A 54,600-nucleotide genomic window follows, 5' to 3' on the forward strand; every position below is an offset into this window, starting at 1 on the left:
TACTCGACGGCCAAGGCCGTCGCCACGGTGAAGCAGGGCGTGAAGGTCACCGTGACCCACACGTACGCGTCCTGGTCCAAGGTCGCCTACGCGGGCCGGTCCGGCTGGATGCCCTCGTATGCCCTGAAGTCTCCGACCGCCACGCCGGCGGCGACCACCACCAGGACGACGACGGCGAACCTGCATCTGCGGGAGGGGGCCGGGACCCAGTACCGTTCCCTGGTGCTCATCGGCAGCGGCTCCGCGGTGCGCGTGACATCCACCTCCAACGGCTGGTCGAAGGTCACCTACGCGGGCAAGACGGGATGGGCCTCCTCGGAGTACCTGAAGTAGACGCGCCCGAAGCCGGCGTGCCTGGACGCCGTCGCGGCGACCACCTGACGGGCGCGACGACGAACCGGGCCTAGCCATCTGCCGACGCGGCCGCCCCTCCGATGCGGGAGGGGCGGCCGCTCCCATGTGGGACGGATGCCTGCGCCCTGGAGCCGAGCGCGCCCCCTCGCGCCCATCCGCCGCGCCGTCCACGCCCCTCGACCGCCTCCCTGAGCCGAGCCCCTAGCCGCGGCGCCGCCCGCGCCCCGATACTGGGCACACGGCCGGGGCCCGACGAGCGGGCACCGCCGCACGCGCCGCCGTCGACCGGCACGGGTCAGGAGACCACGGATGAATCGCACCGCGAATCGATCGAACGGGCGCGGATGGCCGAGACCGGCCGGTGCCGTGCTGGTTGGCCTTCTCGCGGTGGCAACGCTCGGGAGCTGCTCGGCGGATGACCCGGGTCGACCGACGGTGTCGGAGCCCGCGCGCGAAGGCGTTCCCGACCGCGCCCCAAAGGCCGCGGAGACGGCGACGAGCCTGGCGGAGGACGCGGAACTGAAGATGCGCTCCGCCCGCATCACGTCGACCTTCGAGAACGCCACGCTGCTGATCCAGTACGACTACGTCGAGAACATCGGCGATGGCCGGGGCCTGACCGTGGGGCGGGCCGGGTTCACCTCCGGCACCGGGGACCTGCTGCTGTTTGTCCGGCGCTACACGGAGCTGCGGCCGGACAACGCCCTCGCCTCCTTTCTCCCGGCGCTGGAGGCCGTCAACGGGACCGGTTCGGAGGAGGGCCTCGGGGGTTTCGCCGAGGCGTGGCACCGGGAGAGCCGCCGGGCGGAGCAGCGAGGACTGCAGGACCGCCTCGTCGACGAGCTCTACTTCGAGCCGGCCATGAAGTATTCCCGAGAAGCCGGCCTCCGCACCCCGCTGGGCCAGGCCATCATGTGGGACACCATGATCCAGCACGGGGCGGGCGGCGAGCACGGCACCAAGGCGCTCGTCGCCGAGACCCGGGCGAGCGTCCCGGACGCGGCCGGCGACGAGGGCGCCTGGCTCCGCGCCTTCCTCGATGTCCGCCTGCGCCACCTCGTCCGCGCCTACGAAGGGACGCCGACCGAGGCGGAGGGGGCCTCGCAGTCCCGCGTTGACGCCTTGCGCTCCCTGGTGGCCGCCGGAAAGTGGTCGCTGCAGGAACCGTTGGCATGGGAGGTGTACGGGGAGGAATTCCGTCTCGGTGGCTAGCGGAACGGACGCGCGCGGCGCCGGGCGGGTCCGCCAGCCCGCGGGAGCCGGCGACGGACGTGGCCGCCCCGCGGAGAGCACGGACGCCTGCGGGCCGGCCACCCGCCGTCGGCTAGGGCGTCCGCGCGGACTGCCGCACCCGGACGGTGGAGCCGGCCGCATCCCCCGCTGAGGCGGGCGGCCCCTCGATGGTCACCTCGACCTGCAGGGGATCGGGCAGCCCCTCGACCGCGAGCTGTCCCGACAGGGTCGACGTCTGTCCCGCCCGCTGGACCGACGTGGCGCGGAACTCCAGTTCGGGCAGCGAGCCGTCCGGCCGAAGCCAGCCGCCGGCGCGGTTCGCGGTGGACGTCGCACCGAGTACCGTCGCGCCTCGTCCCGCCGCCGGCAGCCCCGCGACCGCGGATCCGGTCGGCCACAGGCGCGGGGGCCGCCGGGCGGCCACGTCCTCGATCCAGCCGACGGCGAGGATGGCGGCCACCAGCAGGAGCGCCACCGCGACGAGCTGAAGCCACTCGCTTTCCAGAAGCCACGGCACGCCTTCGGCCAACTGGGGGTCTTCCCACAGTTGGTCAATCAGCGGGACGGTCGCCACCAGCAGCAGGTTGTGCCAGAGGTAGATGGTCATCGCGCGGTTGTTGACGAGGGTGACCGGCTTGTCGAGGAAGCGCAGGGGACGCGGGAGGGATGCCCAGGACGGCGAGGCGCGGAGCAGCAGCACGCAGAAACCCAGCGACCAGAGGGCCTGGGCCAGGGGAACGCCTCCCACGTCCCAAGGCTCGTCCGCGGGATTGTTGACCAGCCAGACGAGCCCGAGTGCCATGGCCGCCGCGCCGGCGGGCAGGACCGTCCGCCAGGCGAGCCGGCGGAGGAGTCCGTCGTGGTGTGCGAACCCGAGGATCCAGCACGATCCGAAGACGGCGAAGTCCGTGAGCGCGCCCTCGGCCCACGAGGGGGGCTTGGCCACACCCAGATTGATTGCCGCGACCAGGGCCAAGGGCGCCAACAGCGTCACCCATGGCAGGCGGCGGAACGCCTTGAGCAGCAGGGGGGAGAGCAGCATGAACCAGAAGTAGGCGCGGACGTACCAGAGGATCTCCTCCGCCTGCACGCCCCACGAGGATTCCGCCAGCCCGGAGTCCGACCCGATGCTTTCCGGGAACGGCGGATCCCCGATCGGGACGAACCACAGGAGCGTGCTGAGCCAGCCAGATCCTTCCTCCTGGTACGGACGCCAGCCGGCCCAGAACAGCAGGCCCAGCACCGTCGCCGCGTAGACCCACAGCGGCAGCAGGAGGCGGCGGGCGCGGCTCCTGAGGACACCGGCGGCGGGGCGCGCCAAGGAGCGCGCCATGAGGGAGCCGGCGAGGGCGAACATGACCCCCAACGAGGGGAACACGAGCGTCAGCCACGCCGCGTTGAACGTGTGGAACGCGACCACGCGCGCGAGGGCGACGGCCCGCAGCAGATCCAGGTAGCGGTCCCTGCCGGGCGCCCGCCGGTCCGCGTGTTCCGGCGCCCCGCCGGCCGCCGGCGCGTCCGCGCCCCGCGCGTCCGCCCCCCGGTCCGGCATCTGTTCGTCTGCGTTGACCGCCATGGCAGGTTCCCCATCCTTCGCTCACGAGGTGCGACGGGCGGCCCGCTCCGCGGGCCCGGAGCCCCACGGACCGCTTCCGTGGCGGCGGCCGGGCCGGAAATCCGGCCGCGCTCGTTCGCACCGGGGCGCGTGACCCCAAAAACCATCCGCGCCCCGAGAGCGATCGTAGTCCCCGAACGCGGCCCGAGCGGACATGCCGCCGGAAGACGCACGCGACGGGGCCGCCGAACGTCGTGGTGGCCGGGGCCGCGGCCGGATTCACACAGCGGGTCACAGGCCCGGGACAGCGGCGGGACAGCCCGGCCCCAGAACCGCGCGGGACGGTGGACACGTATCCAGGACATGGATGATCGGCGGCGGCGACGGTCCGCCGCGCACGGCAGACGAAGGAGACGGCACATGACACGCAATCAGAGAATCGCCATGGGGGTGGGGGCGGCGGCCCTCGCACTGGGGGCAACGTTCGGGGTGGCGGGCGTCGCCACGGCCGACACTTCGAGCACGTCGGCCCGGGTCGCGGCGGAGCCGGGGGCCGCTACGGATCCGGGCCGCGGCCCCGGCGGCCACCACGGCCCCGGCGGCGGGGACCGCGGCGAACAGGCCGCCGAGCTCGCGGCCGCACTTGGCGTCGACGAGTCCGCGGTCACCGAGGCGCTGGAGGCCTTCCGCGAGGCCAATATGCCGACCGGTACGCCGGGATCCGGCGAGCGGCCGGATCGCGGCGCCGCCGAGACGGAGCTGGCGGCGGCTTTGGCCGAGTCACTCGGCCTGGACGAGGCCGAGGTCTCCGCGGCGCTGGAGGAACTGCGCGCCTCCGAGCAGAGCGAGCGGTCCGCCGAGCTACGGACGCGACTCGACGCGGCGGTTTCCGACGGAACACTCACCCAGGCCGAGGCCGACGGCGCGGCAAAGGCCGCCGAGCTGGGAATCCTCGGCGGCGGTCGGTAGCCCACGGTCGGCGGCACCCCCGCGGCACCCCGGCGGCACTCCCGGGTCGGGGCCGCGGGGTGCCGTCCGGCGGTCCGGCCGGGCCGCCGCACGCTCCGGCCGGGGACGGGACGCCGTCGGGTCGGAGGACAAGGAGCTGCGCGTGCGGGGGACGGCGCGCATAGGGGACTTGTCGTCCGGGGACGGGGCGCGGTGGTCGTGCTCAGAGCCCCGACGTGCGCGCATCTTCCAGGCGTCTGCGCTTCGTCCCGCCGCACGGGCTTCTTCCCGCCGCACGGCTTCTTCCCGCCACGCGCCGCCGGGCGTAGGATCGAGCCCTCATGACGCAGCAACAGCAGTACGACGTCGTCCGGCGCGAAGCGGCCTACGAACTTCGGAGGTACCCCGCGCACGTCGTCGCCGAGGTCGCCGTCCGCTCCTCGTTCGAGCGTGCGGGGAACGAGGCGTTCCGCACCCTCGCGGGGTACATCGGTGGCCGGAACCGTTCCCGGAGCCGCGTGGCCATGACCGCCCCGGTGGTCCAGACGCCCGCGGCGTCGGAGCGCATCGCGATGACGGCGCCCGTGGTCCAGCGTCCGGAGGGCGGGGGGACATACACGGTCGCGTTCGTCCTGCCGGCCGGCCTCGATGCCGAGACGGCTCCCGCGCCGATCGATCCGCGGGTGGCGCTGCGCGGCGTGCCGGAAACGCTGTCCGCCGCGGTCCGCTACTCCGGGCGCTGGACCCGGGCCGCCCACGACCGGCACCGGGACCTGCTGCTCGAGGCGGTGCGGGCCGACGGGCTGGAGCCCGCGGGGCCCCCGCGCTTCGCGCGGTTCAACCCGCCCATGACGCCCTGGTTCCTCCGCCGCAACGAGGTGCTGGTCGACGTCCGCCCCGCCGGCCCGGCCGCGGCGGCGACCCCGCCGGAGCCCACGCGGTGACCCGCCCCCGGCGCGTGCCCCCCGGCCCGGGACAGGAGTCCGTCTGGGACTACCCGCGGCCCCCGCGGGTCGAGCCCAGCAGCGAGCTGATCGAGGTGGTGCTCGGCGGCGTGACCGTGGCGCGCACGTCGTCGTCGTTCCGGGTCCTGGAAACCAGCCACCCGCCGACGTACTACCTCCCCCGCGCGGCGTTCGCCGAGGGGGCGCTGCGGCCGGCACCGGGGTCCTCGTGGTGCGAGTGGAAGGGCGAGGCGAGCTACTTCGACCTCGTGGGCGGCCGCCGGACGGCACACGCCGCGGCATGGACGTACCCGCGCCCCAGCCCCGGGTTCGAGGCGCTCCGCGGGCACCTCGCCGTGATGCCCGCGCAGGTCGACGCCTGCCGGGTCGACGGCGAGACGGCGGTCCCGCAGGAGGGCGGGTTCTACGGCGGCTGGATCACGTCGCGCGTCGTCGGGCCGTTCAAGGGCGGGCCGGGGACGTTCGGCTGGTAGCGCCTCCGCCGCGCCCGGCGGGTGCCTTGCGCGGCGGCCACGGTGGCGCGAGACTGGGCCCATGTGCGGGCGGTTCGTGATGTCCAAGGCCGACGGCGACCTGGTCGCCGCGTTCGGCGTGGACGAAGTCGTCGGCGATCCGCCGCCGCCGAGCTGGAACGTGGCGCCGACCGACCCGGTGCGGATCGTGCTGGAGCGCAACGAGGGGGACGGTCCGGTGCGCACCCTGGAGACGGTCCGCTGGGGACTGGTCCCCTCCTGGGCCAAGGACCGCGCGGCGGGATCCCGGGCGATCAACGCCCGCGCGGAGACCGTGCTCGAACGGCCGACCTTCCGCGCGGCGGCCGTGAAGCGAAGGGCGCTGGTCCCGGCGGAGGGATACTACGAGTGGGAGGTGCGCGGCGGAAAGAAGGTCCCGCAGTACCTGCGCGCCGCCGATCCCGACGCGCTCCTCGCGCTCGCCGGCCTCTACGAGTTCTGGCGCGATCGGCGGGTTCCCGAGGGACAGCCGGGAGAATGGCTGATGACGGCGACGATCCTCACCCGGCCGGCGGCGGACGCGCTCGGCCACATCCACGACCGGACCCCCGTCGTCGTTCCCGAGGGCCTGCGGGGGGACTGGCTGGATCCCGGCCTGACGGACAAGGACGACATCCGCACGTTGCTGGACTCCATGCCGGAACCGGAGCTGGTGCCCGTGCGCGTTGGTGCGGCGGTGGGCAACGTGCGCAACAACGGGCCCGCGTTGATCGAGCCGGTCGGGGACGCGGGATGAGCGGGGCCTCTGGCCCCGGACACGGAAGCGCCCCCAGCCGAACGGGATGGGGGCGCCTCTTCGTGTCTGCGCTGGGGTCAACGCGTCACTGGCGGTTACGCCGCTTGGGGTCGGCGGAACCACGGCGGTTACGCCGCTTGGGGTCGGCGGAACCGCAACGATTGCACACCGCTTGGGGTCGGTGTGAATCACTAGCCACCCTAAGGCAAGGATTCGTTGCCACCAGTAACGAGGCGTGTCGCGCGTGTTGGGCGTGTCGTTTTCCGTGACAAATGTGACTTTTGTGACTTGCCCGGCGCCAGGCCCCATGTGGAGGCGCTCTGCGCGGTCGGACGTTCCGCGGACCGGAGGGCGGCCATGACGCCGGCGGCGGGAGGAAACGGGCCCCCACGCGCCGGGTCCGGGTCGCCGCTGCACGCAGGCGGCACACCCGAGGTCTTCCGCGTGCCGATGCGCTCCCGGAGGCCCGACGTGCCGCCCGGAACCGGCACCGAGCTCGCTCTCGGGACGCGCGTCTGCGGGATGGGCGGCGCGATCGAGCCGTCGCCGCGGTCGCTGGAGGAGGCCCTCGACGCGGTCGCGGCCGCACACGGCGAACGGACCGCGGCCCGGCTGGAGCGTTTCGCCGTCGTTCCGGAGGGATCCTTCGCGTGGACGCGCGACGTGGACGGCCTGTATTGGCTCGGGCGCGTGCGCGGACCATGGCACTACGATTCCGGCGGCGCCGCACGCGACGCCGACCTGGTGCACGTCCGGGCCTGCGACTGGCTGCCCGAACCGGTCGCCGAGGCCGAGGTGCCGGCCGCCGTGCGGCAGGCGTTCGCCCGCGGCGGCCTGAACTTCCAGCGCGTGCGCCACCCGTCCGCGGCGCCCGAGACGGCGTCGCTGTGGGAGGTCTCCCGCGCCACCGCCGCGGACCGCCGGGACAGCCGGCCCGGCGATGACGGGCCGCGCGCTCCCTAGACGGCCAGCGGCGCGGCGGGGGAGTCGGGACCCGCCGGCCGCGCCCGGCGACGCCGCCGGGACGGAGCGGGCGCCGCGAACGGCCCCGACGAGGTAGACGGTGCCGACGAGGTCAAAGGTGCCGAAGAGGTGGACGGTGCCGGTGCGGCGGCCGGCGGCGCCCCCGCGGTGGCGCCGACCGCGGGCTCCACGAGCGGGATCCCGCCGTGCGGGGAGAGCCCCGTGTCCAGCGGCAGGCCCGCCTCGGGCAGCAGCGTGCCGGACGCCGGTGCGGCGGCCATGCCCGCGAGGCCCCGGCTGTCGCGGAACCAGGCCGACTCGCTGGACACCCAAATGGTCATCGGGAGGCCGGTGAAGTAGCCCGTGTACTCGCGCTCGACGGCCCATTGGGGGGACCGCTCGTAGTACCTCCAGGAGGCGTCGTTGCGGTTGTCGATCACGGTGATCGGCGTGCCTCCGGAGGACAGCGCATAGGTCAGCCGTGCCTCCGCGATGTGCTCGCGGATGCCGAGGCGCCGGTACGCCGGGTGGACGAACATGGCGCCGAGCTCCAGCGGCCGGTCGACGGCGGTCGGTGCGGTGACGGAGGTGTGGACGATCCCGAAGCCGACCCGCGTCCCCTGGTGCAGGGCCGTCACGGAGAACAGCGTGTGGTCCAGTTTCTGGTGCCAACGGTCGTCGGGGCACGCCGACAGCAGCGACAGCGACGCGCGCTCCTCGGGGGACGGCGGGGCATAGGACAGGGCGAAGTCGATGATGGGAAGCACTGGGGCGGTCCTCTTGATGGTCACAGAGCGAACGAAAGAAGGGGTTCCCGGTGTACGCCGGGCCGGTTCTTTGGCCGGGAGGGGACCGGTGCCGGCGGAGTCCGGCAGCTTCCTTGTAGGGCCCAGTTGGGCGTCGCCCGAGGGGCGATCGAGAGAAGTATTACCCATAAGTAGGCCGTGTGTAAACACAGCGCGGCGCGGGCCGTTTCGCCCCGGGATTCAGGGGATCCCGGCCGGTGGCGCGCACGCGGACAGGGGCCGTCCCGGGCCCGGACGACGACGGCCGGGGGTCCGGCGTCGGACGCCGTCGGGGCCGGGGCAGCGGGGCGTCCGCGGTCCGTCCGCGGCCCGACGCCGACCCCGGATTTTGCGGGGTCGCCGCGGCTCCGGTAACCTTGCGAGGTACGCCGACGAGGCGCGCACACTTGGTTCTTTAGCTCAGTTGGTTAGAGCGTTCGCTTCACACGCGAAAGGTCGCTGGTTCGAGTCCAGTAAGAACCACCACGGACAAGGCCCCCGCCACGGCGGGGGCCTTGTCGTTTGTCCCGCCGGGCTAGCCGGCGAGCATGTCCAGCACCAGCGGCTTCACCTTGGAGCCGAGCAGTTCGATGCTCCGGACCATCGGTGCGTGCGGGAGCGTTCCGGCGCTGTACTTGATGTCGAGGCGGGAGAGGCCCAATCCCCGCGACACCTTGACGATTTTCCGCGCCACGGTCTCCGGGCTCCCGGCCAGCAGGCTCCCGTCCGGGCCGGCCGAGGCCTGGAAGCGCATCCGGCTGGCGGGCGGCCACCCGCGCTCCGCACCCAGCCGGTCCATGGTCCGCCGGTAGTGCGGCCACAGGATCTCGAGCGCCTCGTCGTCGGTGTCCGCCACCAGCCCGTGCGTGTGCGCCCCGATGCGCTGTGGGCCGTGCCCGAAGTCCTCGAGCGAGCGCTGGTACAGGAGGGTCAGCGGCTCGAAGGCCAGCGGGTTGCCGCCGATGATGGCGAGGAAGAGCGGGAGCCCGTGGCGGGCGGCGCGGACCACCGATTCGGGGCTGCCGCCCACGCCGACCCACGCCCCCAGCCGTCCCGACTCGGTCGGCGGGTAGAGAACCTGGCCGGACAGGCCGGACCGGGTGCTCCCGCTCCACGTCACGGGCTTCTCCTTGAGCAGCTCCGCGAAGAGGGCGAGCTTCTCCTCGAAGAGCACCTCGTAGTCCTGCAGGTCGTACCCGAACAGGGGGAAGGACTCGATGAACGAGCCACGGCCCAGGATGACCTCCGCGCGGCCGTTGGACAGCGCGTCGAGGGTGGCGAACCGCTCGAAGACGCGCACCGGGTCGTCGGAACTCAGGACGGTGACGGCGGACCCCAGCCGGATCCGTTCCGTCTGGGCCGCAATGGCCCCCAGCACGACCTCCGGGGCCGAGACCGCGTAGTCGTCGCGGTGGTGCTCGCCGACCCCGAAGAAGTCGAGCCCCGCCGCCTCCGCCGCCCGCGCCTCCGCCACGACGTTCCGGAGCACCTGCGCGTGCGGCAGGAGCCGGCCGTCGTCGCCCTCCGTGACGTCGCCGAACGTCTCGACGCCGATTTCGAACTGCTGGTCCATGGATCCTCCGGAAGGTCGCGGTTATATGCAATCGCATACAAGAACCTCCCGCGTCCGCCGCCTATTCCCCGCTCCGGAGGCGGGCGTGCACGGGGCGGCGGGGGAGGGGACGTGCGGTCCGTGTGCCCGCCGCCACCGCCTCGCGGCGTGCCGTTGGACACCACCGCGGATCCGCGCCCGCGCGAGTACGCGGAGGATGCCCGCGGGGGCCGTTCGGGCCCGTTTTCCGGCTGTACAGTTGAAGGACCGACCCCAGTAGAACAGGAGCGTCCGTGTCCCCGAGCAAGACCCCGGACACCCCGCCCGCCGGCGATCCCAAGGCCGACCCACACCCCTACGCGGTGTCGATGCCGCGCGTCGAGGCGTCGGAGGTCAAGCCGGCCCGCCCGCTCCTGCGGCGCAGGCGGCCGGAGGCCGTCCTGCCCACCGGCAGCGTGGATCTGCCGGGGTCCCCGGACGACCGGTCCAAAACCGAGCCCGACTGGGACGACGCCGAGCTGCCCGCGGCCTCGGGCGCGTCCCCGACCGCCGAACTGGCGGCACCCGCCGTTCGGCAACCGTCGGCGCCGTATCCCGGCGCGCAGATCCCCGGCCCCCCCGCCCCCGACACTGCCGCCCCCGGCCCCGCCGCGCGCTCCGGCAGCGCGCGCCCGGCCGCCCCCTGGGGAATCCCGGGGCGGAACGGCTCCGGCAGGCAGGGCGGACCCCGGGGCCGCGCCGCCGCGGCGAGTCCGCGCACGACCACGGCACCCACGGTGCCGCTCGACCCGGCGGTGGCCCGCCCGGGACTCCGGGCGAACCCGGCGGCCCGGCGAATGCTGGCGCGGCTCATGGAGTCGGAGGCCCCGCCGACGCAGGCGTTCTCCATCATCGACCGCCTGGTCGGCAGCCCCTACGCCAACCCGCTCATCCAGGTCCCGGCGCAGGACGCGAGCGCCCGCAAGACGCTGGAGTTCGCGCTCGACCTGGCGGAGGCCATGTTCCGCTACGGCGCGGGCGCGCTGGAGGCGGAGACCAGCATCATCGCCGTCACCGCGTCCCTGGGCCTGCGCAACGTCGACGTCGACATCACCAACCAGTCGATCCACCTCAACTACGCGCCGGCAGACCAGGTTCCCCTGAGCATCCTGCGCGTCGTGCGGTCCTGGACCAGCAACTACGCCGGGCTCGCGCTGCTGCACCAGCTGGTCTCCGACATCGTCTCCGGCGGCGTCACCCGCCAGCAGGCCGTGGACCGGCTCAAGGACATCACGCACCGCCCGAAGCCCTTCCCGCGGTGGATGGTGACCGCGGCCGGCGGCGGCTTCTCGGCGATGTTCGTCATGTTCATCGGCGGCTCCTGGGTCGGTGCCCTCGTCGCGTTCGCGTCCTTCGGTCTGGTCTCCCAGTCGATGAAGATCGCCGGCCGCTGGCGGGTCCCCGAGTTCTTCTCCATCGCGTTCGGATCCTTCGTGACCACGGCCATCGCGATGGTCCTCTGGGCGTTGGACGTGCCGCTCTCCCCGGCCATCGTGGTCGCGGGCGGGATCATGCTGCTGCTCCCGTCGTCCCGCTTCGTCTCCTCCGTGCAGGACGCCATCAACGGCTTCCCGGTCACGGCCGCGGGACGGTTCTTCTCCGCCATGATCATCTACGGCGCGATCGTCTCCGGCATCATGACGGCGCTCGTGCTCGGCGCCCTCGGCGGGGTCGGGGAGCTGGACCTGACGAACATCGACCGCGTCGCCTATCCGGGGTGGCTGCTGTTCCTCTTCGTCGGCGTGGCCGTGCTGTGCGGCGCGGTGTTCGAGCAGACCGCCCGCAACCTGCTGCTGCCGACGGCGGGGGTCGCCCTGCTGGGCTACCTCGCGCTCGTGGGGGCGCAGGCGGTCGGCGTCGGCGAGCGGCTCACGCCGGCGATCGCGGCGGCCGTCGTCGGCGCCGCCGGACGCTGGGTCGCGCTGAAGATGGGCGCCCCGCAGCTCGTGGTCGCGGTGCCCGCCGTCGTGTTCCTGCTGCCCGGGCTGATGATCTTCCGCGCCATGTACGGCATCGCGATCGACTCCGACGACATGTCCGCCGGCCTGGTCGAGATGTTCAACGCCTTCACCATCATCCTGGCCATTGCGGGCGGCGTGGTGCTCGGCGACACCGTCGCCCGCCCGCTGACCAAGGGCTGGAACAGCCACGAACGACGCCGGATCCGCCGCCGCTGACGCGCCGTCCGGGGGCGGGCGGCACCGCTCCCCGGACGCGTCCCCGGGACCGGCTACGCGGCGGGGAGGCGCCAGTCGACCGGGGCCGCACTCTGCTCGGCCAGCAGCGCGTTGGCGCGGCTGAACGGACGCGACCCGAAGAAGCCGCGCCGGGCCGACAGCGGCGAGGGGTGGGCGCTCTGGATCGTCGGCGTTCCGTCCAGCAGCGGCGCGAGGGTCTGCGCCTGGCGGCCCCACAGGATCGAGACAAGGGCGGTCCCGCGTCCCGCCAGCGCGCGGACCGCCGCGTCGGTCACGGACTGCCAGCCGAGGCCGCCGTGCGACCCGGCGCTGCCCGCTCCGACGGTCAGCACGCGGTTCAGCAGCAGGACGCCCTGGTCGGCCCACGCAGAGAGGTCCCCGTGGGCCGGAGGTTCCACGCCGACGTCCTCCCGCAGCTCCCGGTAGATGTTGGCCAGGCTGCGCGGCAGGGGACGCACGTGGGGGTCGACGGCGAAGCTCAGCCCGATCGGGTGCCCCGGCGTCGGATACGGGTCCTGCCCCACGATCAGCACCCTGACGTCCGCCAGGGGGCGGGTGAACGCGCGGAGGACGTGGCCGCGGTCGGGGAGCACGAGCTCGCCGGCGGCCCGCCGCCGGTCCAGCTCCGCCTCGATCGCGGCGATCCGCCCCGCCTCGGGAGCCAGGGCGGCGGCCCAGTCCGCGGCCATCGGCGCCGGCTCGGGCGCGTCCGAGGGCCGGGGTCCGCCAGCCGCACCGCCCGCCGGACCCCCGTCCGGGACCCCGTCCGCGGGGGCACCGGTGGTGGCGGGGCGCGGCGGCCGGGGGTCGTCGAAGAGGGCTTCCTGCGTGGGATCCATGGGCCCATTCTCCCCGGCGGGCGGGGCCTGCGACCAAATGACAACCCTGTCATTCGGAACTAGCATGGAAGCCTGCCGCGGCCAGGCGCGGCACGGACCGAGAGAAGGGGTGCCATGGGAGCGGATCGCATCGAGCCGGAGGCCGCCGCGGACGCGTCCGGCGAGTCCGGCGGACTCGGGGAACGGGAGCGGCGCATGCTCGAGTTGGAGCGGCAGTGGTGGAAATACGCCGGCGCCAAGGAACAGGCCATCAGGGAGCTGTTCGACCTCTCCGCGGCCAACTACTACCAGCTGCTCAACGCGCTGATCGACACGGAGGCCGCGCTGGCGCATGATCCGATGCTGGTGAAGAGATTGCGTAGACTACGTTCAACCCGGCACCGCGCCCGCAGCGCCCGGCGATTGGCCACGGAGGCCTGAGCCGAGACGCGGGCCCGCGGAGGCCTGGTGAGGGCGGTGATCCACCGGCCGGGAGACCAGACCAGCGGCGGCCGCCGACGAACCCATCAGGACCAAGGACAGCCATGAGCCAATACGCGAACGACGAATTCGACAGGGTCCCGGAATTCACCGACCGCAAGGGGATCCACCGGAACGAGGCCGAAGGCGCCGCCCGCGGCTCCGGGCTCGGCCTGTTGATGGGTGTCGGCGTGTTGGCGCTGGTCGTCGGGATCTTCTCGTTCTTCGTCCTGCCGCAGTTCGCGGGCACCCCGGCGGACACCGCGTCCGCGGGATCCTCCGACGCCGTCGCCGCGTCGCCCGCGGGGGCGGGGGACGCCACCGCGTCCGAGCCGACAGGGCAGTCCGCCGGCGCCGCCTCGGCGTCCACGGGTGCCGCGACGGACCCGGCCGCCGAATCCACGGCCACCGAATCCTCCGCCGCGGAGTCTTCGGCCGCGGAGTCGTCCGACGCCGGCGAACCCACCGGGGCGGCGGACGCGGCCGGGGAGGCCGGGGCCGCGTCGGCCGCGGTGGACTACGCGGTCCCCGTCGCGGTGTACAACGGCTCGGGCCGGGTCGGCGTCGCCGCGGGCGGCGCCGCGGCGCTTGCCGGCGGCGGGTTCACCGCCGTGACCTCCGGGAACTGGGCCAAGCAGGTCGACTACCCCGTCGTGTACTTCACGACCGACGACTCCCGCGCCACGGCCGAGGAGGCCGCCCGCGTGCTCGGCATCCCCACCGTCTTCCAGACCCCGAACATTCCGGTCGAGGTCTCCGTGGTCCTCGGCCGCAACTACGGCTAGCGATGGCGCCCCGGCGTCGGAAATCTTTTCCCGGTCTGCCGCACGGCTTGCACTCTCGATGCGAGAGTGCCAATAATTGACTTAGCACTCGGGTACCGCGACTGCTAAGTGCCACCGGGCAGACCGGGGGCGCGGGGCGGAAGCGGCCACCACGGGTGAATCCGGGCCAGATGCAGCGAGGGTGTCCGGCCGGCGTACCGATGTCGCCGGCCAGTTCCCGTCCGTCGCGGGCGTTGCCTCCGGCCTACGAAAACGCATGATTGTCCCGAAAGGACCACACGCCGCTATGGCCAAAATGATTGCATTTGACGAGGAAGCACGCCGCGGCCTCGAACGGGGCCTGAACATCCTGGCCGACGCCGTCAAGGTGACCCTCGGCCCGCGTGGCCGCAACGTCGTGCTCGAGAAGAAGTGGGGCGCCCCCACCATCACGAACGACGGCGTCTCCATCGCCAAGGAGATCGAGCTCGACGACCCGTACGAGAAGATCGGCGCGGAGCTCGTCAAGGAAGTTGCCAAGAAGACGGACGACGTCGCGGGCGACGGCACCACCACCGCCACCGTTCTGGCACAGGCCCTGGTCAAGGAAGGCCTGCGCAACGTCGCGGCCGGCGCCGACCCGCTGAGCCTGAAGCGCGGCATCGAGAAGGCCGTCGAGGCCGTCACCGCCGAGCTGCTGTCCTCCGCCAAGGAGATCGAGACCAAGGAAGAGATCGCCGCCACCGCGTCCATCTCCGCCGGCGACACCCAGATCGGCGAGCTCATCGCCGAGGCGCTGGACAAGGTCGGCAAGGAAGGCGTCATCACGGTCGAGGAGTCCAACACCTTCGGGCTGGACCTCGAGCTGACCGAGGGCATGCGCTTCGACAAGGGCTACATCTCGGCCTACTTCGTCACCGACGCCGAGCGCCAGGAGACGGTCCTCGAGGACCCGTACATCCTGATCGTCAACTCGAAGATCACCAACGTCAAGGACCTCGTCGCCGTCCTGGAGAAGGTCATGCAGTCCGGCAAGCCGCTGCTGATCATCGCCGAGGACATCGAGGGCGAGGCGCTGGCCACCCTGGTCGTCAACAAGATCCGCGGCACCTTCAAGTCCGTCGCCGTCAAGGCTCCGGGCTTCGGCGACCGCCGCAAGGCCATGCTGGCCGACATCGCCATCCTCACCGGCGGCCAGGTCATCGCGGAAGAGGTCGGCCTCAAGCTGGAGACCGCCACGCTGGACCTGCTGGGCCAGGCCCGCAAGGTCGTCGTCACCAAGGACGAGACCACCATCGTCGAGGGTGCCGGCAACGCCGAGGAGATCGCGGGCCGGGTCAACCAGATCCGCGCCGAGATCGAGAACTCCGACTCCGACTACGACCGCGAGAAGCTCCAGGAGCGCCTCGCCAAGCTGGCCGGCGGCGTCGCCGTCATCAAGGCCGGCGCGGCGACCGAGGTCGAGCTCAAGGAGCGCAAGCACCGCATCGAGGACGCCGTGCGCAACGCGAAGGCGGCCGTCGAGGAGGGCATCGTCGCCGGTGGCGGCGTGGCCCTCATCCAGGCCGGCGCCCGCGCGTTTGCCAAGCTCACCCTCGAGGGTGACGAGGCCACCGGCGCCAACATCGTCAAGGTCGCCATCGAGGCCCCGCTGAAGCAGATCGCCTTCAACGCCGGCCTGGAGCCGGGCGTCGTCGCCGACAAGGTCAAGGGCCTGCCCGCGGGCCACGGCCTGAACGCCGCCACGGGCGTCTACGAGGACCTGCTGGCCGCCGGGGTGAACGACCCGGTGAAGGTGACCCGTTCCGCGCTGCAGAACGCCGCCTCCATCGCGGGCCTGTTCCTCACCACGGAGGCCGTCGTCGCCGACAAGCCCGAGAAGGCCGCGCCGGCCATGCCGGGCGGCGACGAGATGGGCGGCATGGGCGGCTTCTAGCCGGCCGGCCGCCCCGGCGGCACGTCCCTCGCCGGTCTCCGACCGGCACGGCGTCGGATCCCGACGCCACGATGGCCGCGGTCCCCTCACGGGGGCCGCGGCCATCGGCGTTCCGCGGCCTACGCCGCCGGTGGCCCGCCGCCGAGGCGGAGGAGCTCGGAGCGCAGGTTGCCGCGGGCCCGGTCCTCCCACAGCCCGCGGGCCGTGCCCGTCCCGTACAGCGCGTCGGAGGACAGGAGGGAGCCCAGGACGGCGGCGCGGCCCGACGCGAAGCGCGCGTCCGGCACGTGCGCGTAGTCCCGGCGGACGGCCGCGGCGTACCGGGCGTACTCGGCGGGGGCGCGGCCCAGGACCTCGAGGTCGGCGTCGCTGAGCAGCAGCCCGGCCGGGTCCGCGGGGTCGGGCCGGTGGTCGGCGGTCAGGAGGACCAGGCGCGCCGTCTCGTCGACCTCCGCGGCGTGGAGGCCGGCGGCGGCCAGCGTCCGCACGGCGAGGTCCGCGGAGTCCTCCTCGTCGCGTCCCGCGGACCCCCGGTAGACGGCGTCGTGGAACCAGGCGGCCAGCCACGGCGCGCGCGGCAGGCCGCCCACGGGCTCGCCCGACCGCGCCAGCAGGTCCAGCGCGCGCAGCACCGCGAGCAGGTGCGTCCTATCGTGGTAGTGCCTGTGCTCCTCCGACCAGCGCAGGATCAGCCCGTGCCCCGTCGCCGGGCTCTCCGGCACCAGCTTGGCCCAGGCCGCGGCGAGGATGCCGTCCAGCTTCTCGGGCCGCTGCCGGGCCGGGACGCGCAGGCCGCTGCGCACCAGGCGCCGCACCAGTTCGGTGGCCGCCACCGGGACGGCGCCGCGGGCCACGAGGTCCGCGTAGCGCCGCTCGGGAACGTCGTAGTGGTCGCGGTCGAAGGCGCGCTCGGGCAGGCCCGCCTCGCGGGCGAAGTCGCGCAGCTCCTCCAGCGACTCGTCGGAGACGAGGTGGGAGAACACCGTCCCGTGTGCCGGCCACAGGGGCGGATCGATGAGGATGGCCACGCGGACAGCCTACGTCGTGCCGAGGCTCCGGCCCTACGCCACTCGGACCCTACGCCACCGAGCCCAGCGGCGCGCGGAGCGGCCAGTCCTGGCCGTCGAGGATGGTCTGCGCGCAGGCGCCGGTCCCGGTGTTCACGAGCAGCGGGGCCAGGAGGTTGACGGTCGGCTGGCCGTCGGACGTGTTCACGACCGCCAGGACGCTCAGCTCGCCCGCCGCGGGCGCGCCGATGCGTCCCAGCTGCTCGGCGCTGAAGACCGGCCGGTAGCGCGGAAGGTGCGTGGCGGCGTCGAGCAGGAAGAGCCGCACGCCGGCGTCGTCCGCGGATTCGAGCGAGTACAGCCCGACGGCGTCCTCCACCGGAACCAGCGCGAAGTCGGACAGCGCCTCGAGCCCGGGCATCGGGACGGCGAAGGTGAGCGCCGCGCTCATCGCAGGAAGTCCATCAGCGTCGGCTGCAGGGTGCGGGCCGAGGCGGAGAGCGCCGCCTGGTAGGCGACCTCCTGCGTCTTCAGCTCCAGCGCCACTGTGCCGAGATCGGCGTCCTCAAGGGATCCGCGGCGGCCCTCGAGGGCGACGGCGTCGTCCAGGAGCGCGTCCGCGGCCGCGATGGCCGTGGCGTGGCGGGAGCCGACCGCGGCCTGCGTGGACAGCACCGCCTGCAGGCGGCCGTCCAGCTCGCCGAGCCGGGAGCCGACGTTGGTGCCGGCGCGCAGGTCGTCGGCGATGGCCTGGACCAGGGCGAACACGCTCGCGTCGCCCTCGCCGAACGCCTCGGCGCCGGGGGCGTCGACGCGCACCGTGGTGGACGGGCCCGTGCGCCGCTCGACCGTTCCGGCGCCGCCGCCGAACGTGTTGCCGGGTCCCAGCGCCGCGCCGGCGTCGGACGTGCCCGCGAACACGCTACGGCCCATGACCTGGGTGTTGGCCGCCGCGACGAGGCCGTCGCGGAGCTCCTCGAGCTCGATCGCGATCGCCTCGCGGCCGGCGGGGGAGAGGGCGCCGTCGTTGGCCCCGCGGACCGTGAGGTCGCGGACGCGATGCAGCACGGACGTGGCGTCGGACAGGGCGTTGTCCACCGTGGAGAGCCACAGCTGGGCGTCTTGGGCGTTGCGCGTGTACTGCTCGTTGGCGCGCTGCTGCGCGCGGACGGCCATGGCGTCCGCCGCGCCCGCGGGATCGTCGCTGGGCCGCGAGATCTCCTTGAGCGAGGACGCCTTCTCCTGCACCGTGGCCAGGCGCACCATCGCGGCCTGCAGGTTGCGCTGCGCCGCGGCGCTGACGCCCGTGTTGGTGACTCGGTTGATCATGTCTCCTCCGTCTAGCGTCCGACGACGCCGGTGCGGTTGATGAGCGTGTCCAGCATTTCATCGATGGCCGTCATCACGCGCGCGGCGCCCTGGTAGGCGTGCTGGTGCGCGATCAGGGCGACGTTCTCCTCGTCGAGGGAGACGCCGGCGGCCGACTGCTGCTGCGTGGCCGCCGCGACGGACGCGACGGCGGCGAGGACCGACTGCTGCGCCTCGGCGCGCGTGGCCGTCCCGATGGCGAGGACGGTGGCGGACCAGAGGGCGTCGGCGCCGCCCGGCGCGTCGGCCAGGGCGGCCATGCGGTCCGCGTTGGACCCGTCCAGCGGGCCCGCGCCGGGGGTGCCGGTCGCGAGCTCGTGGGCGCCGGCGGCGAGGACGGCCAGGGAGGCGGCCGGGCGCGCGGCGTCGTACCCGAAGAACGCGGTGGCGGGCCGCCCGTCGGGCCGTGCCCCGGCGAGCTGGACCTCGTTGACCGTGTCCGCCAGGGCGGCGGCGACGGTGTCGAGCGCCGCGGACAGCTCGGCGATGGGGCCGCCCGTCCCCGCTCCGTCGGCGGGGGCCAGCAGCGACAGCGAACCGGCGATGCGTCCGGCGTCGAGGCTCAGCGCCTCGCCCGGGCGGTGCCGCCACTCCAGCGCCGGGGTCCCGCCGCCCGGAACGCGCGCGCCCTGAGCCTGTTCACTCACCTGCACGGTGCGCGCGGAGGTTCCGGCCACGAGCGCGTTGCCGCCCAGGAGGACCTCCACCGTGCCGTCGCCGGCGTCGCGGACCGTGGCTCCGGAAAGCTCGGCGATCCGGGCCGTCAGCGTGGCGCGCTGGTCGAGCAGCTCGTTGGCGTTGCCGCCGGCGGCGACGGTGGAGCGGATGGAACCGTTCAGCTCGGCCACGCGTCCGGCGGACGAGTTCAGCTCGGAGACCAGTGAATCCAGCGTGCCGCGCTGGGCCGTCCACTGCTGGTCGAGTTCCCGGCTCGACGCCGACAACCGGGAGGCCAGCTGCTGCGCCGCGCCGATCAGGGCGGCGGCCGGCGCCGGATCCCCGGGCCGGTTCGCGACCTCCTGCCAACCGGCCCAGAAGCCGCTGAGCAGCGAGGACAGGCCGTTCTGGCCCGGTTCCCGCAGGATCCCCTCGAGGTCGGCCAGGCCGGCGGCACGCGTGTCGGCGAAGCCGGCGGCGGCGGCGGTTCCGCGGACCCGGGCGTCCAGGTGCGCGTCGGCCAGCCGGGCGATGCCCACGATCGACACCCCCTGCCCCGCGGCGGGACGGCCCGCCAGCGGCCCGACCGTCGCCGGCGCGCCCACCGAGGTCACGTCGGCGCGCTGCCGGGTGTAGCCGGCGGTGCCGACGTTGGCGATGTTCTGGCCAGCGGTCTCCATGGCCAGGCGGGCGGCGTTGAGTCCGGTCATCGCGGTGTTGAGGCCGCCGAAGGTGCTCACGTCGTCTCCCTAGAGGTTCGTGTCGAGGATGCGGGCGCCCGGCTGGGCGGCGCCGGACGAACCGGTGGGGCCGTACGTCGACTGGTTCTCGCCGAGGGTCGCCAGCGTCTCCTGCGCCGAACGCGCCGCCGCGCGGAGGTACTGCTCGTTCGCGTCGCGCAGGCGCTCGATCTCGGCGGTGACGGCTTGCAACGCCGTCAGGTGGGCGCCGAGGATCGACTTCCAAGGCCCCTCGGGCGCCGCGGCGGCGATGTCGGCCAGCGGCGCGTCCGCGCGGAGGCCCCAGGCCTCGGCGACGGCCGATGCCTCGACGGAGCGTGCCAGGGAGGCGGCGTGGACCTTCTCCAGCACGCTCTCCACCTCCCGGGTGGCCGTCGCGATCCAGCGCGTCTTCCCGGCCACGAGGAGCAGCTGCTCCTCCTCCAGCTTGAACTGCAGCAACTCCAGCAGCTCGCGTTCCTTCCACAGCAAAACAGATAGTTCGTTAGTCCCCATGCGGCGTCGATCCCCTCTTCAATTTCGGGTCCCCCAAGGCGCCCCTGACACTAGAGTTTATCGGCGGGCCGCGGCCGAATGTAAGGAGTGGCGAACGTCACCCAATCGTGATCTTTAAAGCGTTACTATCTCTCTTGGGGGGGATCTTCGCTCTGCCCTCAGTATCTGTTGCCGGATACTCATGCTCATTGAGAGGGCGAGCTTGTTGGATCGTACTGTGCGCAACCAGATGGTTGTCGAGAACCTGCCCCTGGTGGGCTATTTGGCGTCGGAAATCTGCGCCAGGGCCACCCACCTGTCCCGCGAGGACCTGGCGTCCGTGGGTGCCATCGCCCTGATGTCCGCCGCCGAGTCCTTCAATCCGTCGCTCGGAGTGCCGTTCGGGGCGTACGCGCGCCGCCGGATCCTCGGCGCCTTCGCCGACGACATGCGCTCCAGCGACTGGGCCACCCGCGGCGCGCGGAAGCGCATCAAGGAAGCCCGGGCCGTCCAGGACACCCTGACGGCGGTGCTCGGCCGCAAGCCCACCCTCGCGGAGCTCGCCGAATCGATGGGCGTGGACCAGGAGGCGGCGTCCGCCGCGCTGCGCGACGCCGCCCGGACCGTCGTTGGTATCGACGACGCGATGGCCGACTACCTGGCCTCCGACACCGAGACCCCCGAGCAGCAGCTGCTCGCCGCCGAACGCTCCGGCGTGCTGCTGACGGCCGTCGACGTCCTGCCGGAGCGGATGCGGCACATCGTCCGGCGGATCTACTTCGACGGCTCGAGCGTCAAGGAGGTGGCGCTGGAATTGGGGATCACGCACTCCGCGGTGTCCCAGCAGCGCTCCGAGGCCATGCGGCTGCTGCGCGACGGGCTGCAGGCGCACTACGCCGACTCCGACACCGTGTCCGACGCCGAACCGGCGTCGCGCATCGCGGCCCAGCGGCGGAACAACTACGTCAAGACGCTCGGCGAGCAAGCGGCCGGCGGCATCGCCCGGACCGCGCGCTCCGCGCAGTGGCTGCGCCCGGTGGTCTAGGAAAGGCCGCCGCGGGAGATTTTTCCGCCGCGGCTAACGGCCCGGCCGCCTCCGGCCGATAGGTGTTTTCGAGGTCCACGGACGGACCCGTTAGAACACCCACTTCACGGAGGAATTCACCATGGGTATGGCAGTCAACACCAACCTCGCTTCGATCAACGCGCAGCGAAACCTGTCCAACACGCAGAACGACCTGTCCAAGTCGCTGGAGAAGCTGTCCAGCGGCCTGCGCATCAACCGCGCCGCCGACGACGCAGCCGGGCTGTCTATGTCCGAGGGCCTGAGGGCACAGTCCAGCGGGATGGCGGTCGCCGCCCGCAACGCCCAGGACGGCATCTCGGTCATCCAGACCGCAGAAGGCGCCCTGACTGAGGTCCACTCGATCCTGCAGCGTATGCGCGACCTGGCTGTCCAGGGCGGCAACGACTCCAACAATGGCGATGCTCGAACGGCTATCAAGACCGAAGCGGATGAACTTAGCAAGGAACTCCGCCGACTCACGGAATCGACCTCGTTCAATGGGTTGAACCTGATGAAGGGTGCCGACATGACCTTCCAGGTCGGCGCTGATGGAGATGCCACTGCCGGAGCTGGAGTCAACACCATCAGTGTCAAGGTGGCGGACATCGCGACAGGACTCGGGGGTCTCATGGCTGCCGATGCCACTACAGCTGGCACCGGCTTCGATGTGACGGATAACGCGGCTGCTGCAACTACGATCGAAGCAATTGACACAGCGATCACTGCGATCTCTACCCAGCGCTCGAGCCTCGGTGCCGCACAGAATCGATTCGAGTCCGCGATCAACAGCCTCAACGTCGGCCGCGAGAACCTCACGGCCGCGGAGTCCCGCATCCGCGACGTCGACATGGCCGCCGAGATGGTCAACTTCACCCGCGCCAACATCATGTCCCAGGCCGGCACCGCCATGCTCGCGCAGGCGAACCAGTCCAACCAGGGCGTGCTCCAGCTCCTCGGCTAGCACCAGCGGTAGCACATGCGGCTGACACCGCACGCACCACCCCAGAACGTCCCGTGGCGACCGGCGCCGGGCTCCGGCCCGGAGCACGGCCGCCACGGGACGTTCGCGGCGACCACCCGGAACCACGAAGGGAAGCGGTATGGGCATCTCGCTCGACGGCCTCGCCAGCGGCCTGGACACCACCACCCTGATCAATTCCCTCATGCAGGCCGAGGCGATCCCGCAGAACATCCTCAAGAACAAGGTCTCCTCCGCGCAAACGATGGTCTCCGCGCTGCAGGCCCTCAACACCCGCGTCGCCGCGTTGTCGGAGCTGGCCAAGACTTCCGCCAAGCCGGAGACGCTGCAGGTCTACTCCGCCACGAGTTCCTCGACCGCCGCCGCGGCCACGGCCCGGGCCGGCGCCACCGCCGGTTCGCTGGAGGTCCTCGTCGGCCAGACCGCGCAGGCGCAGACCACCGTCTCGGCACCGCTGGCCGCGTGGCCCGAGACGTCCTTCACGATCACCGCGGCTGACGGCACGCAGACCGCCGTCGCCGCCAACTCCACCTCAATCGACGACGTCGTCTCCGCGGTCAACGCCTCAGACGCCGGCGTGAAGGCCGTCAAGGTGGCGGCGGGGGAGGGCCAGTACCGCATTCAGTTCACGGCCGCTGACAGCGGCGCCGACGGCGCGTTCACCCTTTCCGGAACCACCGCCGGCCTCACCGAGGTCAAGGCCGCCCGCGATGCGGAGGTCACCTTGTGGGCCGGCACCGCGGCCGCGCAGACCGTCACGTCCTCCACCAACACCTTCACCGACCTGCTGCCCGGGCTCGACGTCACGGTCTCCGCGGCCGGGCCCGAGCCGCTCACCGTCTCCGTGGTCCGCGACACCGAGGCTGCCGGCAAGGTCGCCGAGAACCTGGTCTCCTCGCTCAACGGGCTCTTCGGCTTCATCGCCACCAACTCGGCGTCCTCCGCGGGCTCCGGCGGCGCGACGAAGGGCATGGTCTTCAACGGCGACAGCACCGTGCGCGACGTCAACCGCAAGATCATGGGTGCCGCGACGGCCCCGGTCGACGGCCGGTCGCCGTCGGAGATCGGCATCAGCGTCACCCGCGACGGCACGGTCGAGTACGACGCCGAGAAGTTCCAGGCCGCGCTGGCCGCCGACCCCGCCCGCGTCGAGGCGACGCTGCAGGCCATCGCCTCCCGCGTGGCCACCGCCGCGGGGGAGGTCTCCGACAAGTACGACGGCCAGATCACCTCCCGCATCACCGGCCAGAAGTCGCTCATCAGCTCCATGGACGACCAGGTCCTCGCGTGGGACCGGCGGCTCGACGCCCGGCGGTCCACGCTGGAGCGCACCTACTCCGCCCTCGAGGTCCAGCTCAGCTCGCTGAACTCGCAGTCCTCCTGGCTCACCTCCCAACTGTCGGCACTTCCGAACGCGAGCAACCAGAAATGATCATGAACGCCGCGCAGAAGCGCGCCCAGCTCAACCGCGAAGCCATCCTCTCCGCCAGTCCCGCCCGGCTGCTGACCATGCTCTACGACCGGCTCCTGCTGGACCTCGGCCGGGCCGAGGCCGCGCAGCACGCCGCGGACTGGGCCGTGGCGTCGGAGAACCTCCTCCACGCGCAGGCCATCGTCACCGAGCTGAGCTCGTCGCTGCGCCGCGACGCTTGGGACGGAGCGGACGGGCTGCTGGGCCTCTACGCCTACGTCACCACGGCGATGACCGGGGCGAACATCCACCGCGACCCCGCCCGCACCCGCGAGGCCATCGACCTGCTGGAACCCCTGCGCACCGCCTGGCACGAGGCCGCCGCGGTCGGTGTCCCCCCCACGGCAACAGGGTCCGCCGCCGGGTCCGCGCCCGTAGCGGCGGCCGCCTTCGGGGCCGCGCGGTTCGGAACCGCGCCCGTCGGAGCGGCGTCCTTCGGAAACAGCGCCCCGCCCGCGCGACCCGCGGGCACCAGTGGCGGGATGCTCGGTTTTGGCTGACCTGACCGGCGCCGGCTGGCGCGCGGCCCTGGCCGACCTCGAGGAGCAGACGGCACGGCTCCGCCACGCCCTGGAGGCCGGGATCGAGGCCTACGCGGGCCTGGCCCGGGAGGCGCCCGAGCGCGCGTGGCGCCCGCCGTCCGGGCTCGGGCCGCTGCCACGGGACCTGGGCCAGCGGGCGGCGGAACTGCTGCGCGAGATCGCCGAGGTCAAGGCCCTCACGGAGGGCGCGCGGCGCGACGCCGGGCGGCAGCTCGCCGCCGTGCGTTCCGTGCCGCGCGCGCACGACGCCGGCGCCTCGGTGTATGTGGACCTGACTGGGTAGAACGCCGTGGGGAATGCCGCGCGGAACTGCTAACGCACCGGCGCGGGCGGCCGATGGTTGCCAGTGAGCACGGATGGCTCACCCCCTAGCCCACGGATGGGCCACTGAACGACCCTGGAGCGCACGCCCGTGTTCGAATCCGTGACCTCGCTGGCGCTAAGCAGCGCACTCGACGGCCTGGCCCTGCGCCAACGAGCCATCGCGAACAACATCGCCAACGTCAACACCCCGGGATACCAGGCGCGCCGCGTCGAGTTCGAGGGCGCCCTGGCGGCGTCCGTGCTCGACGGCGACGGCCGGGCCGCGGCCACCACGTCCGCCTCGCTGGAGCCCACGCGGCTCGACGGCAGCAACGTCAACATGGACACGGAGACGCTGTCCAACATCGACACCGTGCTGCGCTACCAGTTCGCGGCCCAGGCGGCGTCGGGCTCCTTCGACGGCATCCGCACCGCGCTGAGGAGCAACTGATGGCCCTCGACGCGATCGGCATCGCGGGCACCGCGCTCACCGTGCACCGCAAATGGCTCGACTCGGTGGCCGACAACCTCTCCAACATCAACACTGCCGCCCCGGGCGACGGCGAGGCGTTCCGCGCCCGCTACGTCCTGGCTCGGGCCGGCGGGGAGGCCGGCGTGTACGTCGCCGGAACCGAGCTCGGCAGCGCCGAGGGCCGGCTGGTCCACGAGCCCGCCCACCCGCTGGCCGACGCGGACGGCAACGTGCGCTACCCGGACATCGACATGTCCGAGCAGATGGGCAGCCTCATCATGGCCCAACGCGGCTACCAGGCCAACGCCGCCGTCGTGGACCGGGCCAAGGAAACCTACCAGGCAGCACTGCAGATCGGACGCAACTCGTGAGCGCCTTCCCCCTGGCCGTCTCGGCCGTCGCGCCGTCGATGCCCACCGGCTACCTCGCCGGCCCCTCCGCGGCGGAGGTCCCGGGCACCGGGGGAGCCTCCTTCGCGAACGCCCTCGTTGGTGCCGTCGGTGACGTGCAGCAGCTGCAGGGGACGTCGAACCAGCTCGCCGTCCAGGCCGTCACCGGCGACCTGACGGACATGCACGCGGCGACCCTGGCCTCCACCCGGGCCTCCGTGGCCCTCGAACTTGTCGCGACCGTCCGCAACCGCGGGGTCGAGGCCTTCAACGAGATCATGAGGATGCAGGCCTGATGGCACGAGTTCCCGCCCCGCTCGCCAAGCTCGGGGACACGCTCCGCGGGTTCACCGTGGGCCAGCGCACCGTCGCCCTCATCGGCGTCGCCGTCCTGATCCTCGGCGGCATCACGCTGGCCACCTTCGTGTCCCAGCCGCGCTACTCGCCCCTGTTCTCCGGGCTCCAGCCCGCCGACGCCAGCACCATCGTGGAACAGCTCCGCGCCGACGGCGTGCCCTACGAGCTCGCCGCCGGGGGCACCGCCGTCCTGGTTCCGGAGGAGCACGTCTACGACGCGCGCCTGAAGGCCGCCGCGGCGGGCCTGCCCACCGCCGGCCAGTCGGGGTACTCCCTGCTGGACGACATGGGCGTCACCTCCAGCGAGTTCCAGCAGACCGTGACCTACAAGCGCGCCCTCGAGGGCGAGCTGGCCTCCACCATCTCCGCGCTCGACGGCGTCAAGACCGCCTCCGTGAAGCTCGCGATCCCCGAGGAGACCGTCTTCGTCGACGCCGTCACCGAGCCGACGGCCTCGATCTTCGTGGAGACGACGCCCGGCATCGCGCTGGGCAACGACCAGGTGCAGGCCGTCGTCCACCTGACCTCCGCCGCCGTGGACGGGATGAAACCCGAGAACGTCGCCGTCGTCGACGCGTCGGGGAACCTCCTGTCCGCCGTGGGCATCGGCATCGCCGGCGGCGCGGACCAGCAGTCCTCCGACTACGAGCAGCGCGTCGCCGCCTCGGTCCAGGGGATGCTCGACCGCGTGGTCGGCCGGGGCAACGCGACCGTCGCCGTCGCCGCCGACATGAGCCTGGAGTCCGCGGAACGCGTCGAGGAGAGCTTCGAGAACCCGGCCGGCGCCCCAGCCCTGCAGGAATCCACCAAGACCGAGGAGTACCAGGGCACCGGCGGCGGCTCCGCGGGCGTCCTCGGGCCCGACAACATCGCCGTGCCCGACGGCGGCCAGGGCGAGGGCACGTTCAACTCGGAGACCACCGACCGCTCGAACGCGGTCAACAAGGTGACCGAGAACCGGTCGATCCCCTCGGGGACCCTGAACCGCCAGTCGGTGTCGGTTGCGCTCAACCAGGATGCGGCCGGCGGGTTCAACGTCGAGCAGCTGACCGAGATGATCGGCACCGCGGCGGGCGTCAACGCCGAGCGTGGGGACAGCATCAGCGTCGCCGTCGTCCCGTTCAACGCGGCGGACGCCGCGGCGGCCCAGGAGGCTCTCGCCGCCGCCGCGGCCGCGGAGGAGGCAGCCCGCGCGGCCGATCTCCTGCGCACGCTGGTGATCGCCGGCGTCGCGGTCCTCGCGCTGGTCATCGCCGCCGTCCTGTTCCTGTACCTGCGGCGCAACCGCCAGAACCGCGAACCCGTGGACCTCGGCGAGCTGCAGGAGTTCCGCAGCGCCCTCGAACCGGCGCCCGAGGCGCCGGCCACCGCCGCGATCGCGAGCGTCCCCGTGGCCGTGCCGATGCTCGGCGCGGAGAGCGACAGTGACAGGCTGCGCGCCGACCTGGATGCGATGGCGGCCAGCGACCCGGCGAAGATGGCCGAACACCTGCGCAGCGTCATGGACGACAGGGCCCCGGTATGAGCCCGGCCGCCGGCCTGACCGGCACGCAGAAGGTCGCGATCGTCCTCATGCAGATGGAGCGTTCCCGCGCCGCCGAGGTCATGCGCCAGTTCAGCGAGTTCGAGGCCGACGAGATCGCCGCCGAGCTGGTCCGCCTCCGCAGCGTGGAGAGCGACGTCGCCGAGCGGGCGCTCGCGGAGGTCCACGAGATCACGACGTCGGGCCGCGCCACCGCGCGCGGCGGGCGGGAGGTCGCCGCGGGACTCCTCGAGGCCTCGTTCGGGAGCGAGCGGGCCACGACGGTGATGGACCGCCTCGCGTCCTCCCTCGCCGGGAAGTCCTTCGAGTTCCTCGAGTCGGCGGAGGCCGTACAGGTCGGCGCCCTGCTCGATGGAGAGCTGCCGCAGACCACCGCCCTGGTCCTGGCGCACCTGCGTCCGGAAATCGGTTCCGCGGTGCTCGCCGGCTTCGACCCCGCGCACCGGACGGACGTCGCCCGGGCCCTGGCCACAATGGGTCCCGCGTCCCCGGAGGCCGTCCGGGTCGTGGCCGAGACGCTGAAGGCGCGGTCCGGCGCCGTCGTCGCGCCCCGGGCGCCCGCCGACGCCGTCGGCGGCATCCAGCCCCTGGTGGACATCATCAACCGCTCGGACACCGCGGTCGAGCGCGACCTCATGGCGCAGCTCGAGCTGCGCGACCCGGTGCTCGCCGAGCAGGTCCGCGCGCGGATGCTTTCCTTCGCCGACATCGTCAGGTTCGAACGGCGCGACGTGCAGCGGGTGCTGCGCGGCATCGACCCCGCGACCCTGGCGCTCGCCGTGAGGGGCGCGGACGCCGCCGTCGCCGAGGCCATCCGGTCGAACATCTCCGACCGCACCAAGGAGATCCTCGACGCCGAGACGGCGGGCGCGGGGCAGGTGCGGCAGTCCCAGGTGGACGACGCCCGCGCCGCCGTCGTCCGCTCCATGCGCCAGCTCGAGAGCGGCGGCGAGATCACGCTGCGGAGCGGGGACGAGGACCGGTATGTCGCCTAGCCGCACCCTGTCCGCCGGCCACGGCTACGGCCTCGCCGACGCGGCGGGGGCCGGACCCGCGGCCGCGACGTCCTTCGAGCCCGCGGTGTTCGCCGCCGTGGGGGCGCCCGCGGACCACGACGGCGCCGCCGCCGCCGGGCGGGTGCGGGGCTACGCCGCCGGGTACGCCGCCGGCCTGCGCGCCGCGGAGGAGCGGACGCGCGCCCTGCGCGAGGAACTCGCCGCGCGCCACGAGCTTGCGGAGCGGGCGCGCAACCGCACGGCGGCGGAGGCACTCGCCGCGCTGAACGGGGCGGCGGCCGCGCTGGAGCGCCGCACGGTGCCCGTCGTCCACGACGTCCGGCACACCCTCGTCGAGACCGCTTTGGAGCTCGCGGAGGCCGTGCTCGGCACGGAGCTGTCCGACGCCGAGCACGGCGCCCGGGCGGCGCTGGCCCGCGCGCTGGAGGGCGTCGAGCCCCGCACCGTCCACGCGGTGCGCCTGCACCCCGCGGACCTTGCCGCGCTGCCGCAGGACATGGTGCGCGCCGCTGAGGTGCGCCTGGTCCCCGACGCCGGGCTCACCCGCGGGGACGCGGTCACCGACTTCCCGGACGGTTTCCTCGACGCCCGGATCTCCACGGCGCTGGCGCGGTGCCGCGAGGCCCTCGCCGGGGGGACGGAATGACCGCCGGGCCCGAGCTGGGCCGCCGCGTGTCGGCGGTGCGGACCGAGGGCCTCGCCGCCGCGCTGTCCGCCGCCGCGCCCCAGCGGGTGGGCGTCGTCTCGTCCATCGTGGGGCTGAGCGTCGAGGTCGCCGGACTGGCCTGCCCCGTGGGCTCGGTCGTGCGCATCGGCGACGGCGGCGTTCCCGCCGAGGTCGTTGCCGCGCAGCGGTCCGGCCTGCGCTGCATGCCGCTCGGTCCCCTGGACCGGGTCGCGGCCGGCGATCCCGTGCGCAGCAATGGGCGTCCCGCGCTGATCCCGGTCGGCGACGGGCTCATGGGCCGGGTCCTCGACGGGCTCGGTCGGCCCATCGACGGCAAGGGGCCGCTCGGGCCCCATGTGCGCGTGCCGCTGGAGAACGACCCGCCGGCACCCCTGGACCGGGCGCGCATCACCGAACAACTGCAGGTCGGCGTGCGGGCCGTGGACACCATGACCGCCGTCGGGCGCGGCCAGCGCATTGGGCTCTTCGCCGGATCCGGCGTGGGCAAGTCCTCGCTGCTGTCGATGGTCGCCCGCGGCACGGACGCCGCGGTCAACGTCATCGCCCTGGTGGGGGAGCGCGGCCGCGAGGTGCGCGAGTTCCTGGAGGAGGACCTCGGGCCCGAGGGCCTGGCGCGGTCGATCGTGGTCGTCGCGACGTCGGACGAGCCCGCGCGCATGCGGCTGCGGGCCGCGTTCGCGGCCACGCGCATCGCCGAGTTCCACCGCGAACGCGGGGCCGACGTCCTGCTGATGATGGATTCGCTGACGCGCGTGGCCATGGCCCAGCGCGAGATCGGCCTCTCGGCGGGGGAACCGCCGGCCACCCGGGGCTATCCGCCGTCGACCTTCTCGCTGCTCGCGCGCCTCCTCGAACGCGCCGGGACGGACGCCGCCGGGTCGATCACGGGCATCTACACGGTGCTGGTCGACGGGGACGACCACAACGAACCCATCGCCGACTCGGCCCGGTCCCTGCTCGACGGCCACGTGGTGCTGGACCGCCGGTTGGCCGTCGCCGGACACTTCCCGTCCATCGATGTCCTCTCCTCCGTGTCCCGCGTGGCCTCGCGCGTGACGTCGCGCGAGCAGTCGGCCACCGCGTCCGCGCTGCGCCGCGTGCTGGCGGCGCGCCGCGCGGCCCAGGACCTGCTCGACGTCGGCGCGTACCAGCGCGGGGCGAACCCGCTGGTGGACGCCGCCGTCGACCACGAGGACGCCATCAACTCCTTCCTGCGCCAGCGCCTCGACGAGCCGGTCCCGGCCGCGCGGTCCTGGGCGGACCTCGACGCGCTGGTGCGCCGGGTGGGGGTCTGACAATGGGCCGCGAGTTCCGCCTCTCCGGGCTGTTGCGGCTGCGCGACGCCCAGGAGGCCCAGGCCGCCGGGCGGCTGGCCTCGGCGAACGCCGGCCTGCGCGACGGCGCGGCGCGCAGCGCCCGCGCGCGTGCCGAGGCGGAGGACTCCGCCGCGGAGGCCGACAGCTCCGCCACCCTGCTGGCCATCGCCGCGGCCCGCGCCTCGACGCGCGGCATGCTGGTCGAGCTGGACGGGCTCGTCGCGACGCTCGAGTCCGGAGCCCGCGCGGCGGCCGAGGAGCACCGGGCCGCGCGCCGCAGCGCCGTCGCGCTCCAGAAGCTCGGCGACCGGCACGCCGAGGAGCGGGCGCGCGAGGACCTCGCCAGGGAACAGACCACACTCGACGAGCTGGCCGCGCGCGGCCCGGAAACCGGAAGGGGCGGGGACCGATGAGTTACGGCGACGCCATCGGCAGGATCGGCACCATCCAGACCACGCTGGCACGCATCAGCGGGGCGGCACCCGCCACCGCCCAGTCCCCGGCGACCGCGGCCGCGCCGGCCTCGGGGGCGTCGGGGGCGTCGGGGTCCCTGTACGCGGGCGCCGCGCAGCCGGTCGCGCCCGGGGGTCTGACGGCGGGGCAGCTCGCGGGCACCGGCTGGGCCGCCCCGGCGCGGACGGCGTCCGCCCCGGCGTCGGCCGCGCTGTTCACCGAGGCGCTGGCGGCGGAGGTCGCCCGCGCCGCGCCAGCCGCGCCCGCGGCCCCCGTGTCGGCGGCCCCCGTGTCGGCCGCGCGGCCCGCGGGACCGGTGGAGGCGGACGCCGGGACCACCGGCGCGGACGTCGTCGCCACGGCCCGGAAGTACCTCGGCATCCCGTACGTCTGGGGCGGCAACAACCCGGCCACGGGGCTGGACTGCTCGTCGCTGGTCCAGCACACCTTCCGCGACCTCGGGGTCGAGCTGCCGCGCGTGGCCCGGGACCAGGCCCGCATGGGGGCGGAGGTGGATTCCCTCGCGCAGGCCCGCCCCGGGGACCTCATCGTCACCCGCGGGGGCGGGCACATCGGCATCTACCTGGGGGACAACCGGATGCTGCACGCGCCACGTCCCGGAGAGAACGTCTCGATCCGCGAGCTCTTCGAGACCGACGCCGACATCATGACCATCCGCCGCATCGTCCCGGCCGCGTCGTCGGCGGCCGCGAGCGCCGCCCCCGCGGGATCCGCGCCGTGAGCGCGCTGGCGCCGATGGTGGCCCGAGGGCCCGCTGCATCCGTGGCACCCGTGGCACCCGTGGCGCTCCCGGGGCGTGCCGGAGCGCCGTCCGGGGCGGCAGCCGGCGTCGCCGGAGTGTCCTTCGGCGCGGCGCTCGCCGCCGAACTTCCCCGCCGGCACGACGCCGGATCCGCCGCGGCGGGAGGACCGGCCGGGCGGCGGGAGCCGTCCCCGGCGGGCGGCGCCGGCACTGCCGCGGCGCCCTGGTCGGCGACCGTCGGCACGACGCGCCCGGTGCCCGGCGACGGGGTGGATGCGGCGACCGCATCGGACTCCGGGAACGCCGCGGCGGCCGACGTCGTCCCCGCTGCCTCCGAATCCGCTACCTCCCATGCCGCTGCCTCCGATGCGGCTGCCTCCGATACCGCAGCCTTGGAGGCCGCGGTCCCCGAAGCCGCAGCCATCGCCCCTGGGGCCGCTTCCGTGATTGCCGTGGTCCCCGGTGCCTCCGCCCTCCATGTCGCAGCCGCGCGGACGCCTGCGGACGAAGCCGCTCCTGCCCACAGCGGATCCCCGGCCGACGGCGACGCGGGCCTACCCGCCGGCACCTCCTTCCCCGACGGGCACCGGGTGTCCGCGGGAGTTGCCGGAACGGCCGCGGATGCCGCGACCGCCGGGCACGGCGCGACCCCGACGGGTGTCGCGGCCACCGCGACTGCCGGGCACGGCGCGACCCCGACGGGTGTCGCGGCCACCGCGGTCCCGCAAGACGACGACGCGGCGGAGACCGCCGGGACCGGGGCGGTGGGGCCGCAGGGAGCCCCCGCCTCACCGACCGCTCCCGCCTCTGCCTCCGCTGCTCCCTCCACGGCCACGGCGGCGCAGCATGGCGCGCCGTCCGGGGACGCGCAAGGTTCCGCGGCGGTTCTCGCAGGTCCGCCGCAGTTTGCGCCGGAGCGGTCGGCCGGCGGACCCCCGGCGCCTCCGGTGCCGGCCACGGCACACGCGCAGGCGGGAACCGCGCCGCCGCCACTGCACCGGCAACTGGCGGGGCCGGTGGCGTCGCTCGTCGCCGGCCCACGCGGCGAACAGACGCTGGTCGTCAACGTGGCTCCGGACGGCGTCGGACCGGTGACGGTCAAGGCCCACCTCGGCGGCGACGGCCTGCGTGTGGAGCTGCTGGCCCCCACCGATGCGGGCCGGGACGCACTGCGCGCCATGTTGCCGGACCTCCGTCGGGACCTGGCGTCCACCGGCGCGGGGTACCTGTTCCTCGCCGCGGGGGACGTGTCCGGCGGCGGTGCGTCCGCGGGCGGAACCGGCTCCGGGCCGAACCACCCCGCGGGACAGCACGCGGACTACGGCGGCGCCCGGCCGGACGGAACCCACCACGGCGCCCGCCAGCAGCCGTCGACGGGGGACGCCACGCGCGCCGGCGGCAGCAGCGGGACGGCCCCGGACGGGGCCGCGCAGGCCCCCGACGCCGTCGGCGGCCGTCCCCACCAGACCACCCAGCACCTCGACGTGATGGCTTAGGAAGGAAGATCATGACAATCTCGCCGATCGACATGGGGCAGACGGGTTCGCCGCAGGCCGCGCGTGTCCCGAAGCAGACCATGGACGGGGAGGTGTTCCTGCACCTGCTGGTGACCCAGCTGAGCAACCAGGACCCCAGCGCTCCCATGGACACCAACGACATGATCGCCCAGACCACGCAGCTGGCGTCCATGGAGCGGCTCACCGCGCTCGCCGACACCCAGGACGCAGCGCTCGCCGTCCAACAGCGGTCCGCGGCCGCGGCGCTGGTGGGCCGACTCGCCGAGACCGACGCGGCGACGGGCATCGCGGGCCTGGTCACGGCCGTCTCCTTCGCGGGCGACGAACCCCTGGTGACGATCGGTGGCCTGCAGGTCCCGTACTCGCAGATCGTGGCCGTGCGCGACGCCTCCGCACCGGTTTCCGACGCCCCCAACGCACCCGTCGATCCCGTCGCCCCCGATGCTCCCGTCGAACCGGCCCCGGGCGCGGCGGACACCCCGCCGCTCACCGCCTGACCCCGCACGTTTCCGATCGCTGCTCCACCCCACCCGCACCGCCCCCCCGAAAGGCACACCATGCTCCGCTCGCTCTACTCAGGCATCTCCGGCCTCCGCGCCCACCAGACCATGCTGGACACCACCGGCAACAACATCGCCAACGTCAACACCGCCGGCTACAAGAGCTCCTCCACCCAGTTCCAGGACACCCTGTCGCAGATGACGCAGGGGGCGGCGGGACCGCGCGACGCCGCCGGCGGCGGCAACCCCGCGCAGGTCGGCCTGGGCGTCCAGATCGCGGGCATCACCACGAACCACAGTCAGGGATCCGCGCAGAGCACGGGGCGCAGCACGGACATGATGATCTCCGGGGACGGATTCTTCGTCACCCGCCAGGGCAACCAGAACGTCCTCACGCGAGCGGGAGCCTTCGACTTCGACGGCAACGGCCGCCTGGTCAGCCCCGAGGGCGGGATCGTCCAGGGGTGGGTTGCGGTGAACGGAGTCGTCCCCGCGGGGGGCGCGCTGCAGGACATCACGCTGCCGCGCGACGCCGTCGCACCGGGCGCCGCCACGACGGCGGCGACCGTCGGGGGCAACCTGCCCTCCGACGCCGCGGTCGGCACCGCCCTGGTGCAGGACCGGGAGGTGTTCGGCGCGGACGGCTCCAGCCGCACGCTGACCCTGACGTTCACGCGCACCGCGGCCGGCTGGGACGTGGCCGGGAGCGACGGAGCGGCCACCGGCGCCGCATCCCTGGCCTTCGCCAACGGGGCGCAGACCGGCGGCGGAGCGCTGACCGTCGGCGGGATCCGCGTGGACCTCGCCGGGGTCACCGGCTACGCCGACCTCGAGACGGTCTCCGTCACGGGCCAGGACGGCCGGGCCGCCGGCATGCTCGAGTCCTACTCGCTCGGCGCCGACGGCACGCTGACCGGCACGTTCAGCAACGGGGCCCAGCGCGCGATCGCCCAGATCGTGCTCGGTTCCGTCGCCAACCCGGCCGGTCTGGAGAAGAACGGGGGATCCGGCTACTCGGTGACCGCGAACTCCGGGGACATCCGGTTCGCCGCCCCCGGCGCGGCCGGCCTCGGCTCGATCTCCGGCGGGCTGCTCGAGATGTCCAACGTGGACCTCTCGCAGGAGTTCACCAACCTGATCGTCGCGCAGCGCGGCTTCCAGGCCAACGCGCGCATCATCACCACGAGCGACGAGGTGCTCCAGGAGCTGGCCAACCTGAAGCGCTAGGACGACGGCACCGGCGCCGCCGCCTAACGGCGGCGCCACCGGTGCCGAGAGTGGTGCGTGAAAGGACGGGCCCATGATCGTCGTGACCCGGCTGAACAACAGCCGCTTCGCCATCAACCCGGACCTTGTCGAGCGGATCCAGGAAAACCCGGACACCGTGCTGGTCATGGTGAACGGCGCGAAGTACGTGGTGGTGGAGTCCCTGGACGAGGTCGTCGGGCTGATCGCAGCATTCAGGGCCCGCGTCGTGGCGCTGGCCCGGGGGACCGACCCCGTCGCGCCCCCGAACGGCCCGTCCGACGGCACGCTCCAGCTTCGACCGAGGACGCACTAATGGATCCCGCAACACTGATCGGCATCCTGCTGGCCTTCGGCGCCATGTTCACCATGCTGATCATGGAGGGCGCCAGCATCAGCTCGATCCTGCTGCCCGCCCCCATGATCCTGGTGTTCTTCGGCACCATCGCCGTGGCGATCGCCAGCGGCACGGTCCGGGACGCGATCGTGGCCGTGAAGGCTCTGCCGTCCGCGTTCCGCGGCAAGGTGGCGCCCCCGGGCGAGCTGATCGCCCGGCTGGTCTCCCTCGCGGAGGTGGCCCGCAGCGAGGGCCTGCTCGCCATGGAGGCGCAGGCCCAGGAAACCAAGGACCCGTTCCTCCGCCGGGCCCTGCAGAACCTGGCCGACGGGATCGACGGCGAGGAACTGCGCGAGCAGCTCGAGGACGACATCGGGACCAAGGAGAGCACCGACGGCATCGCCTCGAAGTTCTTCTCCGGCATGGGCGGGTACGCGCCGACCGTCGGCATCATCGGGACCGTCGTGTCCCTCACCCACGTGCTGGAGAACCTCTCCAAGCCGGACGAGCTGGGCCACATGATCGCCGCGGCCTTCGTTGCGACGCTGTGGGGCCTCGTGTCGGCGAACTTCCTGTGGCTGCCGATCGGGGCGCGGCTGCGGCGGATCTCCGAGCTGGAGGTCGACAGGATGACGCTGACCATGGAGGGCATCCTGGCGATCCAGTCCGGCAGCCAGCCCCTGCTGCTGGGGGAGAGGCTGCGCGCCATGGTGCCCGCCCACGAACTGAACGAGAAGAAGTCCGGCGCATCCGCGGCGGTCAAGGACGCGGCATGAGCCGGCGCCGCCGCTCCCGGGGCCACGAGGAGCACGGCGGCGGCGAGGAACGCTGGATGGCGTCCTACATGGACATGGTCACGGTGTTGATGTGCCTGTTCATCGTGCTCTACGCCATGTCCACGGTCGACCAGGCCAAATTCGAGAAGCTCAAGACCTCGCTCGCGACCGGCTTCGGCGTCGAGCAGTCGCAGACCGTGGACACCGCCGAGGGTGTCGTGGTGCCCCCGGAGATGGCCGGCAAGGAGGGCGTGCTCACCGACGTCGAGTCCGCGGTGACCGAGCGGCGGGAACTCCAGCGCCGTGCCGCGCGGGAACAGGCGGACCTGGAACAGCTGCAGCGCAAGATCGAGCAGCGCCTGAAGGCGTCGGGGCACGCGGGGGCCGCGGCCTTCTCCATCGACGAACGCGGGCTGACGATCCGGCTCGTCAGCGCGGAGACGTTCTTCCTGCCCAACAGCGCGGACCTGACCGGGAACGCCCGGGAGATCCTCACCGCCATCGCCCCGGTGCTGGCGCCGACGGATCGGTTTTTCGAGGTCGAGGGCTACGCGGACGTGCGGCGTCCCGTGGATCCGTACCCGACGAACTGGGAGCTGTCCGCGAGCCGCGCCACCCGCGTGCTCCGCGCGCTCGTCGAGGACGGAGACGTACGGCCCCAGCGCATCGCCTCGGTCGGCTATGGCGACGCCCGTCCCCTCGCGGGGCGGGACAAGCTGTCCCTGAACCGGCGGGTCGACGTCGTCGTCCTGTCGGCGGAACTGGAGAGCGTCCGGGAGCTGCTGCCGGCCGTGGCGAAGTCCTGAAACCGGGCAGGCCGAACTCCTAACGGGTCCCGGCGTCCGTCCGATAGTCCGCACCGTGACAGTCCCGCCCGTGGGGGCCCCCGGCGCAGGGGTGCCCGTTGCCACGCCGTCCACAGCCCGCGCCGCGGTTCCGTACGACTTCCGCCGACCCGCCGCGCTGGCCCGCGAGCACTCCCGGGTCCTGGGGCTGGCGTTCGAGACCTTCGCACGCCAGTGGGGCACGCAGCTGACGGCCAAGGTGCGGGTGCCGTCCCAGGTGTCCTTCGAGGGCGTGGCCCTGCGGACCTACGACGACCACGTGTCCTCGCTGCCCGCCACGACGGCGATGGTGCTGTGCGACGTCGGCGGCACGGCGGCGAAGGCCGTCATCCAGTTCCCGGCGGCCGCCGCGCTGAACTGGGTGTCCCACATGCTGGGCAGCACCTCGGCCTCCGACGTCGCCGAGCGCCGTTTCACCCGCATCGAACAGACGCTGGTCGAAGGGCTGATGGGCGAGGCCCTCGAGGACCTCCGCTACTCGCTAGGGGCGCTGCTGGAGGCCCCGCTCGCCGTCGACGAGATCCACTACAACTCCCAGTTCGCCCAGGCCGCCGCGAAGTCCGAGCTGATGGTCGCGGCCTCCTTCGCCGTGCGGGTGGGGGACCGCAGCGTCCCCGCCACCCTGGCCCTGCCGGCCGACGCCGTGCTGCCGCGGCTCGGCGACGCCACCCCGCCGGCGGCCACCGCCGACGCCCCCGCGCTGATCCGCGCCCAGCTCGCGGAGACGCCCGTCGACGTCGCGCTGCGCCTCGCGCCGGCGAAGGTCACGCCGCGGGCCGTCATGGACCTCGCGGTCGGCGACGTCTTGGCGCTCCCGCACGGCACCCACCGCCCGTTCCACCTGTCCGTCGCCGGCCGCACGCTGGGCCAGGCCGCCGCCGGCGCCCGGGGCGGCCGGATCGCCGCCGTCGTCGTTTCCACCGAGGAGAACCCCGCATGACCACCACCCAGCCCACGCAGCCGGCCCTGCATGCCGCGGCCCTGTACACCGCGGCCGCGCAGGCCCTGGCGTCCGTGCTTCCGACGGCGCTGCCGGTCACCGCGCAGCTCCATGCCGGCCCCCGGGACGGCGCGGCGTTCGGCGGCCCGGGGGAGGTCGCCGCGGCGAGCTTCGTCGGACAGCTCTCCGCCGACGTGGCCGTGCAGGTGGACGCGTCGCTGCTGGCGGGCGCCGAAGAGTTCGACGCCGGTCCCGTGTCCATCGCCGACGTGCTGCGCCCGTCCCTCGAGGCCGCGACGGCGGTGCTGGGCGTCGGTGTGCTCTCCGGCGCCGCCGACGCGTCCGCGGAGGCGCTGCTCGCGGATGGGGAGACGGTCCTGTTCCGGCTCGAGGCCGCGGGCGCGCCCGCGGGCTGGTTCGCCCTGCGCCTGCGCGACAACGGCGGCGCGGCCACCCACCGCGCGCCCGCGTCCCCCGGGGCCGACCGCTCGTCCGCCGCGCGGCTGGGCCGCATCAACAACGTCGAGATGGCGCTCACGGTCGAGATCGGACGCACCCGCATGTCCGTGCGGGACGTCCTGAACCTAGAGCCGGGCGCCGTTGTCGAGCTCGACCGCTCCGCCGGCGCCCCCGCCGACGTGCTCCTCAACGGCCGGCTCATCGCCCACGGCGAGGTCGTCGTGATGGACCAGGACTACGGGATCCGCATCACCGAGATCCTGGACGTCGCGGAAGGCCTGAACTAGTTGGACAATCTCTTCATCGCGCTGCGGGTGATCGTCTCGCTCGCGGCGGTCCTGGGGCTCCTCTATGTCCTGCAGCGCCGCCTCGTCCCGCGGCTGGGCGCGGCCGGGCACCGGCACGTCGACGTGGTCGCGCGGCAGGGCATCGGACCCAAGGCCTCGGTGGTCCTCGTCGACGTCGAGGGGCGCCGCTACCTGCTGGGCGTGGCCGAGCACGCCGTCAGCGTGCTGGACAGCTTCGACGTCCCCGCGGAGACGGCCGTCCCGGACGCGCCGCCCGGCGGGGACGACGGCGGAGACCCGTTCGCGCCCAGCTTGCGCCGGGCGCGGGATGCACAGCCCGGTTCGCCGTTGGCCGGGTCGGTGCTCTCCGGCCAGACCTGGCGCCAAGCGGCGGCCGCGCTGCGCCGCAGCCCCTCGCCGTGAGTGCCGTGGATCCCCTGGGTGCCCCGGGCTCCGCGGGCGCCGGCTCCCGCGCGTTCGGGCCCCGCGCGTTCGGCCCCCGCGCGTCCGGTCCCCGCGCGTCCGGTCCCCGCGCCGCCGGGATCCGGCGGTGGGCGGTGCTCCTGTGCGTGGCCGCCCTGGCGGCACTGCTGCTCGCGCTCGCCGCGGCGGCCACCGGCCACGCGGCGCCCGTCGATCCCGCGCCGGGCGAGGAGGGCGGCGGGCTGTCGGTCGAGATCAACGGGCCGAACGGGACGCCCAGCTCCGCCGTCGTCACGCTGCTGGCCATCACGCTGCTGGCGGTCGCGCCGGCGCTGCTCCTGATGATGAGCTCGTTCACGAAGATCTTCGTCGTCCTGGCCATGACCCGCAACGCCCTGTCGCTGCCGACCATTCCGCCCAACCAGGTCCTGGCGGGGCTGGCCCTGTTCCTGTCGCTGTTCATCATGGCGCCCGTGCTGACGGAGATGAACGACGTCGGCGTGCAGCCCTACCTCGCCGGCTCGATCGAGCTGGACGAGGCGCTGGAGAGGGGCGTGGTGCCGCTGCGGGAGTTCATGACCGCGCACACCCGCGAGGAGGACATCGCCCTGATGACGCGGGCCGCGGGGCTGGAGAACCCGGCCACCCCGCAGGACGTGCCGCTGACCACCCTGATCCCGTCGTTCATGATCTCCGAGCTCCGCGCGGCGTTCATCATCGGCTTCGTGGTCTTCGTGCCCTTCCTGGTCATCGACCTCGTGGTCGCGTCCGCGCTGATGTCCATGGGCATGATGATGCTGCCGCCGGTGATGATCTCGCTGCCGTTCAAGATCCTGCTGTTCGTCCTCGTCGACGGCTGGGGACTGATCGTCACCGCGCTGGTCGGCAGCTACGCGACCGGGGGCGGTTGACGTGGATACGAACGCGGTCCTGGACATCGGGCTGAGCGGCCTCGTGATGGCGGCGAAGCTGTCCGCACCCGTCCTGGTGACGTCGCTCGTGGTCGGGTTCGCGATCTCGCTGGTCCAGTCGATGACGCAGATCCAGGAGATCACGCTGTCCTTCGTGCCGAAGGCGGCCGCGGTCGCGATCGCGCTGCTGGTCTGCGGGCACTGGATGATCTCCGAGATGATCGCCTTCACCCATGGGCTGTTCGACATGATCCCCTCGCTGCTCCAGGGCGGCTGACGTGACCACCGAGCTGCCCCTGGACTGGCTGGAGGCCGTGATGCTGGCGGCGGTCCGCATGACGGCGTTCATCGTGGTCGCGCCCCCGTTCTCCTACAACGCGTTCCCGGCCCGCATCAAGGCGATGCTCGGCGTCGGACTGGCGCTGGCCGTGTCGCCGCGCCTCGTCGAGGGGTACGCCGCGCTGGACACCGCGGGATTCTTCGGCGCCCTGTTGCTCGAGCTGGTCACCGGGGCCGCGCTCGGCTTCCTGGTGATGCTGCTGTTCGCGGCCGTGCAGGCGGCCGGCGGACTCATCGACCTGTTCGGCGGCTTCCAGCTGGCCCAGGCCTTCGACCCCCAATCGATGGTGAACGGGGCCCAGTTCACCCGGCTGTTCCACGTCGCCGCGCTGGCCCTGCTGATCGCCTCCGACGGCTACCAGCTGGTCCTGGCCGGCCTGTTCCGGTCCTTCGACGCCGTCCCGCTCGGCGGCGGACTGGCCCTGGAGCCGGCCGTCGGCCAGATGACGGACGGACTGACGGCCATGTTCCTCGCCGCGGTCCAGATCGCCGGACCGCTGCTGGTGGTCCTGTTCCTGGCCGACGTCGGCCTGGGCCTGCTCACCCGTGCCGCCCCGGCCCTCAACGCGTTCGCGATGGGGTTCCCTCTGAAGATCCTGCTGACGCTCACGCTGGCCGGGACGGTCTTCGTCGCGCTCCCGGCCGTCGTGTCCGCCCTCGTGCGCGACGCGTTGGAATCGATGCGGGCGGTGACGGGCTAGGTGTCGCAGGATTCGGGGGAGCGCACCGAGAAGGCCACGCCGCAGCGCATGAAGGACGTGCGGTCCAAGGGCAAGCTCTCGCGCTCGCAGGACCTGACCGCCTGGCTGGGCATCGGCGCGGCCGCCGTCATGATCCCCACCGCCCTCGGCGCCGGGGAGTCGGCGGCACGGTCCCAGCTCGCCACGGTGTCCGCCGTGGTGGAGAACCCGGACCCGGCGGCGGCGCTCGGCGCGCTCGACGCCGGGATGGCCTCGCTCGGCACGACGCTGGCGCCGATGCTCGCGGCGGTCGCGCTGGTCGTCGCGGCCGCCGCGGCCCTCCAGGGCGGCGTGTACTTCCGCAAGTTCAAGTTCCGTGGCGAGAGCCTCAACCTGGTCACCGGGCTCCAACGGACCTTCGGGCTGCAGGCCCTCTGGGAGGGCGGCAAGGCGCTGCTGAAGACGGCGGTCGTGGCGCTGGTGCTGTGGTCCGTGGTCAACGGCCTGATGCCGGTCCTGCTGGAGGCGGGGGCCCTGCCGATCGCGTCGCTGCTGGCCGCGGCCGGCGGCGGCGTCGCGTCGCTGTTGCAGTCCGCGGTGCTCGCGGGGCTGGTCCTGGCCGTCGTGGACCTCGTCGTCGTCGGCCGGCGCAACCGCAAGCACACGCGGATGACGCAGAAGGAGGTCAAGGACGAGACGAAGAAGACCGACGGCGATCCGCTCATCCGCTCGCAGCGGCGGTCGCGCCAGCTCTCGATGAGCCGCAACAGGATGATCGCCGCCGTCGGACAATCCGACGTCGTCCTGGTGAACCCGACCCACGTCGCCGTCGCGCTGCGCTACGAGCCGGGGAAGTCCGCGCCGCGGGTCGTGGCCAAGGGTGCGGGCACGATCGCGGCCCGCATCCGCGAGGAGGCCAGCGCGCGGCGCGTCCCGATGGTGCGCGACGTCGAGCTGGCGCGCGCCCTGCACGGCGCCTGCGAGCTGGGCCAGGAGATCCCCGCCGAGATGTATGGGGCCGTCGCCCGGGTGCTGGCCTTCGTGATGGCCCTCAAGGCGCGCGGTGCGGCGGACGGCGTGCACACGGTGCCGCCCGCCGGCGCCGCGCACCGCGCCCACGGGGCGCACGGGCCGCACGCCGCGCCGCCCGGCGCGCCGCCGCCGATCCGGCCGCCCGACCCGCGTCCCGCGACCGCCCGGCACGCATCCTCCGACCCCAGCCAGAAAGCCCCCCGATGAACTTCAGCACCCTCTCCAAAGTGGCCGTCCCGCTGGGCGTCGTCGGCATCATCATGCTGTTGATCGTCCCGGTGCCGCCGCTCATGCTGGATGCGCTGATCGCCGTGAACATCCTGCTGGCGCTCGTGATCCTGCTCAACACCATGTTCGTGCGCAAGCCGCTGGACTTCTCGGTGTTCCCGTCGCTGCTGCTCGTCGCGACGCTGTTCCGGCTCAGCCTCAACGTCGCGTCGACCCGGCTGGTGCTCGGCAACGGGTTCGCGGGGGACGTGATCGCGGCGTTCGGCCACATCGCGGTCGGGGGAAGCCTCATCATCGGGTTCGTGGTCTTCCTGATCCTCGTCGTGATCCAGTTCGTGGTCGTCACCAAGGGCGCCGAACGCGTGGCCGAGGTCGGCGCCCGGTTCACGCTCGACGCCATGCCCGGCAAGCAGATGGCGATCGACGCCGACCTGAACGCCGGCCTCATCACCGACACGCAGGCGCGCGAGCGCCGCGCCGAGGTCGCGGCGGAGGCGGACTTCTACGGCGCCATGGACGGCGCGTCGAAGTTCGTCAAGGGCGACGCGATCGCCGGCATCGTCATCATCATCATCAACATCGTCGGCGGCATCGCGATCGGCATGCTCCAGCGCGGCATGGACGTCGGGGAGGCGCTCAACACGTACGCCCTCCTGACGATCGGCGACGGACTCGCCACGCAGATCCCGGCGCTGCTCATGGCCGTGTCCACGGGCATGATCGTCACGCGCTCCAACGCCGAGGCCGACATGGGCACCACCGCGTCGGACCAGCTGGTCCAGTCGCGCACGGCCTTGCTGATCGCCGGCGCGGCGTCGATCGCCCTGGCGCTCGTCCCGGGCATGCCGAAGCTGCCGTTCGTGCTGGTGGGCGGGCTGTTGCTTTTCGCGGCCCAGCGCATCAAGTCCCGGGAGTCCGCGCGGGAGGCCGGCGAGGCGGCCGAGCGCGCGGCTCTCACCGCGGAGCCGCGCGAGACCACCGAGGATCTCATCGAGCAGATGCGGGTCCATGCGCTGGAGATCCAGCTGGCCCCGGATCTCGTGGACATCGTCAACGGCGGCGGCGAGGACCTGCTCGCGCGCGTGCGCGCTCTGCGTCGGCGGATCGCCCTGGACCTGGGGATCGTGGTGCCGCCCGTCCGCACCCGCGACAGCGTGGACCTGCCCCCCGCCACCTACGCCATCCGGATCGCCGGCGTCGAGGCCGGGCGCGGCGAGGCCCCGCGCGGGAAGGTCCTGGCCCTGGGGGACCAGCTGGACGCGCTGCCGGGCACCGCGGTCGTGGAGCCCGTGTTCGGGCTGGGCGGCAAGTGGATCCCCGCCGAGTTGCGCCACAATGCCGAGATGTCGGGTGCGACGACGATCGACCGCGTCTCCGTGGTCGTGACGCACCTCTCCGCGGTCATCCAGTCGAACGCAGCCCGGCTGCTCACCCGCGAAGACGTGCGCGTGCTGACGGACGGCGTCAAGGAGATCAACCCGTCGGCGGTCGACGAGCTCGTGCCCGCGCTCCTGAGCCTGGCGGAGGTCCAGCGCGTCCTGCAGGGCCTGCTGGCGGAGCAGGTGCCGATCAACGACCTGCAGCGGATCTACGAGGCGCTCTCCCTGCGCGCCCGGGTGTCGACCGATCCCGAGGGCCTCGTCGAGGCGGCACGCCAGGCGCTCGGTCCGGCCCTGTGTGCGGCGCACCTGGACGGCCCGACCCTGCGGGTCATCATGATCGACCCGTCGCTGGAGCAGTCGATGCTGGAGGGGCTGCGGCCCTCCGAGCAGGGGACCCAGATCATGCTCGACCCGCGACGGTTGGAGAACGTCCTCGCTTCGTTCAAGGAGTGCCTCGCGCAGCTGGACCAGCGCGGCACGTCCGCCGTGCTGGTCTGCGCTCCGGCGCTGCGGCCGGCGGTGCGCCGACTCGTCGCGCCGCAACCCGGCGGCATTCCGGTCCTGTCCTACCAGGAGGCGACCGCGGGCGGCGCCGACATCGAGACCGTGGGAGTCGTGCGTGGCGCTGACCAGATTTCAGCTTGAGAGCCCGACCCTCGAGGGCATCGCCGAGCGCGTGGCCCGGGACCACGGTCCGGACGCGAGGATCGTCGCGGTCGAGCGCGTGACCGTCGGCGGGATCGGCGGACTCTTCGCGCGGCGCCACTTCGAGGTCACCGTCGAGGCGCCGCACGCCGCGCCCGGCGCCGTGCTTGTCGGCGAAGTCGGCGGCGGGACTGCGGGCGGAGACGCGGGGGAGACTCGCCGATCGCCGGGCCGGGGGAGGCGCGCGGCCGTTCCTCCGCTTCCGCCGCGCTCCGGGATCCTCGCGCTGCTGGCCGAGGCGGACGACACCGAGGCCCGGCTCCACGGCCGTCCCGGCGGGGAGGTGTCCACGGGCTCCGAGGCCTTCGCCCGCGTGCTGGACGGTCTGACGCTCGGAGCGGGCCATGGATCCTCGGACCATGCGGGGACCGGAGAGGGGGACGAACCCAGGCTCGGCGGCGATGCGGGGCCCGGCGTGGCGAGACCGCCCGCTCACCCGGTGTCCGGCCGGCCTGCCGCGCCGCCGCGCGCGCGGCCGGCGGTTCCCGCGCCGCTGCGTGGTCCCGGCGATCTGATCCTCGTGGTGGGGGTGGGTGCGGACGCCGCCCGGGCGGCGTCCGCGTTCTTCGGCGGACCCGGTTCCGGGATGGCGGCCCCCGGACCGGCGCGTGCGCGGACCCGCATCCTGGAGTCCACGGATCCGCTGCTGGCGGACCGCGCGGGCGTCCTGCGGACCCGCGCCGAGGGTGTCATGGCCGGGACGCCGATCTGCGTGCGCCTGGCCCTGGATCCGTCGGCCGGCCTGCCGGACCAGCTGTCCGCCGTGGCCGCCCTCGGCGCCGACCAGCTCTGGGCGGCGGTGGACGCCGGCCGCAAGTCCGAGGACACCCGGGCCTGGGTCGAACCGCTCGATGCGCTGGGTCCCGTGGACGCCGTGGCCGCCCTCGACACGGAGAGGACAGCCACCCCGCAGACGGTGCTCGAGTTGGGGATTCCCGTCCTGTACCTGGACGCCCCGCCGGTTCCCTCCCTGTCTGATCACCTCCCCGCCGCTGAGTTAGGATGGCCGGGTGCTGGTACTCACGCGTAAGGTCGGCGAGAAGATCCTGATCGGGGACGACATCGTCGTCACCGTGCTCGACGTCCGCGGCGAGGGCATCAAGATCGGCATCGAGGCCCCGCGTGGGGTCAAGATCCAGCGCCAGGAGGTCCTCGAGGCCGTCTCCGAGGCCAACGTCCAGGCCGCGGCATCCGCGGACGCCTCCGCCGCGGATCGGCTCCGCGCCCTCCTCGCCCCGAACGCCGACGAGCCCCGCCCGTAGCGGCGCTCCGCCGCCGCCCGCCGCGCTCAGTACGTGAACATGCTGGCGTTCGCCGCCTCGGCGTCGTCGTAGTGTTGCGAGGCCCTGGAGAGGGCGGTGTTGATGCCGGCGAGGGACTCTTCCACCCGGAGCTGGGTGGCACGCCAGTCCGCGACGACGCCCTGGAAGTTCAGGGCCGCGGCGCCGTGCCAGCTGGACTCCAGCTCGCGCAGCCCTGCCTGCATGGTGTTCACCTCCGCCCGGAGCCGTTCGATGGTCCCCTGCACGGCCGCGGCCTTGTTGCGCATCTCGGCGGTGTTCGCGGCGAAACTACTCATGGCGTCCCCTCACGTGGCGATCCTCGCCCGGGGTTCTCACCCCGGGCGGGCGCCCCTGCGGCGCCCGGTCCCAGCCTAGGAGCGGTGGTTGCGCGGCGCCTGGTCGAGCCAGGAGGTGTGGACAACGTCGTCGTCGTCCGCGTCGGTGGAGGAGGGGTCGAGCGGAACGAGCGGAAGGTGGACGGACAGGGTCGCGCCGCCGCCGGGCGTCTCGGTCAGTCGGATGGAGCCGTCGTGCTGGGCGGCAATGGCCGCGACGATCGCCAACCCGAGCCCGGTGCCGCCGGTTTCGCGCTGCCGGGAGCTGTCGGCGCGGTAGAACCGCTCGAAGACGCGCGACGCGTCCTCCTCCGAGATGCCCGGCCCGTGGTCGCGAACCTCCAGCACGGCGTCGGACCTGGCGTTGATGACGGGCTGCGTGCCCACCGCGATCTCGATGGGGCTCCCCGCGGGCGTGTAGCGCAGCGCGTTGGCCAGCAGGTTCGCCACCACCTGCCGGAGCCGCGCCTCGTCGCCGGTCGTCGGCGCGTTGCGCGGCGGGCCCCCATCGATGCCCACGAGCCGGATGGGACGGTCGGGCGAGCTGACGCGGGCGTCCTCCACCGCGTCCGTGGCCAGCAGGAGCAGGTCCAGCGGGCGCCGGTCCAGCGGCCGCTGCTCGTCCAGCCGCGCGAGCGTCAGGAGGTCCTCCACCAGCTGTCCCATCCGCTTGGCCTCCGACTCGATGCGGCCCATCGCGGTGGCCAGATGCTCGGGATCCGCGAGCCCCCCGTGGCGGTAGAGCTCCGAATAGCCCTGGATGGTGACCAGCGGTGTGCGCAACTCGTGCGAGGCGTCCTGGACGAAGCGGCGCATCTTCCGCTCGGAAACCGCGCGCCCGCGGAACGCCTGTTCGATGTGCGCGAGCATCGCGTTGAGCGACCGGGACAACCGTCCGACCTCGGTTTCCGCGGGGAACTCCTCGACGCGGCGCGTGAGGTCGCCGGCGGCGATGGCCGCCGCGGTGCGTTCCACGCGGACCAGCGGGCGGAAGGCGCGGGTGGTGACGACGTAGGCGACGAGCGACATGATCAGGGTGGCGAGCGTGCCGCTGGTGACGATCAGGTTGGTGGCCTTATCCACCGTCTCGCTGACCGCCTTCAGTGGAAGCGCGATGGTGATGTAGCCATGTCCGTTATCCATGGCGATCATGCGCGCCCGCCAGCCTTCGGAATCCTCCGTGGTGCCGGCCGCGTCGAACGCCCGGCCCGCGTTAGCCACTACCTCCTCGACCGGCGGGCTTTCGAGGTCGGGCGCATCACCGTCTTCTTCCTTTCCGGGAAGCGTGTAGACGATGTTGCCGTCCGCATCGCGCATGGTGCCGTGGAAGCGTAGAGCCTTGATGTTGTACCAGCGAGCGGTGCTCTCTGGGTCGCCGTTGAGTTGGTCGTTCCACGCGGACCACATCACGTCGGAAATCGTCGTGCTGTTGCCGACGAGATCGCGGTCCATCTGATTAACGAGGGTGAGCCTGATCGAGGCCGACGCCGCGACCGACGTGGCGACGACGCCGCACATCATCAGGACGGCCATCATCGCCACCAGCTTCGACCGCAGCGAAACCTGGCGCAGGAGGCGGGTGAGGGCCTGCACGGGGAGCGCCGCCTAGCGCCGCTCCGCGGAGCGGAGGAGATAGCCCACGCCGCGCTTGGTCTGGATCAGCGGGGGCCAGTCGTCGCGCGCGTCGATCTTGCGCCGCAGGTAGGAGATATAGGACTCCACGATGGACGCATCGCCGTTGAAGTCGTATTCCCAGACGTGGTCCAGGATCTGGGCCTTGGAGAGCACGCGGTTGGGGTTCATCATCAGGTAGCGCAGCAGCTTGAACTCGGTGGGGGACAAGTCCACCACTTCACCGGCCCGGCGCACCTCATGGGCGTCGTCGTCGAGCTCCAGGTCATCGACCCGCAGGACGGCGTCGTCGCCGTCGAGCGGCTGGGTCCGCCGGAGTACGGCCCGGATGCGCGCCACCACCTCGTCGAGGCTGAAGGGCTTGGTGACGTAGTCGTCCCCGCCGACGGTCAGGCCGGTGACCTTGTCTTCGGTGTCGTCGCGGGCCGTGAGGAAGAGTACGGGGAAATGGCGTCCGGCCGCGCGCAGACGGCGGGTCACGGTGAACCCGTCCATGTCCGGCAGCATGACATCCAGGACGGCGAGGTCCGGCTGCTCGCGCTCGACGGCGTCCAGGGCCTCGCGCCCGTTGGCGGCGGCCACGACGTCGAAGCCGGCGAAGCGCAGCGACGTCGAGAGCAACTCGCGGATGTTGGGTTCGTCGTCGACGACGAGCAGCTTGGCCTCGGGTGTCCTGGCATTCATACCCCCAGTGTGGCCGTGGAGTCTGGGAGTTCTCTGGACATTGGGTGTGAGCGTGTCCACCAGCGGCAACGGATCGGGCGGCGCCGGCCGGAACGGGGCCCTTTCAGGAGCGGCGGCGCTCGGCCCAAGACAACCCGACGAGCACCAGGATCAGCAGGAAGGCGGCGGGCAGGCCGTACAGACCCACGGCCAGCAACGGAGGCCACGGCGTGATCCCCTGCCCATACAGGACGAGGACGACGACGAGGCAGGCGAGCGAGAAAACGGCCACCGCGGCGGCCGCCGCGGTTGTCGCGCGGCGTACGGAGCCGGAGTCCTTGACCGTGTTCACGCGGTTAAAGCTAACAGCGCCGCTTCCGCGCACAAAGTCCGGCGGCGGGCGGGCCGTGCCGTACCCTAGGAGGAACAGACTTCCCCGGCCCCGCCGCGTCCGGGCCACCATGCCGCGGCGCGGAACGGCCGGGAATCCACACGCGGTGCAGGCGGAACGCCACCTGCACCGCCGGTACGTGAGAACGAGGTAAGCGAAGTGCCATTCGGCAAGGTCAAGTGGTTTGAAGCTAGCAAGGGCTTCGGGTTCCTGGTCACGGACGACGGCCAGGAAGTGTATCTGCACGCCTCGGCGCTGCCCGCCGGCGTGACCGAGGTCCGCGCCGGGACGCGCATGGAGTTCGGCGTCGCCCAGGGTCGCAAGGGCGCGCAGGCGCTCACGGCGCGCGTCGTGGAGGAGGCGCCGTCCGTGGTCCGCGCCAAGCGCAAGCCGGCGGACGAGACCGCGGCGATCGTCGAGGACCTGATCAAGCTCCTCGACGGCGTGTCCAACGGGCTGCGCAAGGGCCGTTACCCGGAGAAGCCGCAGGGCTCGAAGATCGCCGCGGTCCTGCGGGCCGTCGCCGACGACCTGGACGCCTAGGCCCATGGCACGCACCCCGAAACTCGACGCCGCGCTGGCCGCCGACGTGGACCGCGCCCGCGCCGCCCTCCTGGACATCGCGCCCGAGGAGCAGATCGGCGAACACGTCGGCGCCTTCGCGGACGCCGAACGCTTGGTCACCCACCGCTTCCGCGCGCAGCTCGACGGCTACGCCGGATGGGAGTGGTACGCCACCCTGGCGCGGGTCCCGCGCGGCAAGGCCGCCACCGTCTGCGAGGTCGGCATCCTCCCCGGCACCGGCGCGCTGCTGGCGCCGGAATGGGTCCCGTGGTCCGAACGCGTGAACGCGGAGGAACTGGCCGAGCAGCGGCTGCTGGAGGCCGCCGAGGCGGCCACCGCGGCGGAGGCCGTCCAGGCAGGCGGCGACTCCGCCGGGGAAGCCCGGGACGCGACCGCACGCTAGGCGCGGTTTCCCCTCCGGCCGCGGGGCCCGAGGGCACCCGGCGGCGGGCAGGCAAGGGGCCCCGACACGCGTCGGGGCCCCTCGCGCGTCCGGCTACAGGTTCTCGAGGACGTGGTCGATGCAGCGGGTCAGGGCCGTGACGTCGTCGGGCTCGATCGCCACGAACGTCGCGACGCGCAGCTGGTTGCGCCCCAGCTTCCGGTACGGCTCCGTGTCCACGATGCCGTTCGCGCGCAGCACCTTGGCCACCGCCGCGGCGTCGACGGAGTCGTCGAAGTCGATGGTGGCGATGACGTTCGAGCGGTCCTCGGGGCGGACCACGTACGGCGTGGCCACGGGGGAGGACTCGGCCCACGAGTAGATCCGGCCGGCGGAGTCGGCCGTGCGGGCGGCCGCCCACCCGAGGCCGCCGTTGCCGTTGAGCCACTGGATCTGCGCGTTCAGCGTCACCAGGGTGGACAGGCTCGGCGTGTTGTACGTCTGGTTGAGGCGCGAGTTGTCGATCGCCGTCTTGAGGTTCAGGAAGTCCGGCACCCAGCGGTCGGAGGCGGCGATGCGCTCGGCGCGCTCGATCGCCGCGGGGGAGAAGAGGGCCAGCCACAGTCCGCCGTCGGACGCGAAGTTCTTCTGCGGAGCGAAGTAGTACACGTCGGATTCGGCGATGTCGACGTCCAGCCCGCCGGCGGCCGACGTCGCGTCGACGAGCACCAGCGCCCCGGGGTCGGCGCCGGCGACGCGCCGCACGGGCGCCGCCACACCCGTCGAGGTCTCGTTCTGCGGCCACGCGTACACGTCGACCCCGGCCTCGGCCTCGGCGTCCGGGCGGGTTCCGGGCTTGGAGGTGACGATGCTGGAGGCGTCGAGGAAGGGCGCGTTGTCGGTGGCGGCGGCGAACTTGGACCCGAACTCGCCGAACGAAAGGTGCTGCGCCTTGCGCTGGACCAGGCCAAACGACGCGGCGTCCCAGAAGGCGGTCGACCCGCCCACGCCGAGCACCACCTCGTAGCCGTCGGGGGCGCCGAAGAAGTCGGCGAGCCCCTCCTGGACGCTCCGGACCAGGTTCTTCACGGGGGCCTGGCGGTGCGACGTGCCGAGGAGGTTCGCCGCCGCCGCGAGCGCCTCCAGCTGCTCCGGGCGGACCTTGGACGGGCCGGCGCCGAAGCGCCCGTCGGCGGGCAGCAGTTCGGTCGGGATTCTCAGTTCTGTGCTCATGCGCGCTCCTGCGTGGTCCTGGGGAGGGATGTCGGCGACGTGGCTCCGCGGCCGGTCGACCCGCCCTCCATCGTCCCGCAGCCGGCCCCGATTCCGGAACCGGGCGGCCATTGTTAACGGCGGTAGAGTTGGGCAGACTGGTTTCCGACCGTCCGCCAGCCCACAGGAGCCCCCGTAGTGACTGACCTGATCGACACCACCGAGATGTACCTGAGGACCATCCTGGAGCTCGAGGAGGAGGGCATCACCCCCCTTCGCGCGCGGATCGCCGAGCGCCTCGGCCATTCGGGGCCGACGGTTTCCCAGACGGTGGCGCGTATGGAGCGCGACGGACTGGTGGTCGTTTCCCCGGACCGACACCTCGAGCTGACGGGTTTCGGCCGGCAGCGGGCCACGGAGGTCATGCGCAAGCACCGCCTCGCCGAGCGGCTTCTCTCCGACGTGATCGGGCTCGAATGGGAGTACGTCCACGAGGAGGCCTGCCGCTGGGAGCACGTGATGAGCGAGCGCGTGGAGCGGCGGCTGTACGAGCTGCTGGGCCACCCCTCGGATTCGCCGTACGGGAATCCCATCCCCGGGCTGGAGGCGTTGGGCGGACCCGTGTCTTCCGTGTTTTCCGCGGGAGTGCAGAACCTCGATGCCGCCCTGCTGGACGGCAACAGCGGCCCCGTCCGGATCGAACGCCTGGCCGAGACCATCCAGGTGGACCCGGAACTCCTGACCCAACTCAACGACGGCGGCATCCGCCCCGGCGCGCGTGTCACGCTGGAGCGCGCGGGCGATTACGTGGTAGTACGCGTGGATGGCGTGCCCGGCGCGCTGGAGCTTCCCGGTGAGGTCAGCGCCCATGTCTTCGTGAACAGCCGCGCCTGACCGGTTCCCCACGGGCCCGGGGTTACCCGATACTGCGGGAACCGTTTGATAACGGAATTGTTACTTTCCGTGGCCTCGCGTAGAGTGGGCGTCGGATGGAACTCGTTCCGTCCCCCCGTCCGATCGCCAAACCCTGCCGCGGACCGAGGGCCTTTTCGACCACACCGGCGGGGGCGGAGGAACCAATCCACATCGGCGGCCGGACCCTGTCCGCCGCCTGGGGTGAAGCCCTGACCGCAAGCCGGCCCCGGCCGAGTATTTCTCATGCTCGAATCCGACAGCTAACTTCGCAGGCGTGATGAGAGGTTGTCGATTGAGTGAGCAGAAGACCCATGGGCGCCGCCGTGCCGCGGCGGACGTCCCCGCGTCCGTTCCGCGCCCCGCGGAATCCCGCGAGCCTCGCCGGTATTCGACGTCGATGCGCTACGGCCCGGTGGCCGCGCCGCGGCTCGAGGCCGGCACGCCGCCCGCCGCCGCACCCGCAGGACGGGGCCGCCTCGGGCTGAGCCACCAGATCGCCGCCGTGGCCGCCGTCTCCGGAATCGCGCTGGCCGCTGCCTACCCCGCGCTGAGCGGCGTGGACGACGCGCCGGCCATGGAGGCCGCCAGCGCCACGTCCCGGACCGTGGAGAGCGTCACGGTCCCGTCCAACGCCGACTACGAGATCATGCGCAGTTCGCTGACCAGCAGCTTCACCGAGAAGGAGCGACTGGACTCGGTGATGACCGCCTCCGGTGGCGACATCACCAAGGTCGACACGGGTGGCGTCCTCGCGCAGCCCGTGGACTCGGTGCGCATCACCTCCCGCTTCGGCATGCGCGTCAACCCCGTGACCGGCTACGGCGTCCAGTCGCACATCGGCCAGGACTACGGGGTCAAGTGCGGGACGCCGGTGAAGGCGGCCGCCGCGGGCACCGTCGCGGAGGCGGGCTGGGCGGGGCACAGCGGGAACCGCGTGCGCGTGAACCACGGTAACGGTCTCGAAACGACCTACAACCACAATACCCGCGTCGCGGTCGAGGTCGGCCAGCGCGTGGAGCGCGGCGAGCTGGTCTCCAGCAGCGGCACGACGGGCAATTCCACGGGTTGCCACCTGCATTTCGAGGTCCTGGTGGACGGCGAAGCGGTCGATCCGGCGGGCTGGCTGTAGGGCCCCAGGGGCCCAGCGTCACCGGAAACACACCATTTCGTGACCGGAACGTGACTTTGACAAACATTTCATATATCGTTGTCGACGTGCTGGATCGCCTATGGATCCAACACTCTCGGGCGGAGTGCCGAACACTGCCACCGACCGAGGTCCGTTCGCAAAACACGCTTGGCAGTGGCGGGGGAACCAACTTGTGGGTCCGCAAGGATCCTTGGGGTTAAGTGTTTCGTTCCGATTCTCCGGACGAACGCCGAGTGACTCCCACTCGAATCCGACAGCTCACCTCGCAGGCATTGGGAGAGGCCAATAAACTCATGTCCAAGCGTCATGCCTTGGGTCGCCACCGCGCGACCACCGTTCGCACCAACCCGCTCGAATCGATCTCGAAGGCCGTCGCCTCGAACGCCGGTTCCGTCGGCCGCCAGGCAGCAGTCGTCGCCGCCGCTTCCGGTCTCGTCCTGACCCTGGGCGTTCCGGCCCAGGCCAGCCCGGCCGCCCGCGAAGCATCGGCCATCCCGGCCGAGGGCCTGTCCGCCGAGCGCGTCGCCGTCAAGTCGGTCGCCGTTTCCGCGGTCCACGCCAAGAAGTTCGAGATCGAGCGCGCCGGGATCACCTCGACCCCGGCCCCGAAGCCCAAGCCGAAGCCGAAGCCCGTCGTGGTGGCCGTGGCCAACACGGTCGAGCGCGCCGCCGACACCGCCCCGGTGACCCGGGCGACCGTCGCCGCGGCCCCGGCCGGCGCTGCCGCTCCGGCCGCCGCCCCGCAGGCCGCTCCGGCTCCGGCCGCCGCCCCGGCGGAAGCCGCAGCCCCCGTGACCCGCGCCACCGTCGCCGCGGCTCCGGCCGCCGCCCCGGCTCCCGCCGCGGCACCGGCACCGAAGCCCAAGCCCGAGGCCGCCCCGAGCGCCAACCTCGGCGGCATCGCCGGGATCGCCGCGCAGTACGCCGGCGCCCCGTACGTCTACGGCGGCGACTCCCCGTCCGGCTGGGACTGCTCCGGCTTCGTGAAGTACGTCTACGGCAAGGCCGGCATCAGCGTCGCCCGCGGCACGTCGGCGCTCCTCGCATCGGGCCAGTTCGTCCGCACCAGCAACCCCAAGCCGGGCGACCTGGTGTTCCAGAACGGTGGCGGCCACGTCGGCATCTACCTGGGCAACGGAAAGATGATCGGCGCCCAGAACCCGAGCGTCGGCACCTTCGTGCACTCCGTGAGCCGCAATCCGCTCTACGGCTACTACACGCTGGCCCGCTAAGCAGCGTGCCCCCGGAAGGACCCCGCCCGTCAGGGTGGGGTCCTTCCGCCGTTTAAGCCCGCCCGGACACGGGTGGCGCGCCGTGGGGGGATCCCGCGGAGGGCCCGTCCGGGGCTACGCTAGGACTCGTAAGCCCCACGCCCAGCCGCGAGGCCAGCTACACCACGGCCCCGCGGCCCGTCAGGACAACGAGGAACGCGTATGCGAACCCTGGTACTGAATGCCGGATACGAGCCGCTCGCCGTGGTCACCTTCCGCCGCGGGCTCCTCCTGGTGCTGGCCGGCAAGGCCAGCATCCTCGCGGAGGACGACGAGCCCGTGCCCTGCTCGGGCGGGCTGCTGCCCCGCCCGTCGGTGATCCTGCTCCACCGCTACATCAAGGTCCCCTACCGCGGGGCGGCGCACGTGACGCGGCGCGGCGTGCTGCGGCGGGATGGGCACCAGTGCGGGTACTGCGGCCGCCACGCCTCCACGGTCGACCACGTCCATCCGCGGTCGCTCGGCGGCGCCGAGACCTGGGAGAACCTCGTGGCCTGCTGCCTGGCCTGCAACCACGCGAAGGGGAACAAGACGCTGCGCCAGCTCGGCTGGAAACTGCGCGTCAAGCCGATGCCGCCGCGCGGCCCGCAGTGGTACATCACCGAGCTGGAGCGCCCGGCGCCGCAATGGCACGCGTTCCTCGGAAGCACCGCGGCGTGAGGTACGACGCCGTGGTGGTCGCCGGCGGGCGGGGCAGCCGCCTCGGCGGCGAGGCCAAGCCGCTCCTGGTCCACGCCGGGCGGACGCTGCTGGG

General features: G+C 73.0%; 62 protein-coding genes, 1 tRNA gene and 2 riboswitches (1 of these 65 only partly in view). Of the genes, 49 read left to right on the forward strand and 14 right to left on the reverse strand.

Annotated features, from left to right (window positions below):
• Window positions 1-333: SH3 domain-containing protein (locus ACETWP_RS12045; protein WP_373972499.1), on the forward strand; the 333-nt coding region annotated here is incomplete at its 5' end.
• A 456-nt stretch (window positions 334-789) separates the two neighbouring features.
• A complete protein-coding gene (locus ACETWP_RS12050; protein ID WP_373972500.1) occupies window positions 790-1,566 on the forward strand; it encodes a chitosanase in 777 nt (258 codons plus the stop codon).
• A gap of 112 nt (window positions 1,567-1,678) precedes the next feature.
• On the opposite strand, the gene ACETWP_RS12055 is transcribed toward ACETWP_RS12050, so the two are convergent.
• Window positions 1,679-3,163 carry an acyltransferase family protein gene (locus ACETWP_RS12055; RefSeq protein WP_373972501.1) on the reverse strand — a complete coding sequence of 495 codons (1,485 nt, stop codon included), beginning with the start codon at window positions 3,161-3,163 and terminating at the stop codon, window positions 1,679-1,681.
• 399 nt (window positions 3,164-3,562) lie between these two features.
• Between ACETWP_RS12055 and ACETWP_RS12060 the strand changes: the two genes are divergently transcribed.
• From ACETWP_RS12060 to ACETWP_RS12080, 5 genes are all read left to right on the forward strand, one after another.
• The gene (locus tag ACETWP_RS12060) at window positions 3,563-4,111 is read left to right on the forward strand and encodes a hypothetical protein (protein ID WP_373972502.1); all 549 of its coding nucleotides are present in this window, start codon (window positions 3,563-3,565) and stop codon (window positions 4,109-4,111) included.
• A gap of 320 nt (window positions 4,112-4,431) precedes the next feature.
• Window positions 4,432-5,034, forward strand: a complete 603-nt coding sequence (locus ACETWP_RS12065; RefSeq protein ID WP_373972503.1) for an SOUL family heme-binding protein — start codon at window positions 4,432-4,434, stop codon at window positions 5,032-5,034.
• Window positions 5,031-5,528: a DUF427 domain-containing protein gene (locus tag ACETWP_RS12070; RefSeq protein ID WP_373972504.1), complete on the forward strand. Its 498-nt coding sequence runs from the start codon at window positions 5,031-5,033 to the stop codon at window positions 5,526-5,528. Before ACETWP_RS12065 ends, ACETWP_RS12070 begins: the two co-directional genes overlap by 4 nt.
• 61 nt (window positions 5,529-5,589) lie before the next feature.
• Window positions 5,590-6,303: an SOS response-associated peptidase gene (locus ACETWP_RS12075; RefSeq protein ID WP_373972505.1), complete on the forward strand. Its 714-nt coding sequence runs from the start codon at window positions 5,590-5,592 to the stop codon at window positions 6,301-6,303.
• A 471-nt stretch (window positions 6,304-6,774) separates the two neighbouring features.
• Window positions 6,775-7,266: a GAF domain-containing protein gene (locus ACETWP_RS12080; protein ID WP_373972506.1), complete on the forward strand. Its 492-nt coding sequence runs from the start codon at window positions 6,775-6,777 to the stop codon at window positions 7,264-7,266.
• Here ACETWP_RS12080 and ACETWP_RS12085 read toward each other — a convergent pair.
• Entirely contained in the window at window positions 7,263-8,033 is a 771-nt protein-coding gene (locus ACETWP_RS12085; protein ID WP_373972507.1) for a GNAT family N-acetyltransferase, read from the reverse strand. The genes ACETWP_RS12080 and ACETWP_RS12085 overlap by 4 nt on opposite strands.
• Before the next feature lie 427 nt (window positions 8,034-8,460).
• On the opposite strand from ACETWP_RS12085, the gene ACETWP_RS12090 reads away from it, so the two are divergent.
• A tRNA-Val gene (locus ACETWP_RS12090) sits at window positions 8,461-8,537 on the forward strand.
• A gap of 49 nt (window positions 8,538-8,586) precedes the next feature.
• Here ACETWP_RS12090 and ACETWP_RS12095 read toward each other — a convergent pair.
• Window positions 8,587-9,624 carry an LLM class flavin-dependent oxidoreductase gene (locus ACETWP_RS12095; RefSeq protein ID WP_373972508.1) on the reverse strand — a complete coding sequence of 346 codons (1,038 nt, stop codon included), beginning with the start codon at window positions 9,622-9,624 and terminating at the stop codon, window positions 8,587-8,589.
• 272 nt (window positions 9,625-9,896) lie between these two features.
• Between ACETWP_RS12095 and ACETWP_RS12100 the strand changes: the two genes are divergently transcribed.
• Window positions 9,897-11,819, forward strand: coding sequence for a threonine/serine exporter family protein (locus tag ACETWP_RS12100; RefSeq protein WP_373972509.1), 1,923 nt, complete (start codon window positions 9,897-9,899; stop codon window positions 11,817-11,819).
• Window positions 11,820-11,872: 53 nt separating this feature from the next.
• Here the strand turns inward: ACETWP_RS12100 and ACETWP_RS12105 are convergent, their stop codons facing one another.
• On the reverse strand, window positions 11,873-12,529 hold the full coding sequence (locus tag ACETWP_RS12105; RefSeq protein ID WP_373972621.1) for a uracil-DNA glycosylase: 657 nt from the start codon (window positions 12,527-12,529) through the stop codon (window positions 11,873-11,875).
• Between the two features lie 264 nt (window positions 12,530-12,793).
• Between ACETWP_RS12105 and ACETWP_RS12110 the strand changes: the two genes are divergently transcribed.
• The 3 genes from ACETWP_RS12110 (at window position 12,794) to groL (ending at window position 15,838) form a co-directional block, all read left to right on the forward strand.
• Entirely contained in the window at window positions 12,794-13,099 is a 306-nt protein-coding gene (locus tag ACETWP_RS12110; RefSeq protein ID WP_373972510.1) for a DUF3263 domain-containing protein, read from the forward strand.
• Between the two features lie 104 nt (window positions 13,100-13,203).
• A complete protein-coding gene (locus ACETWP_RS12115; RefSeq protein ID WP_373972511.1) occupies window positions 13,204-13,923 on the forward strand; it encodes a LytR C-terminal domain-containing protein in 720 nt (239 codons plus the stop codon).
• A 286-nt stretch (window positions 13,924-14,209) separates the two neighbouring features.
• Window positions 14,210-15,838 (forward strand): chaperonin GroEL, encoded by a 1,629-nt coding sequence (groL, locus tag ACETWP_RS12120; protein WP_373972512.1) that lies wholly within the window; start codon window positions 14,210-14,212, stop codon window positions 15,836-15,838.
• A 119-nt stretch (window positions 15,839-15,957) separates the two neighbouring features.
• Here the strand turns inward: groL and ACETWP_RS12125 are convergent, their stop codons facing one another.
• From ACETWP_RS12125 to ACETWP_RS12145, 5 genes are read right to left on the reverse strand one after another with little or no spacing between them, the layout of a single operon-like run.
• Window positions 15,958-16,866, reverse strand: coding sequence for a DUF4031 domain-containing protein (locus ACETWP_RS12125; RefSeq protein ID WP_373972513.1), 909 nt, complete (start codon window positions 16,864-16,866; stop codon window positions 15,958-15,960).
• Between the two features lie 49 nt (window positions 16,867-16,915).
• Window positions 16,916-17,296, reverse strand: coding sequence for a flagellar assembly protein FliW (gene fliW / locus ACETWP_RS12130; protein ID WP_373972514.1), 381 nt, complete (start codon window positions 17,294-17,296; stop codon window positions 16,916-16,918).
• A complete protein-coding gene (flgL, locus tag ACETWP_RS12135) occupies window positions 17,293-18,174 on the reverse strand; it encodes a flagellar hook-associated protein FlgL (RefSeq protein WP_373972515.1) in 882 nt (293 codons plus the stop codon). Before flgL ends, fliW begins: the two co-directional genes overlap by 4 nt.
• An 11-nt stretch (window positions 18,175-18,185) precedes the next feature.
• Complete coding sequence (gene flgK / locus ACETWP_RS12140) at window positions 18,186-19,610, reverse strand: flagellar hook-associated protein FlgK (protein ID WP_373972516.1); 1,425 nt, start codon at window positions 19,608-19,610, stop codon at window positions 18,186-18,188.
• A gap of 9 nt (window positions 19,611-19,619) precedes the next feature.
• Complete coding sequence (locus tag ACETWP_RS12145) at window positions 19,620-20,105, reverse strand: flagellar protein FlgN (protein WP_373972517.1); 486 nt, start codon at window positions 20,103-20,105, stop codon at window positions 19,620-19,622.
• A 217-nt stretch (window positions 20,106-20,322) separates the two neighbouring features.
• Here ACETWP_RS12145 and ACETWP_RS12150 point away from each other — a divergent pair, with 217 nt between their 5' ends.
• From ACETWP_RS12150 to csrA, 30 genes are all read left to right on the forward strand, one after another.
• Window positions 20,323-21,129: a sigma-70 family RNA polymerase sigma factor gene (locus tag ACETWP_RS12150; RefSeq protein ID WP_373972518.1), complete on the forward strand. Its 807-nt coding sequence runs from the start codon at window positions 20,323-20,325 to the stop codon at window positions 21,127-21,129.
• Between the two features lie 121 nt (window positions 21,130-21,250).
• Window positions 21,251-22,111: a flagellin N-terminal helical domain-containing protein gene (locus tag ACETWP_RS12155; RefSeq protein ID WP_373972519.1), complete on the forward strand. Its 861-nt coding sequence runs from the start codon at window positions 21,251-21,253 to the stop codon at window positions 22,109-22,111.
• Between the two features lie 139 nt (window positions 22,112-22,250).
• Complete coding sequence (gene fliD / locus ACETWP_RS12160; RefSeq protein WP_373972520.1) at window positions 22,251-23,561, forward strand: flagellar filament capping protein FliD; 1,311 nt, start codon at window positions 22,251-22,253, stop codon at window positions 23,559-23,561.
• A complete protein-coding gene (locus ACETWP_RS12165; protein WP_373972521.1) occupies window positions 23,558-24,100 on the forward strand; it encodes a flagellar export chaperone FliS in 543 nt (180 codons plus the stop codon). The genes fliD and ACETWP_RS12165 overlap by 4 nt, the downstream gene beginning before the upstream one ends.
• Window positions 24,093-24,425 (forward strand): hypothetical protein, encoded by a 333-nt coding sequence (locus ACETWP_RS12170; protein WP_373972522.1) that lies wholly within the window; start codon window positions 24,093-24,095, stop codon window positions 24,423-24,425. The genes ACETWP_RS12165 and ACETWP_RS12170 overlap by 8 nt, the downstream gene beginning before the upstream one ends.
• Window positions 24,426-24,554: 129 nt before the next feature.
• Entirely contained in the window at window positions 24,555-24,896 is a 342-nt protein-coding gene (locus tag ACETWP_RS12175) for a flagellar basal body rod protein FlgB (RefSeq protein ID WP_373972523.1), read from the forward strand.
• Complete coding sequence (locus ACETWP_RS12180) at window positions 24,896-25,288, forward strand: flagellar basal body rod protein FlgC (RefSeq protein ID WP_373972524.1); 393 nt, start codon at window positions 24,896-24,898, stop codon at window positions 25,286-25,288. The genes ACETWP_RS12175 and ACETWP_RS12180 overlap by 1 nt, the downstream gene beginning before the upstream one ends.
• Before the next feature lie 38 nt (window positions 25,289-25,326).
• Window positions 25,327-25,602 (forward strand): flagellar hook-basal body complex protein FliE, encoded by a 276-nt coding sequence (gene fliE / locus ACETWP_RS12185; protein WP_373972622.1) that lies wholly within the window; start codon window positions 25,327-25,329, stop codon window positions 25,600-25,602.
• Window positions 25,602-27,188 (forward strand): flagellar basal-body MS-ring/collar protein FliF, encoded by a 1,587-nt coding sequence (gene fliF / locus ACETWP_RS12190; protein ID WP_373972525.1) that lies wholly within the window; start codon window positions 25,602-25,604, stop codon window positions 27,186-27,188. The genes fliE and fliF overlap by 1 nt, the downstream gene beginning before the upstream one ends.
• Window positions 27,185-28,201 (forward strand): flagellar motor switch protein FliG, encoded by a 1,017-nt coding sequence (fliG, locus tag ACETWP_RS12195; protein WP_373972526.1) that lies wholly within the window; start codon window positions 27,185-27,187, stop codon window positions 28,199-28,201. The genes fliF and fliG overlap by 4 nt, the downstream gene beginning before the upstream one ends.
• Window positions 28,191-28,868, forward strand: coding sequence for a FliH/SctL family protein (locus ACETWP_RS12200; protein ID WP_373972527.1), 678 nt, complete (start codon window positions 28,191-28,193; stop codon window positions 28,866-28,868). Before fliG ends, ACETWP_RS12200 begins: the two co-directional genes overlap by 11 nt.
• The gene (locus ACETWP_RS12205; protein ID WP_373972528.1) at window positions 28,865-30,205 is read left to right on the forward strand and encodes a FliI/YscN family ATPase; all 1,341 of its coding nucleotides are present in this window, start codon (window positions 28,865-28,867) and stop codon (window positions 30,203-30,205) included. Before ACETWP_RS12200 ends, ACETWP_RS12205 begins: the two co-directional genes overlap by 4 nt.
• Window positions 30,206-30,207: 2 nt before the next feature.
• Window positions 30,208-30,639, forward strand: coding sequence for a flagellar FliJ family protein (locus tag ACETWP_RS12210; RefSeq protein ID WP_373972529.1), 432 nt, complete (start codon window positions 30,208-30,210; stop codon window positions 30,637-30,639).
• The gene (locus ACETWP_RS12215; RefSeq protein ID WP_373972530.1) at window positions 30,636-31,421 is read left to right on the forward strand and encodes a C40 family peptidase; all 786 of its coding nucleotides are present in this window, start codon (window positions 30,636-30,638) and stop codon (window positions 31,419-31,421) included. The genes ACETWP_RS12210 and ACETWP_RS12215 overlap by 4 nt, the downstream gene beginning before the upstream one ends.
• Window positions 31,422-32,389: 968 nt before the next feature.
• Window positions 32,390-32,938: a flagellar hook-length control protein FliK gene (locus tag ACETWP_RS12220; RefSeq protein ID WP_373972531.1), complete on the forward strand. Its 549-nt coding sequence runs from the start codon at window positions 32,390-32,392 to the stop codon at window positions 32,936-32,938.
• An 11-nt stretch (window positions 32,939-32,949) separates the two neighbouring features.
• Window positions 32,950-33,456 (forward strand): flagellar hook assembly protein FlgD, encoded by a 507-nt coding sequence (locus ACETWP_RS12225; RefSeq protein WP_373972532.1) that lies wholly within the window; start codon window positions 32,950-32,952, stop codon window positions 33,454-33,456.
• A gap of 60 nt (window positions 33,457-33,516) precedes the next feature.
• Window positions 33,517-34,686, forward strand: a complete 1,170-nt coding sequence (locus tag ACETWP_RS12230) for a flagellar hook protein FlgE (RefSeq protein ID WP_373972533.1) — start codon at window positions 33,517-33,519, stop codon at window positions 34,684-34,686.
• Between the two features lie 73 nt (window positions 34,687-34,759).
• Window positions 34,760-35,020 (forward strand): flagellar FlbD family protein, encoded by a 261-nt coding sequence (locus tag ACETWP_RS12235; protein WP_373972534.1) that lies wholly within the window; start codon window positions 34,760-34,762, stop codon window positions 35,018-35,020.
• Window positions 35,020-35,817 carry a motility protein A gene (locus ACETWP_RS12240; protein WP_373972535.1) on the forward strand — a complete coding sequence of 266 codons (798 nt, stop codon included), beginning with the start codon at window positions 35,020-35,022 and terminating at the stop codon, window positions 35,815-35,817. Before ACETWP_RS12235 ends, ACETWP_RS12240 begins: the two co-directional genes overlap by 1 nt.
• Window positions 35,814-36,623: a flagellar motor protein MotB gene (locus tag ACETWP_RS12245; RefSeq protein WP_373972536.1), complete on the forward strand. Its 810-nt coding sequence runs from the start codon at window positions 35,814-35,816 to the stop codon at window positions 36,621-36,623. Before ACETWP_RS12240 ends, ACETWP_RS12245 begins: the two co-directional genes overlap by 4 nt.
• 55 nt (window positions 36,624-36,678) lie before the next feature.
• Window positions 36,679-37,602 carry a flagellar motor switch protein FliM gene (locus ACETWP_RS12250; RefSeq protein ID WP_373972537.1) on the forward strand — a complete coding sequence of 308 codons (924 nt, stop codon included), beginning with the start codon at window positions 36,679-36,681 and terminating at the stop codon, window positions 37,600-37,602.
• Window positions 37,599-38,348, forward strand: a complete 750-nt coding sequence (gene fliN, locus ACETWP_RS12255) for a flagellar motor switch protein FliN (RefSeq protein WP_373972538.1) — start codon at window positions 37,599-37,601, stop codon at window positions 38,346-38,348. The genes ACETWP_RS12250 and fliN overlap by 4 nt, the downstream gene beginning before the upstream one ends.
• Window positions 38,349-38,771 (forward strand): FliO/MopB family protein, encoded by a 423-nt coding sequence (locus ACETWP_RS12260; RefSeq protein WP_373972539.1) that lies wholly within the window; start codon window positions 38,349-38,351, stop codon window positions 38,769-38,771.
• Window positions 38,772-38,890: 119 nt separating this feature from the next.
• Window positions 38,891-39,682, forward strand: coding sequence for a flagellar type III secretion system pore protein FliP (gene fliP / locus ACETWP_RS12265; protein WP_508093836.1), 792 nt, complete (start codon window positions 38,891-38,893; stop codon window positions 39,680-39,682).
• Between the two features lies 1 nt (window position 39,683).
• Entirely contained in the window at window positions 39,684-39,959 is a 276-nt protein-coding gene (locus ACETWP_RS12270; RefSeq protein ID WP_373972540.1) for a flagellar biosynthetic protein FliQ, read from the forward strand.
• A 40-nt stretch (window positions 39,960-39,999) separates the two neighbouring features.
• Window positions 40,000-40,722: a flagellar biosynthetic protein FliR gene (locus ACETWP_RS12275; RefSeq protein WP_373972624.1), complete on the forward strand. Its 723-nt coding sequence runs from the start codon at window positions 40,000-40,002 to the stop codon at window positions 40,720-40,722.
• 48 nt (window positions 40,723-40,770) lie between these two features.
• A complete protein-coding gene (locus ACETWP_RS12280) occupies window positions 40,771-41,940 on the forward strand; it encodes an EscU/YscU/HrcU family type III secretion system export apparatus switch protein (protein WP_373972625.1) in 1,170 nt (389 codons plus the stop codon).
• On the forward strand, window positions 41,937-43,988 hold the full coding sequence (locus ACETWP_RS12285) for a flagellar biosynthesis protein FlhA (RefSeq protein WP_373972541.1): 2,052 nt from the start codon (window positions 41,937-41,939) through the stop codon (window positions 43,986-43,988). Before ACETWP_RS12280 ends, ACETWP_RS12285 begins: the two co-directional genes overlap by 4 nt.
• On the forward strand, window positions 43,963-45,078 hold the full coding sequence (locus ACETWP_RS12290) for a hypothetical protein (RefSeq protein ID WP_373972542.1): 1,116 nt from the start codon (window positions 43,963-43,965) through the stop codon (window positions 45,076-45,078). The genes ACETWP_RS12285 and ACETWP_RS12290 overlap by 26 nt, the downstream gene beginning before the upstream one ends.
• Window positions 45,059-45,310, forward strand: coding sequence for a carbon storage regulator CsrA (gene csrA, locus ACETWP_RS12295; protein ID WP_373972543.1), 252 nt, complete (start codon window positions 45,059-45,061; stop codon window positions 45,308-45,310). Before ACETWP_RS12290 ends, csrA begins: the two co-directional genes overlap by 20 nt.
• A 26-nt stretch (window positions 45,311-45,336) precedes the next feature.
• On the opposite strand, the gene ACETWP_RS12300 is transcribed toward csrA, so the two are convergent.
• The 4 genes from ACETWP_RS12300 to ACETWP_RS12315 all read right to left on the reverse strand — a co-directional run bounded on the left by ACETWP_RS12300 (window position 45,337) and on the right by ACETWP_RS12315 (window position 48,313).
• Window positions 45,337-45,627, reverse strand: coding sequence for a WXG100 family type VII secretion target (locus ACETWP_RS12300; protein WP_373972544.1), 291 nt, complete (start codon window positions 45,625-45,627; stop codon window positions 45,337-45,339).
• A gap of 75 nt (window positions 45,628-45,702) precedes the next feature.
• Window positions 45,703-47,259: a sensor histidine kinase gene (locus ACETWP_RS12305; protein WP_373972545.1), complete on the reverse strand. Its 1,557-nt coding sequence runs from the start codon at window positions 47,257-47,259 to the stop codon at window positions 45,703-45,705.
• A 12-nt stretch (window positions 47,260-47,271) separates the two neighbouring features.
• Window positions 47,272-47,982: a response regulator transcription factor gene (locus ACETWP_RS12310; RefSeq protein ID WP_373972546.1), complete on the reverse strand. Its 711-nt coding sequence runs from the start codon at window positions 47,980-47,982 to the stop codon at window positions 47,272-47,274.
• 103 nt (window positions 47,983-48,085) lie between these two features.
• Window positions 48,086-48,313, reverse strand: coding sequence for a hypothetical protein (locus ACETWP_RS12315; RefSeq protein WP_373972547.1), 228 nt, complete (start codon window positions 48,311-48,313; stop codon window positions 48,086-48,088).
• A 198-nt stretch (window positions 48,314-48,511) separates the two neighbouring features.
• On the opposite strand from ACETWP_RS12315, the gene ACETWP_RS12320 reads away from it, so the two are divergent.
• Both ACETWP_RS12320 and ACETWP_RS12325 read left to right on the forward strand, forming a co-directional pair.
• Window positions 48,512-48,895 carry a cold-shock protein gene (locus ACETWP_RS12320; protein ID WP_373972548.1) on the forward strand — a complete coding sequence of 128 codons (384 nt, stop codon included), beginning with the start codon at window positions 48,512-48,514 and terminating at the stop codon, window positions 48,893-48,895.
• Window positions 48,896-48,899: 4 nt separating this feature from the next.
• Window positions 48,900-49,319, forward strand: a complete 420-nt coding sequence (locus tag ACETWP_RS12325) for a DUF3027 domain-containing protein (protein ID WP_373972549.1) — start codon at window positions 48,900-48,902, stop codon at window positions 49,317-49,319.
• 93 nt (window positions 49,320-49,412) lie between these two features.
• Here ACETWP_RS12325 and serC read toward each other — a convergent pair whose 3' ends face one another.
• Window positions 49,413-50,531: a phosphoserine transaminase gene (gene serC / locus ACETWP_RS12330; RefSeq protein WP_373972550.1), complete on the reverse strand. Its 1,119-nt coding sequence runs from the start codon at window positions 50,529-50,531 to the stop codon at window positions 49,413-49,415.
• A gap of 177 nt (window positions 50,532-50,708) precedes the next feature.
• Here serC and ACETWP_RS12335 point away from each other — a divergent pair, with 177 nt between their 5' ends.
• The 5 genes from ACETWP_RS12335 to mobA all read left to right on the forward strand — a co-directional run.
• On the forward strand, window positions 50,709-51,404 hold the full coding sequence (locus ACETWP_RS12335; RefSeq protein WP_373972551.1) for an iron-dependent transcriptional repressor DtxR: 696 nt from the start codon (window positions 50,709-50,711) through the stop codon (window positions 51,402-51,404).
• A gap of 118 nt (window positions 51,405-51,522) precedes the next feature.
• Window positions 51,523-51,714, forward strand: a riboswitch (cyclic di-AMP (ydaO/yuaA leader).
• Window positions 51,715-51,717: 3 nt separating this feature from the next.
• Complete coding sequence (locus ACETWP_RS12340; protein WP_373972552.1) at window positions 51,718-52,554, forward strand: M23 family metallopeptidase; 837 nt, start codon at window positions 51,718-51,720, stop codon at window positions 52,552-52,554.
• Window positions 52,555-52,700: 146 nt separating this feature from the next.
• A riboswitch (cyclic di-AMP (ydaO/yuaA leader) is annotated at window positions 52,701-52,861 on the forward strand.
• A gap of 7 nt (window positions 52,862-52,868) precedes the next feature.
• Window positions 52,869-53,807 (forward strand): C40 family peptidase, encoded by a 939-nt coding sequence (locus tag ACETWP_RS12345; protein WP_373972553.1) that lies wholly within the window; start codon window positions 52,869-52,871, stop codon window positions 53,805-53,807.
• A gap of 201 nt (window positions 53,808-54,008) precedes the next feature.
• Window positions 54,009-54,506 (forward strand): HNH endonuclease, encoded by a 498-nt coding sequence (locus ACETWP_RS12350; protein ID WP_373972554.1) that lies wholly within the window; start codon window positions 54,009-54,011, stop codon window positions 54,504-54,506.
• On the forward strand, window positions 54,503-54,600 hold the 5' portion of the coding sequence (mobA, locus tag ACETWP_RS12355; protein ID WP_373972555.1) for a molybdenum cofactor guanylyltransferase. 574 nt of this gene lie beyond the right edge of the window; 98 of the gene's 672 nt are visible here — the first part of the coding sequence; the start codon lies at window positions 54,503-54,505; its stop codon lies off the right edge, out of view. Before ACETWP_RS12350 ends, mobA begins: the two co-directional genes overlap by 4 nt.

This window comes from Arthrobacter halodurans (assembly GCF_041877255.1).
Classification (GTDB): Bacteria; Actinomycetota; Actinomycetes; order Actinomycetales; family Micrococcaceae; genus Arthrobacter_N; species Arthrobacter_N halodurans.

What these genes read in the sequence shown, in the direction of transcription:
- ACETWP_RS12200 (WP_373972527.1), top strand. Translation starts at nt 28,191, where the DNA reads ATGTCGCCTAGCCGCACCCTGTCCGCCGGCCACGGCTACGGCCTCGCC.
- ACETWP_RS12145 (WP_373972517.1), bottom strand. Translation starts at nt 20,105, where the DNA reads ATGGGGACTAACGAACTATCTGTTTTGCTGTGGAAGGAACGCGAGCTG.
- groL (WP_373972512.1), top strand. Translation starts at nt 14,210, where the DNA reads ATGGCCAAAATGATTGCATTTGACGAGGAAGCACGCCGCGGCCTCGAA.
- ACETWP_RS12205 (WP_373972528.1), top strand. Translation starts at nt 28,865, where the DNA reads ATGACCGCCGGGCCCGAGCTGGGCCGCCGCGTGTCGGCGGTGCGGACC.
- ACETWP_RS12055 (WP_373972501.1), bottom strand. Translation starts at nt 3,163, where the DNA reads ATGGCGGTCAACGCAGACGAACAGATGCCGGACCGGGGGGCGGACGCG.
- ACETWP_RS12095 (WP_373972508.1), bottom strand. Translation starts at nt 9,624, where the DNA reads ATGGACCAGCAGTTCGAAATCGGCGTCGAGACGTTCGGCGACGTCACG.
- serC (WP_373972550.1), bottom strand. Translation starts at nt 50,531, where the DNA reads ATGAGCACAGAACTGAGAATCCCGACCGAACTGCTGCCCGCCGACGGG.
- ACETWP_RS12115 (WP_373972511.1), top strand. Translation starts at nt 13,204, where the DNA reads ATGAGCCAATACGCGAACGACGAATTCGACAGGGTCCCGGAATTCACC.
- ACETWP_RS12285 (WP_373972541.1), top strand. Translation starts at nt 41,937, where the DNA reads ATGAACTTCAGCACCCTCTCCAAAGTGGCCGTCCCGCTGGGCGTCGTC.
- ACETWP_RS12350 (WP_373972554.1), top strand. Translation starts at nt 54,009, where the DNA reads ATGCGAACCCTGGTACTGAATGCCGGATACGAGCCGCTCGCCGTGGTC.
- ACETWP_RS12215 (WP_373972530.1), top strand. Translation starts at nt 30,636, where the DNA reads ATGAGTTACGGCGACGCCATCGGCAGGATCGGCACCATCCAGACCACG.
- flgL (WP_373972515.1), bottom strand. Translation starts at nt 18,174, where the DNA reads ATGATCAACCGAGTCACCAACACGGGCGTCAGCGCCGCGGCGCAGCGC.
- ACETWP_RS12065 (WP_373972503.1), top strand. Translation starts at nt 4,432, where the DNA reads ATGACGCAGCAACAGCAGTACGACGTCGTCCGGCGCGAAGCGGCCTAC.
- ACETWP_RS12280 (WP_373972625.1), top strand. Translation starts at nt 40,771, where the DNA reads ATGAAGGACGTGCGGTCCAAGGGCAAGCTCTCGCGCTCGCAGGACCTG.
- ACETWP_RS12345 (WP_373972553.1), top strand. Translation starts at nt 52,869, where the DNA reads ATGTCCAAGCGTCATGCCTTGGGTCGCCACCGCGCGACCACCGTTCGC.
- fliN (WP_373972538.1), top strand. Translation starts at nt 37,599, where the DNA reads ATGACCACCACCCAGCCCACGCAGCCGGCCCTGCATGCCGCGGCCCTG.
- ACETWP_RS12325 (WP_373972549.1), top strand. Translation starts at nt 48,900, where the DNA reads ATGGCACGCACCCCGAAACTCGACGCCGCGCTGGCCGCCGACGTGGAC.
- ACETWP_RS12155 (WP_373972519.1), top strand. Translation starts at nt 21,251, where the DNA reads ATGGGTATGGCAGTCAACACCAACCTCGCTTCGATCAACGCGCAGCGA.
- ACETWP_RS12075 (WP_373972505.1), top strand. Translation starts at nt 5,590, where the DNA reads ATGTGCGGGCGGTTCGTGATGTCCAAGGCCGACGGCGACCTGGTCGCC.
- ACETWP_RS12105 (WP_373972621.1), bottom strand. Translation starts at nt 12,529, where the DNA reads ATGGCCGCGGACTGGGCCGCCGCCCTGGCTCCCGAGGCGGGGCGGATC.
- ACETWP_RS12275 (WP_373972624.1), top strand. Translation starts at nt 40,000, where the DNA reads ATGCTGGCGGCGGTCCGCATGACGGCGTTCATCGTGGTCGCGCCCCCG.
- fliE (WP_373972622.1), top strand. Translation starts at nt 25,327, where the DNA reads ATGCCCACCGGCTACCTCGCCGGCCCCTCCGCGGCGGAGGTCCCGGGC.
- fliG (WP_373972526.1), top strand. Translation starts at nt 27,185, where the DNA reads ATGAGCCCGGCCGCCGGCCTGACCGGCACGCAGAAGGTCGCGATCGTC.
- fliF (WP_373972525.1), top strand. Translation starts at nt 25,602, where the DNA reads ATGGCACGAGTTCCCGCCCCGCTCGCCAAGCTCGGGGACACGCTCCGC.
- fliD (WP_373972520.1), top strand. Translation starts at nt 22,251, where the DNA reads ATGGGCATCTCGCTCGACGGCCTCGCCAGCGGCCTGGACACCACCACC.
- ACETWP_RS12235 (WP_373972534.1), top strand. Translation starts at nt 34,760, where the DNA reads ATGATCGTCGTGACCCGGCTGAACAACAGCCGCTTCGCCATCAACCCG.
- ACETWP_RS12225 (WP_373972532.1), top strand. Translation starts at nt 32,950, where the DNA reads ATGACAATCTCGCCGATCGACATGGGGCAGACGGGTTCGCCGCAGGCC.
- ACETWP_RS12210 (WP_373972529.1), top strand. Translation starts at nt 30,208, where the DNA reads ATGGGCCGCGAGTTCCGCCTCTCCGGGCTGTTGCGGCTGCGCGACGCC.
- ACETWP_RS12180 (WP_373972524.1), top strand. Translation starts at nt 24,896, where the DNA reads ATGGCCCTCGACGCGATCGGCATCGCGGGCACCGCGCTCACCGTGCAC.
- ACETWP_RS12230 (WP_373972533.1), top strand. Translation starts at nt 33,517, where the DNA reads ATGCTCCGCTCGCTCTACTCAGGCATCTCCGGCCTCCGCGCCCACCAG.
- ACETWP_RS12165 (WP_373972521.1), top strand. Translation starts at nt 23,558, where the DNA reads ATGATCATGAACGCCGCGCAGAAGCGCGCCCAGCTCAACCGCGAAGCC.
- fliW (WP_373972514.1), bottom strand. Translation starts at nt 17,296, where the DNA reads ATGAGCGCGGCGCTCACCTTCGCCGTCCCGATGCCCGGGCTCGAGGCG.
- ACETWP_RS12310 (WP_373972546.1), bottom strand. Translation starts at nt 47,982, where the DNA reads ATGAATGCCAGGACACCCGAGGCCAAGCTGCTCGTCGTCGACGACGAA.
- ACETWP_RS12300 (WP_373972544.1), bottom strand. Translation starts at nt 45,627, where the DNA reads ATGAGTAGTTTCGCCGCGAACACCGCCGAGATGCGCAACAAGGCCGCG.
- ACETWP_RS12110 (WP_373972510.1), top strand. Translation starts at nt 12,794, where the DNA reads ATGGGAGCGGATCGCATCGAGCCGGAGGCCGCCGCGGACGCGTCCGGC.
- ACETWP_RS12060 (WP_373972502.1), top strand. Translation starts at nt 3,563, where the DNA reads ATGACACGCAATCAGAGAATCGCCATGGGGGTGGGGGCGGCGGCCCTC.
- ACETWP_RS12240 (WP_373972535.1), top strand. Translation starts at nt 35,020, where the DNA reads ATGGATCCCGCAACACTGATCGGCATCCTGCTGGCCTTCGGCGCCATG.
- ACETWP_RS12245 (WP_373972536.1), top strand. Translation starts at nt 35,814, where the DNA reads ATGAGCCGGCGCCGCCGCTCCCGGGGCCACGAGGAGCACGGCGGCGGC.